Origin of the sequence: Bacteroides sp. D22 (assembly GCF_000163675.1) — a bacterium.
Lineage (GTDB): Bacteria > Bacteroidota > Bacteroidia > Bacteroidales > Bacteroidaceae > Bacteroides > Bacteroides xylanisolvens.
The window spans coordinates 1-57,671 of sequence record NZ_GG774814.1; the positions used below are offsets into that span (position 1 = coordinate 1).

Below are 57,671 nucleotides of genomic sequence, written 5' to 3' on the forward strand. Positions count from 1 at the left end.
CGGAGAAGAAAGCCCTCGCTTTCCTCTACAAGCTGGAGCGGCACACCCTCGAACTGGTCGAGTTAAGCAAGCGGATTTCCGCACTGGTGGAGGAGTTCCGGAGCAAATACCCCGTCCGATGATAGCCAAGATCTCGCACGGCAGCAGCCTGTACGGGGTGCTTGCCTACAACCAGTTGAAGGTGGACGAACGGCACGCCGACGTGCTTTTCACCAGCCGGATTATCGAGCCGCAGGGCGATACCCCATACACGATAGGGCATCTTTCCCGCTCGTTCGGTGACTACCTCACAGCCAACCGCAAGACCGAGAAGCCCGTCCTGCACATCTCCCTCAATCCCGACCCGAAGGATTGCTTGAGTGAAGAGCGGTTTGTCAGCTTGGCGGAGGAGTATATGCGGCGCATGGGCTTCGGCGACCAGCCCTATATCGTCTATCGCCACAACGACATCGGGCGGGAGCACCTGCACATCGTTTCCGTCCGGGTGGACGAAACCGGGCGGGCGATTTCCGACAGCTACGAACACGGGAGTTCGATGAAGGTCTGCCGGGAGCTGGAACGGCAGTTCGGTCTTGTCCCGGCTACGCCCAAGCAGTGGAAGGAGGGACTACCCTTGTCGCCCGTCGGTTACGGGGACGGCAATCTCAAGGGACAGTTGGCAGGAGTCATCCGCCCGCTCGCCCGGGAGTGGCGTTTCCGTACATTGGGCGAATACCGTGCCGTACTTTCCCTTTACGGCATCACGGTGGACGAGGTAAAGGGGGAATACGGCGGGCGGGAGTATCACGGCTTGACCTATTCGGCAACTGACAGGGAGGGCAACAAGGTCGGCAAGCCCTTCAAGTCCTCCGTGTTCGGCAAGGAGGCGGGCATCGCTGCCCTCGAAAGGCGGATGCACAACGCTGCCGCATGGGAAAAGACCCACAAGGAGGTCGCCGCCGCCACCGCCGGAAAGGTTGCAGCCGCCATGCAGACCGCAGGGCATGACCGGGCGCAGTTCGAGCGGGAACTCATGCGGCAGGGAATCGGCGTGGTATTCCGTCAGAATGAAGCCGGGCGCATCTATGGGGCGACCTTCATCGACCATGCCGCCAAAGCCGTCTTCAACGGCTCCCGTCTGGGCAAGGAGTTTTCCGCAGGCGTGTTCAACGACCTTTTCGCCGGGCAGGAAGGCATTCACCTGCCGCAACCCTCCGCCGGAGTGGAACATCCCACCCGGCAGCAGGAGCATACGGGCGCATCCCAATGGGACGGACATACCGGCTACCGTCCTGACCACAAGGACGGCACTACCCAAAACGTGGCGGCCTCCTTCAACCTCTTTGCCCTCGTACCCGGCGGAGCGTCCGGTGACCAGCCCGTACCGCCGCAGCGCAAAAAGAAAAAGAGGCGCAAGTACGGCAGGCAACAATAATCAACTTAAAATTCAACGAATTATGCAAAACGAAGACGATTTGCGTGGACTCGCCAAAGTCATGGAGTTCATGCGTGCGATAAGCATTTTATTTGTAGTCATCAATATTTATTGGTTCTGTTACCAGTCCGTCCGGGAATGGGGCATCGACATCGGCGTGGTCGATAGGATATTGCTCGGCTTCCAGCGTACCGCCGGGCTGTTCTCCAATATCCTCTGGACGAAGCTCTTCGCCGTGCTGTTCCTCGCCCTTAGCTGCCTCGGCACAAAGGGCGTGAAGGAGCAGAAAATCACGTGGCGCAGGATCATCCTTTGCGGCGTGTCCGGCTTGCTGCTCTTTTTCGGCAACTGGTGGCTGCTCGCCCTTCCTCTGTCGCTTCCGGCAGACACCGTGCTGTATATCGCCACCCTTACCGTCGGGTATATCTGCCTGCTCATGGCAGGGCTGTGGATGTCACGCCTGCTGAAGACCGACCTGCTCGAAGACGTGTTCAACGTCGAGAACGAATCCTTCATGCAGGAAACCAAACTGAAGGAGAACGAGTATTCTGTCAATCTCCGCACCCGCTTCCGGTTCAGGGGAAGGGCGTATGACGGATGGATTAACCTTGTCAATCCCTTCCGTGCGACGATGGTCTTGGGTACGCCCGGTTCGGGCAAGTCCTATGCGATAATCAACCAGTACATCAAACAGATCATCGAGAAGGGCTATTCGCTCTTCCTGTATGATTTCAAGTACCCCGACCTCGCCGAGATAGCCTACAACCACCTACTCGCCCACTTGGACGGCTACAAGGTCAAGCCCAAGTTCTACGTGATAAACTTCGACAATCCGAGGGAAAGCCACCGCTGCAACCCCATCCATCCCGACTTCATGACCGACATCAGCGATGCCTACGAGAGTGCCTACACGATAATGTTAAATTTGAACCGCACATGGATTTCCAAGCAGGGCGATTTCTTCGTGGAATCGCCTATCATTCTGTTAGCCAGTATTATATGGTATCTCAAAATCTACAAGAACGGCAAGTATTGCACCTTCCCCCATGCCATCGAGTTCCTGAACCGCAAGTATGCCGACATTTTCCCCATCCTGACCTCGTACCCGGAGCTTGAGAACTACCTTTCTCCCTTCATGGACGCATGGGAAAGCTCGGCGGTGGAGCAGTTGCAGGGGCAGATTGCCAGTGCCAAGATACCGCTTTCCCGCATGATCTCCCCGGCTCTCTACTGGGTGATGACGGCGGACGATTTCACCCTCGACATCAACAATCCCGAAGAGCCGAAAGTGCTGGTAGTCGGCAACAATCCCGACCGTCAGGGCATCTACGGGGCGGCTTTGGGATTGTACAACTCCCGCATTGTCAAGCTCATCAATAAGAAGAAACGTCTCAAATCCTCCGTGATTATCGACGAGCTGCCCACCATTTACATACGTGGGCTGGATAACCTCATTGCCACCGCTCGAAGCAACAAGGTAGCCGTCATGCTCGGCTTTCAGGATTTCTCTCAGTTGAAGCGTGACTACGGTGACAAGGAAAGCGCCGTAATCTGTAACACGGTCGGCAATGTATTTGCAGGTCAGGTAGTTGCGGAAACCGCCAAGACGCTCTCCGAACGCTTCGGAAAGGTCCTGCAGAAACGGCAGAACATGACCATCAACCGGAACGAGACTTCCGTCTCCATCAACACCCAGATGGACAGCCTTATTCCGGCAAGCAAGATTTCCAACCTCACGCAGGGCATGTTCGTGGGGGCGGTAGCCGACAACTTCGACGAGCGCATCGAGCAGAAGATTTTCCATGCCGAGATTGTAGTGGATAACGAGAAGGTCAGGCGGGAGACCGCCCGCTACGTGAAGATACCGCAGATCATCGACTTCACCGACAAGGATGGCAACGACACCATGCAGCAGCAGATTGATGCCAACTACTACCGCATCAAGAGCGAGGTTAAGCAGATTGTCGCTGACGAGATCGAGCGCATCAAGGCGGATCCGAAACTCTCACACCTGATCAAAAACGGATAATAAGCGTAAATTTCTACCTTAGTAGTAAAACAGTTGTTTTTATATAGTTTTACCAAGTTGGTTGAACAGCGCAAATTGTTGAATAATAGCGAATTTAAGCAATTTTTCGCCAAGAGCGCAAACCGAAAATTACGTAGCCATGGAAAATAGCAGGGAAAAGGATAACTGACCAAGGAGCAACTTGATATAATGTGGCAGGCTGTCTGCATCTGTCTAGGAAAGACACCGCAGGCGGTCAGGACGTGCTGGAAATGCATAAAACACTCCAGGCGAACAAAGTCCTGTTCAGGATGACGGATGAAAGAACAAGGGTGCAGCAACGGACGAGTACCTGCAACAGTTGAGCCGACAGATAGACCGGTTGGAAGGGTTGAAAGTAAACCACAGCCATAGTTTCAACGTGACATATTCCAGGTCGTATCTTGTTCAAGTCACCATCGTGGAATTGTTTCTTTTTTCGCTGGTGCATAACGCATGGCAGCTTAAAAGGGGCTGGCGGCTCAAATACCGCTACGTTCTGATGTCGGGAAATGCGGACGCCAAGACACTTGACAGGCTGGAGAACTGCTTCGAGTGGAACAGGGACAGGAAGCTAATATGGAAGATCAGGAAAGAGGTGGAGGACTTCGAGCGTTGGACGGAAAAGAAAGTGGCAGAAATGCTGCGTGCTAAAAGACAACAGCCGGGAGTGGGGAAATAACATACAAGAAAGAAAAAGGTCCAAAATATACCGTACTTCCTGATTTTTAAACGCTTCAAGTTATTGATTACAAGAACGGATTGTCTGAAGACGAAATTGTTAGATGATCAAAGTGACCATAACAACCGTATGGTATTTCTTGTTATAGTCGGTTGCATCTGATTATGCAGGAATTTTAATGTACATATTCAAATATAAATATTGATATAGGCCAAAAATACGGTTTATTTATTAATAAAATCATGATTACTGAACAAATTGTTAAAAAATAGAGCTAAATTGATAGGTTAAAAATCAAAATATTCATCTTATTTTGCAAAAAATATATTATTAATATTAATAACTATAACAAGTATGGTTAATTTTTACTGCTCGTTTTTCCGTAAATCAAGGAATTATTTTAGGTATTGATTATATTGATTTATTCCTCATTTTATATATTTAAAATTAAACAATTACATGAATTTATTCAAATCATCAGTTCTGTGCGGCATGGTCATAGTGTCATTCATGACATCCTGTACAGACGTGGATATCACCATGCCCAAGGGGCCCAAAGGTGATACGGGGCTTTCAGCCTACGAGTTTTGGAAGGAAAAAGTTGCGGATGGAACCGTCAACTGGCCGAAGGATCAGACAGAAGTCGCTGACTTCTTCAAGTTTCTCAAGGGAAAAGATGGCAAAGACGGGAAGGATGGTCAGAGTGCTTTCGAGCAGTGGAAAGACATGATTGCCAGCGGTAGCGTGGACGACCCGCATAATCCCGGCGAGAAATGGCCCTCCGAAAACAACACGGTACAGGATTTCTGGCGTTTCCTGACCGGAGCCAGCGGAGAGGACGGACAGACACCGCATATAGGTGATAACGGCAACTGGTTCATTGGGAAAGAGGATACCGGTATCGGCGCACGTGGGCGTGACGGTCAGGATGGTAAAGACGGTAAAGACGGAACGAATGGTCGTGATGCTATACCGCCGACAGTCACCATTGGCGATAACGGCAACTGGTATATTAACGGAACGGATACAGGCAAGCCTGCTTTCGGTAAGGATGGCAAAGATGGAAAGGACGGAAAGGATGCCGTGCCTCCTACGGTCACCATCGGCGATAACGGCAACTGGTTTGTGGACGGAACGGATACCGGGAAAAAGGCCGTTGGGCAGGACGGGAAATCTCCCGAGGTTACCATTGGCGATAACGGCAACTGGTATATAAATGGAACGGATACAGGCAAGCCCGCTTTCGGTAAGGATGGCAAAGATGGAAAGGACGGAAAGGATGGAGCTAACGGAGCCAACGGTAAAAGTGCCTACGAGCTTTGGAAAGAGTATATCTCGTCCGGTGATGTGGACAACCCGCATAATCCTGACCAAAAATGGCCGGCGGACCGGAACAAGCAGACTGATTTCTGGGATTTCCTGACCGGAAAATCCTCTGTTATCGAGATAGAAGTTGGAAAATACAATGTTATTCCTGAATACTGGAACTCTTCCCTGAAAGAGTATGTTGTACCTTCGGACGGTTCGGTTCTATTTACCGTGTATGACAAGACCGGCAAAAAGGTCACAGCCGGAGTAAAGGTGAGCGACTTACCCGGTGTATCTTCTACGGATGCATTTATCACAAACGAGGAAGGGCAGTTCAAGGTCACATGGGATAAATTGCCAGACAATAAGGGTTTATCAGAAAGGAAAGGAAGTGTGACTGTAACGGTTGATGGAACGCAGGAAACGAGTGCGGGCAACACGTTGGTGCCGAATAGGATCAATGTTAGAGCTATCATTACAAGCGCATATCTGTCTAATTATTCTAATACGTCGATAGATATTTATAGGACACTAAATGTATATTACAGCTTCGAGCGTCAAGTGGATGGAGAATGGGATAAGTATCCGACGTCCATTACTACTCCTTATAATAGTATGAAATCGGCCAGGGTTAAAGATATAAACCGGCCTGTCAACGAAGGAAATGTGGACAAAGATCAGTTAGTCCGCTATAGCAATGGAAACTCATATCTCTACATCATTCGTCCGTTGGTTTTGACAGAGACGGAGAAGGCAAATGTGGCGAAGAATGATACTGTCGGCAAGTTGGCGAAATATGAATGGGACCAAACAGACAATTATGCGGCACTGTATTTTGGTGATGGTACGGGAAGTTATAATGACTATGGACAGACTGTATATTTGCAGGACAAGATACATGTCCCGGAAGTGTATCCGGCCCCATCTTTTAAAGAAAACAGTGTGTTTATTGAAATCAAGCAGGGTATTACCACCATGTGGGGAGAGATTGACACGGATAATTTACAGGATTTTTATAAAACATACGCTTACCCGATAGGGCAAGATAAATTTACAAAAGAGGAAGGAACCAATGTTTGGAAACATCCGGAAGGCAAGTTGCCGGCATCAGAGCTGGAAGAAAATCGGGCTGTATTTATAGAAATGCGTACTTTCATCAATGGAACGGGAGGAACTGTACATACCGGATCCAAGCCGTTGTCAACGGGAGGCAAGCGCTTTAAACTGACAAGCACTTATCCCAATAACTGGATTGGTCTGGATATCAGACGACGGACAGAAAGCACTGATAAAATAACATATAATATATCTAACGAGTACCGTGGGCGTTACGCTTACTATCTGTTAAAAGAGGAAGATAAGTACTATTTAGTTGATTTTGCGGACTGGTCCAAGCGGATGCCCTTGCCAATCAAGGATTGTCCTGTCGACTGGATGAATTGATTTATTTATTGGATAATTGAATATGAAGAAAAAAATAACGATATGCTTTGTGTGTCTCTCCTTGCTGTTGGTCTCTCTGGCGGTGAGAGGACAGGACACGAAAACGACCCGTCGTGTGCCTCTCCAGGCAGAGGTGACGCATGACGGACTGTCAGAAAAGGAATCAAAAGCCTGGGAGATCGGTCTCGGCGGTTCGCTGATAAACTGGAGTCGGGTGTCAGTCACTGGTTTCCGGAGTACGCCGGACAACTACTTTTATAACCTGAAAGCGAATCATCTGATGGGAGGGGCAAACTTGTACATCGCACGGGAATTGAACCGGTGGTTTTACCTGGATTTGCAGGGAAGCGTCGGTTTGACGAAAAACAACAACCGTACCGCAGGTGATGACAGGAAACGTGATTTACTGTACATGGGGGGACTGGGGCTACAATTCCGCTTTACTCCCCTGCTCAGATCCCAATGGGTTGAACCTTATCTCAGGGTAGGTGTGAACTATCTGCATAAAGACTTTGCTTCCGTATATGGCGGCAACTTTGAGGATGATCCAACCGGACAGGCATATTGGGAGTCTTCCGACATCTGGAATCCTGACGGGCGTTCATCCGACAAAAACTCGTTTGTTCCCCTGTCTTTCGGGGCGGGTGTGAAAGCCTGGTTAAGCAACTCGTTCGGGCTGGGGTTACAAGGTGAATACCTTCTGCCCGTGCAGAAGGGGCTTCCCCACTTCGTTCAGGTTTCTGCCAGTGTCATCTGGCGTATTGGCGGAAAGAGCAAACATGCGGCTCCGGTGGTACGATATGTGGAGATAGAGAAACCCGTGGAAAGAATCGTCGAGCGGGTGGTTGAGAAAAAGGTGGAGGTTCCGGCCATTATTGACACTATGGCGTGTGATCTCTTGGAGAATATCCATTTTGAATTTGACAGGGATGTCATAACAGCCACTTCGGAAAGAACGCTTGACAGGCTGGCAGAGCTACTGAAAAGCTATCCGGACAGCCGTTTCCTTATCACGGGCTACACGGACGCCAAAGGAAGCGACTCCTATAACTTGACCCTTTCCGCACGGCGTGCTGAAAAGGTGCATGCCGCCCTGATCGGGCGTGGAGTTCCCGCCCGGATGATTAAATGGCGTGGCGTGGGTAAGCGTGCGGCCATTATCTCCGCCACTGCTGCGGACAATATCCGTGAAGGGGACAGAAAAGTCCTGCTGGAACGGGTTACCAACATGGATTATTGGAATGCCCTGGATAGCAAATAACCCGAATGTTCAGATAGTGATGAAAATGGATTGAAACAGTGCGGGAATCTCATCCGCATCATTCTATTCCCAGGTCAGGAGGAGTAATACGGGGCATTTCTCCGCCAGGCCTGGGAATTTTACTTTACATGACTGGATGGACGTGCAACAGGTTTAGATGATTATCGAGAATGATTAATAAGCATAAAACCGCTTATGCTATGATTGTATTGCTGCAAAATTATAAATATAATTGTCCATGTTTTTGCATTGCTAATAAACAGATCGACACTGTTTTTCATGGGGAAGCAGGCAGAATGATCGCTCATGATAATACTTGTGATTCACATGAATGGAAAAAACTTGTGTCTTTGTAGTTTAACAATCAAAATATTAAAACTTATGAATACTCTTCTTTTGAATGCCACTTCTTCCAAAAGAAAAAGAATCACTTCTGAAGGTCATCCATACAGCCAGTTTCTTTGCATTAAAGAGCTAAAATGACAAAAAAAAGAGCTGGAATGAAAACATGTGTTTTTGAATAAATTTCGATTTTTGCAAAATAATTAAAAATTAAACCTTATGATGAAGAAAATTTTTATCAGTTTGTTTTTGTCTGGTGTTTTTATGTATCACACAAATGCCCAGACTGCAGTAGAGGGTAACAAGTTTCTGGACAACTGGTCCATCGGGATCAGTGCGGGAGGAACAACCCCGTTAACACATCATTCTTTCTTTGGAAACATGCGCCCGATCACGGGGATAGAACTGAATAAACAATTGACACCGGTTTTCGGTTTCGGTCTGGAGGCGGTCGGAAGCTTTAACACCTCACAAAGCAGGACCATTTTCGACCGCTCCAATGTCAGTCTGTTGGGGTTGGTGAACCTGAACAATCTCCTTGGGACCTATACCGGGGTTCCCAGACCTTTTGAAATCGAAGCGGTGGCCGGAATCGGGTGGTTGCATTATTATATGAACCGGGAAACGGGTTCCGATCAGAACAGCATGTCAACAAAACTGGGCCTGAACTTTAATTTCAACCTGGGAGAGAGCAAGGCATGGACATTGGCACTGAAACCTGCCCTGGTCTATGACATGAATGCTATGGGTTCCGAAGCCGTACGTTTCCATTCCGGACGGGCCGTATGGGAAATATCCGTTGGTCTGAAGTATCATTTCGGATGCAGTAACGGGAAACACCACTTTACAAAAGTGAGAGCTTACGACCAGCAGGAGGTGGATGTCTTGAACGCAAAAATTAATGAACTTCATACACAGGCCGGTAAAGATGCCAAGGCATTGCAGGAGGCAGTGCGAAAGGTAACGGAACTGGAGGCCGCACTGGACAAATGCCGCAACCAGGAACCAAAAATTGTGAAAGACACCATTGACAACACTAAAAAGACGCTGGAATCCGTCATAACTTTCCGCCAGGGCAGGACGACAGTTGACAACTCCCAACTCCCGAATGTCGAACGTATCGCTACTTATTTAAAGAACCATAAGGGAGCAAGTGTGCTCATCAAGGGTTATGCCTCTCCTGAGGGAAGCGTGGAAGTTAACGAGCGGATCGCCCGACAAAGAGCGGAGGCCGTGAAAAAAATCCTGGTGGGCAAGTATGGAATTGCAGAAGAACGGATTGTAGCCGAGGGCCAGGGAGTAGGGAACATGTTCGAGGAGCCCGACTGGAACCGGGTAAGCATCTGTACGATCAACGCGGGAACGGAATCCAGTAGCCGTTAAATGCGATCCGGAAAATACCGGAAAGATGCATTCACTTGAACAGAATGTATTAACTATATTTATTCTACACGTAATTTGAAATGCTATGAACAGGTATGTATCTGAAATGATCGGGACAATGGTCCTTGTTTTGATGGGATGCGGAAGTGCTGTTTTTGCCGGGGATATGCCCGGTGCGGTCACCACCGGGGTGGGTACCCTGGGAGTTGCCATAGCCTTCGGGCTGTCGGTGGTCGCCATGGCATACGCTATTGGCGGAATATCCGGATGCCATATAAATCCGGCGATCACACTGGGCATGTACTGCTCGGGAGGAATGGGGGGCAAGGATGCCCTGTTATACATTATTTTCCAGATAATCGGGGGGATTCTCGGATCAGCCGTACTTTTCATACTGGTATCTACGGGGCCACATGCCGGCCCTACCATGACAGGGAGCAACGGCTTTGTTGAGGGGGAAATGTTGCAGGCCTTTATCGCTGAGGCCGTCTTTACGTTTATTTTCGTTCTTGTGGCGCTGGGAGCCACGGATAAAAAGAAAGGGGCCGGTAAACTGGCGGGCCTGGTCATCGGGCTGACGCTTGTCCTGGTGCATATCGTATGTATTCCCATCACCGGAACATCAGTAAATCCCGCGCGCAGCATAGGACCCGCACTTTTCGAGGGAGGAGGCGCGATCTCACAGCTTTGGCTATTTATCGTCGCTCCACTGACAGGAGGTCTGGCCAGTGCCATAGTGTGGAAAGCCATTTCTCAGCATAGCGACAGACAACGATGAAGGGAAGGTGGATGACCCCGAGACACGTTTCTCTGTTATCCACCTTTGTTTGATACATTATTATCAACTAAAATAAAAAAAAATGTCAAAAAGTAGTTTTTTACTGGATTTTAAGGCGTTTGTCATGCGTGGAAACGTAGTAGACATGGCCGTGGGTGTGATTATTGGCGGTGCCTTCGGGAAAATAATATCTTCAGTGGTGGCAGACATCATCATGCCACCGATAGGGTTGCTGGTAGGCGGAACCAACTTCTCGGAACTGAGATGGGAATTGGAACCCGCCAGGGTAGTTGATGGAGTCGAACAGGCGGCCGTCACGATAAACTATGGAAACTTCATACAGACCATGCTGGATTTTGTGATCATCGCTTTTGCCATTTTCTTGTTCATCCGCCTGCTCTCCAATCTCAGGCGCAAAAAAGAAGAGACACCCTTGCCCCCACCTGTCCCGAGCAACGAGGAAAAGTTACTTTCAGAAATACGTGACTTGCTGAAGAAACAATGACGTTTATTCAAACGGTATGGACGGTATCGGGCAGGAACATATCTGAGGAACAGGCTACTCCTTGGCGGTGGAAATTTTCCTTTGTCCCTGAATGATAAAAATAGTGTGAACATTAAAATTCAGATATGACTAAAGCAGATATTATAAACCGGGTCTCTGAGGAGCTTGGAATCGATCGCAGGACCGTTGGCCTGGTAATCGAGAGTTTCATGAAATGCGTGAAGGATGCACTCGGCAGAGAGAGAATTGTATTCCTGCGCGGATTCGGGACCTTTTCTTTGAAGAAAAGGGCGGCAAAGAAGGCACAGAATATCCAACAGCACACAACCATATGCATCCCGGCTCGCAAGGTCCCTCATTTTAAACCCTCGGAGTCTTTCTTGGTTCTCCGGAAAGAAGATAATCGAAAATAGACCGGGAGTGAATCTACCCCTTCCATTGTCAGGGAGGGGTGGATTTTAATGTGTTTTATGGAAATTTATCAATCATGTTTTACTCCTGTTTTCCAGCCCCGTTCAGATATGGACTACAGGATCATAGATGACCGGACGATCATGTAGATTCCCGGTAAACCTGTAAATAGACTGTTATGCGTGTTTTCAATCTTTTATTGTTGATCTCCATGTTCATTCCCTTTCCGCTGCCCGCTCAGGTGGGCGAACGTTATATAGAGGTAACCGGTACTTCCGAGATAGAGGTAGTTCCTGACAGGATTCATTACGTTATCGAAATAAGGGAGTACTTCGAAGAAGAGTTTGATGGCGTATCCAAACCGGAAGAATATCGGACGAAGGTTCCTCTTACCAGGATAGAGGAGGAATTGAAGCAGGTTTTGAAAATAGTCGGAGTGCCACGGGAGGCAATCCGCACAAAGGATGTGGGCGATAATTGGCGTAAGCCGGGACAGGATTTTCTGGTTTCCAAATCATTTGATGTCACGTTACGTGACTTCACACTGATTGATGAAATTTTAAAACGGGTGGACACAAAAGGAATTCATACGATGTATATAGATAAACTGGAACATAGGGATATCCTGTCCTATCACAGGAAGGGCAAGATAGAAGCACTGAAAGCGGCACGGGAAAAGGCGGTTTACCTGCTGGAGGCAATAGGTAAGAGGCCGGGTGAGATCATCCGCATCGTGGAAGGAGGGGATGCTGGAAAAGAGATGTTTGCACAAGGTCATATCTTATCGGTTGCCCCGCCCCCATTTGAGAGAAGCCGCACGATAAAAAAGAGATATTCGATGCTGGTCCGGTTCGGGATCGTGGATCGATGAACCGTTATTATAACAAATCCCGGAATGGACTTGCAAGAGAAGATAACGGGCATTCGGGTTTGCGGTGAAATATCCGGCCTTTTCTCTGACCGGTAAATAGATTAATAGATTCAACTCACGATAAGATGAAAGATTATTACTTTATTATGAATGCCGGGGTAAAAGCCGGAGGGGAGATCACCCATGCGGTATTAGAAGGGAAAATTGTATCCGCACCGAAAGGATACGATGCCTTCACGGGGATTGAAGCGGCCAGGGAGAAACTGGCTTGCGGGAATATCCGTCAGCAGATGGAAGAATTCGGTATCGAACTTGAGATCGTGCCGGTAAATACTGATTTTTTACTACGATGAAGGAATATTGCGTTTATTGGTTTGAAAACGGAGAACCGAGGCACGAGGTATTTTCCTGTCTGGACGGGGCGGAGATGTTTTCCTGCATGATAAGAGGACAGGACGGCGTGGAACACGTGGAAATATCCGAGGAAGATATTTCCGCTCCGGAGGAATTCCGGGAAATATGCCCCGGAGATTTCTCTTGAACATATGACATGGATCCGGGGTCCTTTTTTGCCGTAGCCTGGCGGTAAAGGGACCTTATCTGGTTGTAAAATCGGGCAGTGTCAACCATTTTTTCACCGATTAATCGCATACGCAAGATGAAAGCTCCACGGAAAATTTATACATGGACCAGTATCCTGCTTTTCGTGTGCTGTTCCCTTATTTTTCTTTCATGTGAAAAGGAAGAGCTCGGGGAAGCCATGGAAAATCGGAAAACGTTATTCATGTTTCTGCCGTGGTCCACTGACCTGACAGGCTATTTTTACACCAATATCGCGGATATGGAGGCGTGTGTAAGCAGAAGGGGGCTGGAGCATGAAAGAATTCTCGTGTTTATGTCCACGAGCTCTACGGAAGCCACGATGTTTGAGATCATACATTCCAAAGGAAAGTGCGATCGTAAAACGCTGAAAAGGTATGGCACTTCGGGGTTTACTACGGTGGAGGGCATAACGGGGATATTGAACGACGTGCAGGAATTTGCTCCTGCTCCGGTTTACGCTATGATCATAGGTTCCCATGGCATGGGATGGCTTCCCGTGGACGGTACACAGGCGGATTCCCTTTTCCGGATGAAAAAGCATTGGGAGTATCAGGAGCAGCCGCTGACACGCTATTTCGGGGGACTGACCCGGGAGTTCCAAACGGACGTGGGTACCCTGGCCCGGGGGATTGTAGGCGCGGGCGTCAAAATGGAGTATATCCTGTTTGACGATTGCTATATGTCATCCGTAGAGGTTGCCTATGAACTGAAAGAAGCCACAAGATTTCTTATAGCCTCTACCAGTGAAATGATGGCATACGGAATGTCTTACGCCACTGTGGGGGAGTTCCTGCTGGGAAATCCTGATTACGGATCCCTTTGCGAAGGATTCCACGACTTTTATTCAACCTATGAAATGATGCCCTGCGGGACACTGGCTGTGACAGATTGCTCTGAATTAGATAATATGGCTGCTATCATGAAAAGTATCAATGACAGGTATGTTTTCGATGATTCCCTACAAGGAGAACTCCAGGGACTGGACGGATACACCCCCGTCATCTTTTATGACTTTGCCGATTATGTCCTCACCCTCTGCTCTGACCCTGTCCTGACAGCCCGCTTCAGGGAACAGCTGGAGCGGCTTGTTCCCTATAAAACCCATACGGGTAAATTTTATTCCAGGACCAAAGGGCCCCTTCCCATACATACTTTCTCGGGTATAACGATCTCGGACCCGAGCACCAATCCCATGGCCTTACTGAAAGGTACGACCTCTTGGTACAAGGCCACACACGAATAACCCCGTGGAAAACGGACAGATGAAAATACCCGCGTATGACGCAAATATTCCCCTTTCTTCATAAAATTTCCGATAAGTTCGGACAGCATCGAAAATAATTCTACACGTATGTACCATATATAATTTTGCAGTGATATTTTTATTTACAGTTTATTCGGGGTAAAAAGGTCACGAGAAAATCAAAACTTCAATTACTCTCGAACCGGAATGTGACAAATCTACGAACAGGAGGACAAACGAGGATACCTAAGCCGTAAATTGCACGTTTCCAGCATTCATCCCATATCTTTACGTCCGGTTTCAATCGGAACCTTAAAAATATTCACCATTTAATTTTTTCAGATTATGGACGAACAACCGGACAGCAGCCAGCAGTTAATGGACATCCTGCTCGTCATGGACGAGAAAGGCACGCTCCAAGCCGTCAGCGGAGTAAAGGACGGCGAGTTACAGACCAAGAACCCACTGGAGGACAACAACGACCTCCTGCGGGTGGATCGCCACGGCGATATGTTTTCAAATTTCTTTTCCAACCTCTGGAGCCAGTTGAAAGATCCGACCCGCTTCCATTTCTTCCGTGTGCCGGAAGAGGAGGTGCAGCGGGTAGCCGCCGATTTCCGGCAGCGGGAGAGCCGGTCGGTCAAGACAGGTGAGCCGCTCCTCGCACAGTACGAGGTGCAGCCGCCCGTGCAGGCACAGCAGCAGACCCAAGCCGGGCAGCAGCAACAGCCGGAGGATGCGCCGCAGCAGTCCGCCGGGCAGACCGAACAGAACCCGCAGTACAAGTACCGCCCGGAGGACATCGACTGGAACAGCCTCGCTGCCCTCGGCGTGCAGCGGGAACAGATTGAGGGCAACGGGATGCTCGACCAGATGCTCCGGGGCTTCCAGACCGACAAGACCGTCCGGGTGCATTTCCACTTCGAGGGCATCTCGCACAGCAACGATAGCCAGCTCTCGCTCAAACCCGGCACGGACGGCAGGCTGACCGTTTGCAGCCACGGCATCCTCGACCCGGAGAAGATGCAGAAGCAGTTCTTCGGTTACGACATCACCGACTCCGACAAGCAGGTGCTCCGGCAGACGGGCAACATGGGGCACCCGGCGACCGTCACCAACCGGGCGGGCGAGCAGGTCGAAGCCCTTGTCAGCCGCAACCTCAAGACCAACGAGCTGGTCGCTTTCCCGCTCTCCAAGGTCAATATCCCGGCGGAGAAGAACGGGCATACCTTCACCCCGGACGAAATAGCCCGGCTCAAACAGGGCGAGGCGGTGGTCTGCCAGTTCCTTTCCAGAGCCAAGGAGGGGGAGCAACCCAAGATCTACCCGGCTCCCGTACAGTTCAGCGCAGCCAAGATGCAGCTCGAATTTCTCTTCGGCGACCGGGGCAAGCTGGCGATGGATGCGTACAAGACGAACCTGAAACAGACCGCCAATCAGGAGGTGCCGAAGACTTTCCGCAAGCAGGAGCTTACCGAGAAGTCCCGCCTCGAACTCGAAGCCGGGGGAACGGTCAAGGTCTCCGGTCTGGTGGACAAGAAAGGAAAAGCCTACCAAGGCTACATCACATGGAAGCCCGGCGAGAAGCCCGCCTTCATGTTTCCCAAGGACTACAAGGCGGCACTCGAAGAGGGGCGTGTCAAGCCCGCCGTGGAGAACGAGGTGCAGGTGGCGGTCAATTCCGAGGGCAAGACCGTAGAGGCGACCCGCAACCTGAAAGAAGCCCTGCAATCCGCACAGCAGCGCCCCACCGGGGAGCAGAAACAGCAGCAGGAGCGCAAGCAGGAGCAGAAAGAGGAACGGAAACAGTCACAGAAGCAGGAACAGCCCGACAAGCCCAAGCGCAGCCGGGGTGTCCGCCGCTGATTTCCCCCGCCACTCTGTAAATGAATTACACGGTTATCCCGTCCGGACGACGGGATAACTTTTGTCAAACCGTTAAATTTTAAAGAAATATGATTACAGCAGTTATCGCTGAAAAGCCTTCCGTAGCGAAGGATATAGCAAACGTGTTGAATGTCCGAGAGCGGCACGATGGCTACCTCTCAGGTAACGGCTACCTCGTTACCTGGGCGTTCGGCCATCTCGTCCAGCTTGCCATGCCCGAAGCATACGGCTATGCGGGCTTCCGGCGTGAGAACCTGCCCATTCTGCCGCAGGAGTTCAAGTACATCCCCCGCCAGATACGGGAGGGCAAGGAGTACAAGCCCGACCCCGGCGTACTCAAACAGTTGAAGGTCATCAGGGAGGTTTTCGACCGTTCCGATCGTATCGTCGTGGCGACCGATGCCGGGCGTGAGGGTGAAGCCATTCATCGGTACATCTACAATTACCTTGGCTGCCGCAAACCCTGCCTGCGCCTCTGGATCTCCTCGCTGACCGACCGTGCCATCCGGGAAGGGCTGGACAACCTCAAAATCGGAAGCGACTACGACAACCTCTACCGTGCCGCCGAAGCCCGTGCTATCGCCGACTGGGAGATTGGATTAAACGCCACCCAAGCTCTCAGTATCGCCGCCGGGCAGGGCATCTACTCCCTCGGACGGGTACAGACACCCACCTTGATGATGATCTGCTCCCGTTATCTGGAGAACAGGGATTTCACCCCGCAGACCTATTACCGGCTGAAGGTCACGGCTGAAAAGGACGGCACGCCCTTCGCCGCCATCTCTGAATTGCGTTACGAAACCCTTCCGGCGGCAAATGCCGCTCTCGGCGCTGTAACCGCAACGGGGACGGTGGAGGTTGCCGACTTGCAGCGCAGGGAGGTGAGCCAAGAACCTCCCTTGCTCTATGACCTGACCGCCTTGCAGAAAGAGGCGAACGGCAGGTACGGCTTCTCGGCAGACAAGACCCTCTCCATCGCCCAGTCGCTTTACGAGAAGAAGGTGTTGAGCTACCCCCGTACCGGCTCCCGCTACCTATCGGACGATGTGTTCGACGAGATACCCGATCGTATCGCCCTGCTGGAGCGGTACCCGGCTTTCGCCGCCCATGCCGCCGCCCTGAAAGGAGCTTCGCTCAACCGCCGCAGCGTGGACGCAGGGAAAGTCACCGACCACCATGCGCTCATCATCACCGAGTGTCTGCCCGGCGAGCTGTCCGCCGACGAACGCACGGTATATGACATGGTAGCCGCCCGCCTGCTCGAAGCCTTCTCCGCCCGTTGCCTCAAGGACGCTACCACCGTCTCTTTCACGGCAGGGAACAGCGTGTTCACCGCCAAGGGGACGGTCGTCAGATCCGCCGGATGGCGTGCCGTGCGGAACGAGCGGGAGGAGGACGACGAGGGAACAGCCGCTTTGCCGACTTTGCAGACCGACGAGGCTTTCCCCCTGCAATCGGCGGAGTGTGTGGAGAAACAGACCAAGCCCCGTCCCCTGCACACCGAGAGCAGCCTCCTTTCGGCGATGGAGCATTGCGGCAGGGAGTTGCAGGACGACGAGCTTCGAGACAGTTTGAAAGGGAACGGTATCGGCACGCCCGCCACCCGTGCCTCCATCATCGAGACCCTCTTTGCCCGTGACTACGTGCGCCGGGAGAAGAAGAGCCTCGTGCCGACGGACAAGGGGCTTGCCGTGTATCAGATAGTGAAGGACAAGCGCATCGCCGATGTCGAGATGACCGGGCAGTGGGAGACCGCCCTCGCCAAGATCGAGAGCGGGGAGATGAATCCCGACAGCTTCCGCAAGGCCATCGAGGTCTATGCCGCCCAGATTACCGAAGAACTCCTGCAAGTGCAGGTATCGGTGGCGGACGGCGGACATATCCCGTGCCCCAAGTGCCGTTCCGGTCGCATCCTCCTTTACCCGAAGGTCGCCAAGTGCAGCAACGTCGATTGTTCCCTTACCGTCTTCCGCAACAAGGGGGAGAAGCAGCTCACCGACAGCCAGATTACCGACCTCGTGACCAAAGGCAGGACTGCCCTGATCAAAGGATTCAGGAGTAGGGAGGATAAGCCCTTCGATGCATACCTCACTTTCGACAAGGACTTCCGCATCGTATACGGGTTCCCGCCTCACACGGACAAGTCCAAAGGAAAGGAGCACAGGCGATGAACGGCATCGGTTGGATCTCCGTAGCGGAAGCCGCCCGGCTCTGCAGCACGAACGGCTCTTGATAGACAATGGTAGCCCACAGGAATTCAAGTTTTTATATCCGTAATCCCGGCAATAATCCCTATATTTGCCAATCGGTCACATAGAAAAGGCGGGATTGCTCTTTTCTGTGGCCGGATGGCAACCGTTCCGGGCACAATACCCGAACGGCTTTAATCAACATTCAACAATAGCATAACATGAATTTTGAACAATTAGCAACCATCATAGCCGACACGCACCAACGATTACAACAGAGTGCGGTCAAAGCCGTAAACCAGTGCCAGACCATGCGTAACTGGCTTATCGGTTTTTATATCGTGGAGTTCGAGCAGAACGGAGAAGACCGTGCCAAATATGGGGAATTCTTATTGAAAAACTTGGAACAAAAAGTTAATTTAAAAGGATTGAATATTACATTATTCAAGCGTTCACGAGTCTTCTATATGGTATATCCCCAGTTGGCAACTGTAATAAAAACGATATTGCCTCCAACAGGTGCATCAACGATGCACTTATTGGAAATGCAGGGTCTTGGAAAAAGTGCATCACTGATGCACTTATTACAAAATGCTGAAAACAAACAAGATATAGTTAATACGATAGAGCCTCAGAAACTACTCAGCTCTATTTCTTTTACCCACTTTATCGAACTGGTAAAAATCGACAATCCTATCAAGCGGATGTATTACGAAATGCTCACCATCCAAACCGGGCTTTCTGTCCGTGAACTCAAACGGCAGATAGGAGCGTTGAGTTATGAACGTGTCGGCTTATCCGGCAACATGGAAAATGCACTTGCTGCCATTCAGCAGAAGATTCACCCACAAACTGTAACCGATGCCGTCAAGGATGACTATTTCTTCGAGTTCCTGAACATTCCGCAGCAACGGGCTTCTTTGCTAAAGGAGAAGGAACTCGAAACACTTCTGCTCGACCATTTGCGAGACTTCATTATCGAACTCGGAAACGGCTTCTGTTTCGAAGCCAGACAAAAAAGAATCCTTATCGGTGACGAATTTTATTTCATTGATATGGTCTTCTACCACCGGATTTTGAAATGTCATATTTTGTGCGAATTGAAAGTTGATACTTTCAACCACGCTCATGTGTCACAACTTTATTCATACCTGAATTATTATAAAGCCGAAGTGATGGAGCCGGGCGATAACCCGCCTATCGGCATTTTGCTGGTAACGGACAAGAACGATGCGTTGGTGCGGTACACCACAACCGGATTGGATGAACAGATATTCGTTTCCAAATACCAGTTGCAACTTCCGACTGAACAACAATTAAAAGAGTTGATTTTAAAGACAATCCGGCAATAATAACAAATGCGCAACACATAGTTGCGCATTTGTAGTATTCTAATATTTGTCGTTCCAACTATTTCCGTTATCTTTGCAATCAATAGAACCTGCCAAGCCTCTTTAATAATGCCCAAATCGGCGGGTTGCTTTTTTATTACATCCTCCCGTACACCGTTCGGATTTTCCCGTCCTCCAGCACTTCGCTCGACCGTACAGCCCATATCCTGCCGTCGTTCGGTCCGCACTCCAGCCCCTTCTCACTGTTACCGACCAGCACCGGCACGGTTGTCATCACGATTTCATCTGCCAGCCCGTTGTCCAAGAGTAAAACTCCGGTTTCTCCTCCGTAAGCCACCACCATACCGTCGCCATTCTCCTTTATCCGTTGCAGTTCCGTTACCACATTCCCCCTGACAAAACGTACCCGTTCTGTCTCTGTCAAGTCTATACAGCCGTTCGTCACGACCAAGGTCTCCTTTGCCTCAAGCGGCCAGTCAAGATCATTCAGGTAAATACGCAGGTAAGTTTCCTCGTCAATCAGCACGTAGGCACAGGCGTCCACTACCGCATTGAAACACTTGTCCGCTATGACCGGACAGCCGTCGATGGATTGGTACACGTGCAAGGTAATCTGTTCCATAACAATGTGTTTTTAAGGATTATGCCCGCCTCGCACCAAAAAGAACAGCGTGAACTCACACTATTCCGGAATAGAGGTACTGGCATACCTAAAAGACAGAATAGGCAAACTCACGCCGTATAAGCATACAGCATGAACATTGCGCTATACATCTTGTCTTTTTTGAAAAGTGCCAGTTTTCTATTCCAAGACGTTCAGCGAACGTACAATATGTATATCAATCCCTGCTTGCTTCCAAGCCGGGTATGAATCTTTCATGTCATGACAGCAACCGTACCCCGGTAGAGTACCACCTGCCGTACTTTGTCACAAAGGTACGGGAAACTTCCCGAATAACAAAACAATAGCCCTGCCTAATCTCACGATCCGGCAAGTCCCCGTCCACTAACAGAAATCATAAAGGAAATATCACTTTTACGGAAACAAGCCTTTTTTCCTGCGCCTTTCCTCTTTCCGGACTTCCTTCTCCTTCCGTTTTGCAGCCCGTTCCTCCACAGCGGCAAACTGGTTGCGGAGGAACTCGTGCACATCTTTCACCCGATAGAAGACCTTGCCACTGATAGTGAAGTACGGCAGTATCCCAATGGCACGGTAACGTTGCAATGTGCGAATACCGACCTTCAGCAGCAGGCACAGGTCCTGGTTATCCAGTACCTCCTCTCCATCCAGCGCGTTGCTCTTCTTCAGTACTCTCTCCAACAACTTCTCCGTCCGGTCGAAACGTTCCATGATACGCTCCATCCAATTCTCAAATTTTTCGCTGTCCATATACATAGCAGTCGCCCTCCTTTTCAATAATTTCCTTTTCCCGCATGTAACGGATGTACCCCTTCGCCGTCCGTTCCTTCACGTCCAGGGTTTCCTGTATCAGTTCGCATAGCTCGATATAGCCATACTTTTTTTGCGTGACGAACGCTGCCCGTGCCATTTCAGACAGTTCCTTCTCCTTGCGCCTTTCTTTCTCCACCCTCGGTTTCTCTCCCATATAGACAGGCATCCCGGCCTGTTTGTCCCAGCGGAACTGCATCAGCGGGATATCCAGCGGGCTTCCATCCCTGACCTTCAATGCCTTCACCACCGACACCTCCGGGTTCTCGTCCTTCTCGATGGAGAGGATAGCCGCCGACTTCCGCTGCAACTCGCTGCCCAAGTGTCCCCGCAACTTCAACCCGTTCGGCACGAAATGTACCACGGCGGTGATGCACGTGCGGTAAATTCCCGCCAGGCGGTAAATTTCGTCAACCAGCGCCACGCTCTCCGCCTCGTCGTTGGCGCAACGGATCAGGTCGGCAACTCCGTCGATGACGACCAGATGGATGCCCCCGTGCAGGTAGTGGTACTTGTCCATGCTTTGGATGATGGCGGTCAGCCGCTCGTTCCTCGACATCCCCGTCAGGCAGTACACGTGCAGGTAAGGCGGCATTTTCTCCCGACCGGCACGCCGCAGCAGCCGCCCCGTGTTCTTGTAGAGCTGTTGCTCGCTCTGTTCCGTGTCGTACAGCAGCACCGCACGCCCCTTTCGGTTCGGTTCCACCTTCACCCCAAGAAGGTCCGCGTCCTCCTCCCGTTCCATAATTGCCCCGGCGACCAACGCGGCGGTATAGTTACTCTTGCCCGTCCCTTCTCCGCCCGTGATGCAGAGTATGTTCTCTTCCGAGCCTAACGGCACGTCCCCGGCGGTCACGATAGCGACTGCCTGCTCCGGCGGGCAGTCGTAATCGATCTCACACGATTTCAGTACCGCCATCGTGTCCCCGTACAGCGTGTCGAGCAGTTTCAGGAACAGCCCCATCAAATCCTCCCGTGTGTGTCCGGCTTTAAAATAGTCCGTCACGTCTTTCTCTGATTTCGTCCCCGGCAGCGGTAGTACCAGCCGTTTAACACCGTACTCCGACAGTTGTACCCGGTGCTTCTCCGAGCATTCCAGCCCCGTCTTGTCCGTGTCGTACAGCAGTACGATGTGCTTGAAGCGATAGACGAGCTTCCGGACGGTCTTCGCCGGGATTACCGAGGTTTCCGAGTTGAAGCAGATGGCTTGGAAACCGTGAGCCGCAAGCGTCATCACGTCCTTCTCGCCACCCGTGAGGAAGAGCAGGTCGCCCTTCGAGGGCAGTTGTTCCAGACCGAAACAGTAGTTGTCGCCCGTATGACCGCCATAGACGAAACGCACTTCCGATAACGGGCGGTACACCTTCACGCCCCATTTCCCCCTGTAGCCGAACATCGGTTCCGCCGGGGTTGAAGTAAAGCCGAACGTCTTGCCTTCCCTTGTCTCGCTCCGGTACTCGGCGAGCGACACCACCCCGTAACGGTGCAGCACCTCTACCGTGATGCCCGATATGCCCCAGTAGGCGAGCTCTCTCTCTGTGAAAGACTTTTCAGCTACTTGGTAGGGGCTTGGTCCAGGACGCTCGCGGGATAAATCTTTCCCTTCCGTGCCCGTGACAGTATCCCCGGGAATGCTCTCCCCGGTATTTTCCCCCTCACTTTTCTCTCGTGCACCCGTTACGGGCCGTGTCGTCCGGCAGCTTCCCTCCCGATTGTTGGTACCGGAAGGGATGGCCCCATCCAACCCCAGGCACAACTCCCGGTCAATGGTGTGCAGCACTTCCACGAAATCAGCGGCACTCCGGCAGTCCAGTCCTTTCAGTTTCGCCACAAGGAAGAAACAGTCTCCCGAATACTCACCGTTACCAAAGTCCTTCATCCTGCACATCCCGCTGTGGCGATCATAATAAACGTTACACGAGGCCCTGCCATCAGCGTACAGCGGATTCAGGAAATTTCGACCCACCCGCCATTTTACGGGCAGATAATGACGGAACACCTCCAGTCCGTTACCTGTTTTTGCCAGTATTTCCTCTTTTCTTACCATATGATCTGCTTTTGCATTGGTGTAAAGGGTACGCTTCAATCATTCGGTCCACCAGCTTGTCAGGCGTTTCCCGTATCCAACGCTCATGGAACTGTTCCACGTCCGTACGGCGGTAACGTATCTTCCTCCCGCAGATAGAGTAAGCGATGATACGGTTCGTGCGGTAACGCTGCAAAGTACGGGGACTGATTTCAAGTTGTTCACACACTTCCTTTCCCGTCATCCATAGCCCTGCCTTCCTCGTACCCTTCTTATCCGCTACCGGCCATTGCTCCCACTCCTTTGTTCCGGACGCCTCCACGTATGCCGCTATCCCCTCTATCTTCTCCACGAGGGTAGCAAACGCTTTGCTTTCGATTGCTATTATTTCCATAATCTTTTAATAATTTGGTTTCCGGTTACAAAGGTCAGTCTGTTCGACCGTTTTTCTTTTCACGTTCGTAGCAAGCTGCCAAAGTTTTTTTTCTGGTACAAAAAAACCGCCGCGGAGCCTTATTCGGGCTCTCTACGGTGGCTATATACTGTATTTTCACCAAATGGCGTATCGGGAAAGGTGATTTGGCAACTTGCTATGAACCTGCCAGTCTCTTCCTTGTTTTACAAAAGGTTATCCGTCCGTTTCGTCCATTCGTTTCAACAAACGTTCCTTCATTTGATCAAGGTAAGCTGTCCGGCTGTTCTTCCGGTTACGCATGGAGATAAACGTGTGGTACACGTCTCCCAGGTCAATATGGAACATTTGTTCGAACAGCATCACGAGCTCGACAATGCTCACCCTCCCGTTATCCACGCTACCCATCGCCCAAATGCCATATATCAGTTCCACGGCAGCCGCCTTCCGGTCCGTCCAATGGTGCTCCTTTTCCTGCACGGCATACGCCCCCTCCATTGCCAGCAGCACTTTCCGGTTCAGATAACCAAGTAACATTTCCGCCGCTATCAGTCTTGCGGCCAACAAGTCATAACCGGTTGACATCACCGAATCCTCCTCCAGCATAAAACTTCCGCTTTCCGGGCTCAGCTCCTTTTTGGCACGGCGGAAATAGTAATGGTCCCGGTAAGTCGCCCCGCTCCGGTAATACTGGTAAAAGGGAAGGTATCGTTCCAGTTTCCGCTGGTATTCTTTCATAGCCTTGCGGTAATGCATCCGGGCAATCTCCGGGCAACATGAACAACCGCTCTCGATCTGGTATACCCGGTAATAATACAGCAGGCGTCCCGTCAGGGCAGGCTTGTAATACTTGAAAAAGCAGATTTCCTCTTCCACGTTGGAGAATGGGTGGTTTAGGACATAGTCCTTCAACTCACGGGATCGCTCCCTCAAAAAAGAAACCATCTCCTGACAAGTCCGTATCACTTGCTCTCCCTCCATACGGGAAGATTCAATGCCCATCTTACGTTCGACCTCCTGCATCAAGTTGTTAAAGTACGTTTCTATCATGTTATTCCTTAATTATGGGGCACGTGAGTACCTTCACGCTACCCGATTTATTTTTATGCCTCGCTTGATTCGATCGCAGGTTTTCCTTTCGGCCCTTTACGATGAAAAAACTTTTCCTCATATCGAAAAGACCGGAGAAAAGCCATGATACGGCTTCCTCCGGTCACACCTGCAAAACTGGGAAATTCCTTCCCCAATCCCCGGGACCAGACTATTCAAGGTCCCTCACGCAACGCACGTATCCCTTCCTGTTATTCACAAGCCTGTCATTGTCACCCGCCCACTGGGTATCCACGGTCGTGACCCATCGGAGATAACCATGGAGATACATCTGGTAGCCGGCACTGAACGATCTTGCCCCGTTCATGCTACGCTTGGAAAATCCCGTCCGAGAATGGAGAACTTCAGATTCTACTACTCCCAGAGAAGGAAGGTCATTACCGAATTCGTAAACCTCCTTTTTCTCAGGGTTATGCCAGTCGAACAGGCTCCCGCACATGATGATCAATTCCACCTCGTTGGGCACCCGCCAGGTTCCCAGGTCGCTCTTGTCCGCCTCCTGGTAATAATAGGCGCACGGGCTGTTTCCCTGTTCGATGTCCGCCATCAGCGTGCTCCAATCCTGTAAGTAATACTCGCTCTTCCTGTCAGGATTATTCAAATCCTTGGGCTTATCTATCTTATTGGCGATATACTTGGCCACCTCAAACCCGTTCTTGTAAATGGTGTTGCTCTGGGAGTCCTCATCATGCGCGGGCAACTCGTAAATGGCTCTTACTCCACGCGTCATGCTGTATGGCAGGTTATCTGCCCTAAAGACCAGATATTCCTCTTTCGTCCTGTTATTGACAAGAGACTTGTTCAGTTCCTTGCCCAACTCCTCGATGTGATAGCTTTCTTCCCCAGACTCCAGCATCCCCAGATCCCTGATCAACCTCACTTCCGAGTAGGGGGTGCGGTCCCCGGGTGAGTTCCCTCCCTTGTAATAATCAAAGTTTGCGATGGGAGTCACGCTGCGGGACTCCAAGATACAAATATAGGGGTTGGAAGAGTATAAAGAAAGGTTTGTACTTGCCATAAAGGCTCTTGACATATAAAATGCTGTGGCGTTGTCCGAGGGGGCGTGCCCGTGCAGCCTGGAATGTAACGGCAACGCCCGTTCCCCCACGAGAAGCATACCGCTCTCGCTCACCGAAGGAATATACCACTTCATCTCGGCGGCCTGCATCCGGCCATCACGGTTATCATCCCGGTTCCGTAAAAACGGGGTGAAACAGGCATATTCGGCGTGGTAATTCTTGGCTGCCAAATTATAATGGTCTCTGCTGAGAGTCAGCTTCGCGTTGTCCACCTTCGTCATGACCTGCCATAACTGGTCTTGTTTACTTCTTCTCATCGGGTCAATCATGACCTCTTGACTGAAGTCGCCCGACCTTGCCATCACCTTCCAGGTATTCGACCAGCCGTTGGATGTATATTTATTATAAAAAGCATCCGGTTCTCCCGGAGCCTTCACCATAAAGTCCAGGTCCGGTGTCTCGTTCACGTTTTCCACCCCCCAGACACGCATGCCTTCGGGTCCCTCCGTAAACACCGTCTTGATGGACATCTGACGGATGGAAACGACAGCCTGGTGATAACGTGACTGCCCGTCGGGGGAGATTTCATGCGACGTGTTCACCAGCAGGTCGAAAGTCCGATCCGGGGCGTTGGCAAAGGTTTTCCACAAGTTCTTGTCCTCGGGGGCGCCATCCTGCATGGGGTTCCGCTCGTAGAAATACTCGTTGGCGTAAACCGTCACCTTGCAAAGCCCCGTGGAGGCATTAAATACATAATCGGGCTCTTTGACAAGTCGGTAAAGAAACTGTTCCAGCGAAAGCAGATGCGCCCCCGTGTTGGAGTAATATTCCATGGTTTCGTTTCCATTGTCAGACAGGGTGCTCGGGTGGATGAAGAACGCGAGCCAACCAGTGTCTGCCTTCTTCTCCCCTGAAGGAACGTATCCGTTATCCTCCAGCTGTTCCAGCTCCGCCCTCGTGTAAGAGACTATCTTGTCACAGAACGGGGTGCGTATAGCAAAGGAGATCATCGCGTCGTCCTTCAAACTGCCATCCGGACTGAAGATGGCAAGCTCGTCCTTGTTGAAACGCATCAGGCCCTGTTCATAATGGCAGTCAAAACTGAAGGAGCGGTGAGCGTCATATACAAGGCCTTCCACCCCGGGAGCGGGCTCCTCTTCCCGGTCCTTGTCGGACATCGCCTCCACTACCAGGTCGTTCATCCCCTTGATCGTCACGTTATAGGTATAGTGCACGTTACGTTCTATATCATAATCGTTGACCGGATCATTCTCCGCCGTGTATCCCAGATAAACGCGGTAGGTCACCCTCCCGAAACGCTCCGTTGAGACTTCACCGGTTGTCATATCCTGGCGTAACTCACCCGTGAACTCGATGTAGGGAGCCAGATCCGGAGCGTATTCTGTAGCTCCGTTCTGCACGTTCGGCTTCTCCGTAGCATCGGGAACGGGAGACTTCACTTGTTTCTGCCGCAGGTCATACCCCTTCCTCTCCGCATTGTAACCGGGAGAGGCGGGAGTTATCATTTTTTTTGCCAATTTCCGGTTCTCCGGAAGGTAAAACGTAGTAGTAGTAGTAGTAGCGTCGCCCTCGAACTGGAATAATTCGGACAACCAGTACGAATCCATCTCCATCCCGCCGGCATCCCAGGGAGCCCCGGCGTCACTGCCCTTGACATGCTCGGTGACAAAGGTCGAAGCCGGCACGTTACCGACTCTCCATGTCCCGGGCACGAACGTGAGCCCCTCCCCGGTTTTCAGGTTGACCGTGATTTTCGCCTCCGCACGTTTCAGGGAGACCTCGAGGCGCCTGGTGTCGGGACTGATCTCCTCCGTCTTGGTAACTGACATCAGCAGGTTCCCGTTCGGTCGGAACAGGGTACGGGCGGTCATCTCCGCCTTGACCCTCTGAATGTCCGAAAGGGACGACACGCCAGCCAGGATCCCGGGCTCTACCTGAAACAGCCCGTCACCATCCGATTTATAGTTCGCCAGCAGGACCAGCGTCTTCTCTCCCGAGGTAATGGGGATGTTTTTCAGCAATCCCATGCTCGTGGGTGCATCCGTGTCCTTCTCGCCGGTTGCCGTTTCCAAGGCAGCAGCGGCCTGATAAAGCTCCGCACGGGGATACTCCCGGGAGAACTCCACGCCGCCGCGGGAATCGAAAACCCACAGGTAAAGGTTGTATATCTTTCTCTCCTCGCCTTCCGGCAGGCCCGAACGTGTCTTGGCCCTGTTGGCTGCCGTACCCACGCTGATGTCTACCGTCGTGGGCACGCCTTCCGGGACACCGCTGCCCCGAAGCAGCTCCTCGTCCGTACAGCAGGTAAGAACGGGCAGTAACAAAAGAATGAAACAAGTTATTTTCAGCCTATATGCTTTCATATATAATAAAAATTTATAATGACAAAATCGTGAACATCACTGAAAAGGAGGGAACTCCACATCCTTCCGCTCCCAGGATTCGACCCGGTAGATAATCTCTCTGTCCGCGGCTTCCGGCAAGACCATGAATACCTTATAATCCCGGTTCGGGTAAATGGGGCCGGAATACACCCCGGGAGAACTTTCCTCGCCAATGTCAAGCAAAAAGGTCCTTGTCCTGGTCTGTGAGATGTTTCCTCCTGTATAATACTCCACTGTCAGCTGTATCTTCGGGTGAGGGTGTCCTTCCTGCCAGGAATTGGCTTCCGGAATATACGGGGCCAGGTACTGGGGAAGGAAGAACTGCTCGTATTTTTGGGCGTCCATTTCCGTATAGTCAATCCCTCCGCTGGCATTGAGGGGGGCCTCGTAGATGGTCAGTTGCGCTTCATTTTTTATTCCATAGGAATACGTGCCCGTATGCTCCGTGTTCTTTCCCGTTCCCGGGGTGGATCCTGCAAGCTGGCCGCCGTCCGAGTCATTCTCCCTGAAAGAAGGAGACATCAGTACCGGAAAGTTCAAAAAGGCAATCCTTTTATAATTATAAATGATCTGCTCAAAGGGGGCAATGCTTGCGATGTATATTCTGACACGGGAGAAATCACGGAACAGCGGGATTGTGATATCCTGCACCTGCTCCCCGGAAGCGGGCTGGACGGCCGTGGACAGCTTTCCCGAAAGCATGCCCATATGCAACCTGTTGGATATTCCGGGAGCGTCATCCCAAGAGATATTGGAAGTTGTTGTCCAATCTATAATCTTCTCATCCGACGGGGAAGGAGTCACACCATCGTACGGGTTGTCCACCGGAATGCCGAGACTGCCGTCATCCTGCTCCCTGATGATGGCAGGGAATGCGGCTTCGACAATATCCTCCCTGTCCACCTCCTCCATGCCTTCCCCGAGGAAGTCCCATGGAACTGCGTTCTGCAGGATTCCTCCGGGCGTATAATAGGGCAGGTCCTTTCCTGTCTGGTTGGGGGCATAGAAAGCATAGAATTCACTCTCGCCTTTGGGGATGCGTATCTTGGTTTGATATTCCCCCTCCGCGTTGCCCGAACTGAAAGGAAGCAGGCGACTGTACACATACCGGTTCTGCTCCTTGTTGAAAACCATAAGTGCTATTCTGGGCTGTGCGGGGGCTTGGGGAAACAGTGTGCCGGTTTTATACCAGTTGGCCGGATCGGAGGAATAAAGGTCCAGCATCTCACTTCCCCCGGCTGTTACGCCACGGGTTGACAGGTTCAGCCTGACGGTCACGTCATCCTCTCCGGAAAGCCGTTCCGGGATATCTTCTTCGTTCCGGCATCCTGTCAGGGCAAGGAAAAAGAGCGGCAACACCGTCATCACAAAGTTCCTCAAGGCCCTTACCGTGCGAGTATATTTAGTATCTTTCAGCATAATATTCATCAATCGGTTATGGGAACCACGTCAACGGCTTCCCAGGGTTTTACACTTACTGTCAGAGAACGGGGATTCTGGCGGAAGAACAGTGGAAGCACCGCTTCCTGCCGCCCCGTTATCCGTATCTGGTCGGGATACAGAGCGATATATTCCGCGACATCTACCATGCAGAGAACCTTATCTCCCTGCATAAGACGGATCGTCAGCGGGTCCCCGTCCTTGAAGCGCAGGGTATTGAAATCAAGCACGAAACGGTCGTTTTTTCCTCCCGTGTAAAACGGAAGGTCGAAGGATGTTTCTCCGGAACGCTGCCCGGAAAAGGAGAAACGGGCTGAGAGCGTTTCCATCGTCAGGCGGAAGCCCGTCCCCTTGTTCTGTTCGTACCAGGTCCCGGCGTTCTCATCGTCGTCGGGAAGGACTACCGCATGGATTTTCACGTGCTGGGAATAAAGTCTTACCACGTCACGGGAGTCGTTCATGACCTTCGACGTGATGGTGGTTTCCCCAAGGTATAGCCTGTCAAACGTGCCGGCCGCCGATCCGTCCTTTTCCGCCAGTTCGGGCCGGGAAACCGACGCTTCACCGTAAGCACCATCCCCGATAACCGTCTCGTTCAACGCGTTGCCCACGGCCACTACTTTATAATCACCTTCCGGGAGCCTGACCTCCAGCGGTGAAAGCAGCTGTTCTCCCTCCAGGTGGTGTTTCTCCACCAAGGCCCCGTTCCCGACGTCAAAGATGAAGACGTCAATGTCATCCACGTATTCCTGCAGATGTTCCTGGTTGTCATCGGCCAGGTAGGAGAAGACGATCGTGTTGCCAAGGCAGCCGCTCAGGTCGTCATACACCCGGTCACATGCGGTCACGAGGTATAAAGCGGCCAACAGGCCCAGCCAGGTCGGTATGTTTCTTATGTTCATACTTTACACTAATTATTATAAATCAATACTGTAATTTTCCCGAAAGAGAGGACACGTTTCCCTCCCGCGGGTAATAAAAAAGGGAGGGGACAAACTTTCCCCTCCCCGAGAGTGCGGGGCGGATTCCGGTACCGGCCTGTCAGGGCCGATACGGGAAAAGCGCTCCGGCAAGCGGCTATTACTCTCTATCTGTATCAGTCAAGGATGGGGAATACGTTCACAGCGGTCCAAGGCTGCACCTCGACACGGACGATGACGTTCACGTTCTCGTCCTCCAAATCCCCCTGTCCGCCCGGTTCGGGAGTCACACCTTCAGGAATGCTCGGGTCAACATCCACGAGGATACCCTGGCCCCCGTTCAGCGCAGCGAGATCCAGATTGATCAGGTAACCGCCCTTGCCGGCTTCCAGATCCGTCGTGCCTGCAGTTTCACCTTCTGCCTTCGCGTAACCGGATATAACGACAAAACGTCTGTCGGCGGATACGCCGTCGTCACCTGTCTTGAAAACGAAAGCAAGTTTTGGAGCGTTGTTTTCCTTACCGTAACCCGTAATGCCGTTCACGAAGAAGTTAAACGCTGCGGCCTTTGCCCCCTGTGCGAAATCGAAACCCGCTGCATTGAAATAGGAGGCCACTTCCGACAAGTCCGTGTTACCGTCGGGTTTGAACGTGCCGTCTTCGAATTTATAGCGGTCTCCGGCGTAGGTCTTGGCCCAGAACCAGTTTGCCTCTTCTTCCACTGTAAGTTGAGGAACAGAGAGCGTTCTGCTGAAACGGTTCATCAGGATACCTTGGTTTGCAGTGGTCACTTCGACAACCTGCAGCCATTGACTCAGGCTGGCCTGTTGGGCAATGTCGGACTTGCCGTCCCATGTCTGGCCGTTGAAGCCTGCGGCATCAGCCTTGAAAGCGGCCCACGCTTCGGCACTGCTCTTTCCCTTATTTTCATCCTTGGCCAGCCAAGTCGTGCACCATTGTTCAGCCTCGGTCTTTTTCCCGTCTTTCCAGATAACCTTGACAAACTTGGTACCGGTCACCTGGAAGCGGTTCATGCTGGCGGTCAAGGTGAGCTCGGCCTTCTTCACGGTACGTTTGTCTTCCTGAGGATTGACGCCATAAGGCTCGGCGCCAACAGTGGTAAGTGTTTCAGAACCGGCATAAATCACTTCATTAATTTGGGCTTTCAGCTGTTGTTTGCTGATTTCAGCAACAGTCTTTCCCTCACCGTCAACCAACGCTCCCTGAGGGTTAGCGATAACAAGTGCCTTTGTCACGCCATTGTCCACGTCAAGGAATTTATAACCTCCCGTCGTTGCCTCTGCACCCACGGCAGTAGCCGAAGTCAGCTTGGTAAAATCATCAGTATCTTTTGTAAATTCCTTCGACAGGACAATGTCTTCCCCAGCCACCAAGTACACATGCAGTTTTTCAACCGATGCCGCATCCTGGTCGTTGGCGGTGTTCTGCAATTCGCCCATGGCGGCACGTGTGCCCGGACCGGGTAATGCCACTGACATCACCACATCAACCGGTTGGTTGCCACTCTCCGGCGCTACCGGATTCTCTTCGTTGTTACATGCAGCGAACAACGCCAACGAGGCCACTGCAAAATACTTCATTACTTTCATAATTCGAATTGTTTTTAAATTAAGATTACTAATACTATATATAACTATGTCTGAGTTACATCTCTATCTGCTGATTGTTTCCACCGTCCCCGGGCTCCCCTGAGAGTTTTTGTTTGCCCTGGGCCATACCGGCTTTCTTGATCAATTCTTCCGCCTTCCTCCAGTCACCTTTCATGTTATAGGCAACGGCCATGGGAAAGAAAGCACGGCTGTCATTCGTTACCGGTTCCAACACCCGCAACGCGCCGTCCGCATCCTGCCCGTATTTCAACAGGGCGTTGGCGTAATTCAGGATTGCCACGGCGTCATCCGGGAACTGCCCGTAGGCCCTCTCGTACACCGGAAGGGGAGACATCCCCCGGGAAGCGTACAGTCCGGCCAGCTGGTACATCTCGTGCTGACTGAGACACTCGGGTTTCGTTTCAAAAATTTCGGGAAGTTCCTCCACCGTGTAAGGTCTCACGTCAAAACTGAGACCGAAAGTCGTGCGCCGCAGTCCCGGGTAGAACTCTTCGAGGAGGAGGCGATAGCTCCTGCCGTCATCCAAGGCACGGATGGCCTCCTCGCGTTCCGTGTCACGCTCGTTATGTCCGATGATAAAAAGAATTTCGTCCCTGTTGACGAGGGTGGAGCCGCTGACCATCGATTTAAGACCCTCCCAGTCCTCCCCGATACCCTCGGTACGATAAACCGGTGCATTTTTCAAGGCGGGGTATTGACGCGAAATATAATCTGAAAGGGTTTGGGTGCGTCGTTGCGCGAGGGACCTGTTGTAATCGAAGCTCCCCTCGGGAGAGGCATAGCCTTTTATATGTACCTCCTTGAGTGACGTTCCTTGAATATTCAGGTTCTCCGAGAGAAACTTCTTCAGCCTGTCAAGCTCCTGAGCATTGCCTGCAAAATCTTCCTGCAGGTCGTGGCGTGCAACAGGAAAGACCACCTTACAGTCGAAGGAATCCTTGTAGCATTTGATCATGACCTTTTCCGGTTCGATGAAACTGTAAGCATAATCCTTTTCCCCGAAGAGGGGGATACCGGCCTGAAAGGCAATATCCTCGCTCTCGTTCGTGCCGCACTCGGCACAGCCGTACGACACCTCCCTGACAACGAGACGCCCGTCAGCCATCCACCGTTCAAAAGGGACGCTCCTTTTCACAGTCAGGCCCGAACTTTCCAGCACCTTGGCGGAACGGACCTCGCCGGATCCGGGGTTACCGGGTTTCAGGTTGCCCAACGCCTTTCGACGCTTGATCACCTTATATCTTCTCTTGCCGGCCACGCAGACCGGTTCGAGGCGGACGCTGTCACGCCCGTCAGCCGAGACATAGACGGGGAACAGGTAAGCGACTTCCTGGCTTCCAAGCCCTGCCAGAGGGAAGACACTGAAAGTAATATCCAACGCATCTCTACCCGGTTCACGCTCCACACGGCTGTTTGAATAATCCCAACGCGAGGTACCTGACGTTGATAAAATGTCCTGGGCGGAAGAAAACAAGGGAAACATTCCCAGGCAGCCCATGATAAGGATTTGCTTCTTGTTAATATGGTAAGGTTTCATTGATATACATTTTTAGCATGATAGAATAAAAAATTGTGTCCCCGGATTCAGGGAGTTATTTCAACATGTAAATAATTGAAATGGCGGCCCTGGTGGGACCTATGTAGTCCGCATCCCCCTTGCCCAGCTTCTGCCCGCAGGTGGTACACTTGTACTTGTCATAACGGGCGTGCACGTAACCGATACCCAAGGAGGCCTCGATATTGAAACGGTTGGAAAGCACCCACTGGTAACCGGCGCTCAACCCGCCTCCCCAGAAATAACCCTCGTAACGGTGGTCCTTCATGTTTCCGTCCCCTTTCTGAAGCACGAAGGGGACATCGACACCTCCGATATTCATCTGGCCGCCATGGGCATGCAACCCGAAGAACCAGCCGTTGAAAACGTCACAGGTCCAATAACGGAGCTCCGGCTGGACAAGCCAGTGACTGAACTTCTTTGCCTTGTACCGGGAAGACGTGGCGTCCCGCGTGTAGAAAAAGAAATTCATACCCACCTGTGTGTCAAGGGTCCATTTACGCCCCATGGAGAACTCCAAGGAGAGGTTGGGAGTTTTCAAGGCATCGTAGGCCAGATTGTTCTTCAAGGCAACCTTTTGAGAGAAGGCACCAGCCGAACAAAGCAAAAACACCAGAAGAAAAAACGGTTTCATCATACTGTTATTCATTGTTTCGTTACTTTATTTTATAAGAGGACAAGCCAAAGTTATCCTTATGTAATAATCATTAATAAAAATGCAGCTTCCCGGAAAAAACTCCAGAATCTTTCTTGCACGTATAGAGTGGACGGCCGGAAACTCCTGCCCGCACCAGAAGGACCTGCAGGGACGCAACCCGCCCACGAGACTTAAAAGTCTTTCAGCCGATCCGGCGAAAGCCGAATAGAGGACACCGTCCCGAGTATGCAGGTAAATCGAATCCCTGTTGGACCATTCCATGTTGAATATCTCATGACTCATTCGCATAATGTAAACCTTTATTCGATGACTTTCTTATTTTCCACTCTCTCCCGTAGAGAGTGGAAAATTTTTCAAAATCCGCTCTGGAAAGCGGTTATAGATGCCAAAAAGAAATAAAAGATGAAACATGGACAGATTTTATCATATAACTAACTGAAAATAAGATTACTAATATTTTCATTAGGCAACAAAAACAGAAACAATGGAACTTTTTTATTTGAACGAGCACACGTCTTGTTATAATTACTCAAAATCTATGCAGGAGGGATTCCGGTATTATAAATTTGACGAAGGATTGAACCACGAGGAGGAATTGGTAAAAGATTGTATCCTGTTCGTACTCAAGGGAAGTCTGCAATTCTCCTGCAACGGTTTTCAGTTCACTGTTTCATCAGGAGAGATGGTCTTTTTTTGCCGTGACAGCCTGTTTAACACCCAATCACTGGAAAAATGTGAAGTCGTGGCTGCCCTGTTCGAGGGGGGAGTATGGCCCTGTCAAAGGGCCTCCTTTTCAGAGTTATACCACCTGAGGGAAATTGTCGAATATCGTATGGAACCTCTTGAAATCAGGGATCGGTTATGCAAATTTCTTGAACTACTGGTGTGTTATCTGGAAGATGGAGCGAACTGTATCCATTTTCACGAAATAAAACTCAAGGAACTTTTCTGGAACATTCGCTTTTACTATTCCAGACAGGAACTTGCGAATTTTTTCTATATGATTATAGGCCGTTCGCAAGACTTCAAAAATAAGGTCTTGAACAATTACAAAAGTTGCAGGACCGTAAAAGAACTCGCATCGGCCTGTGATATCTCCCTTTCCGCCTTCAAAAGACAGTTTTCCGCGGAGTTTGGAGAGGCTCCAGCCGAATGGATGCAGAAACAGTTGTTGGGAGAAATCAAATACAAACTTTCAGTTACAGACCTGCCGTTGGGAACCATTGCCAATGAACTGGAGTTTTCCTCTCTTGCACACTTCTCCAGATTTTGCAAAAGATGTCTGGGATGTTCTCCCAAAGAGTTAAGACAGCAGATAAAAGGCGGTTAAACAATCTCTGAATGGGGGAGATAAGAAATTGATAAATAATAGAGCCAAAACGGAAACAGCCAACAAAATTATTGTCTTTAAATTTGCAGCGTAATCCAAATAAAAAAAGGATTACGCTATTTTTTTACACATACTGTAAGTTTTTTTTGATTTTCCACTCTCTACGGGAGAGAGTGAAGAAACAGGAACAAATATACGTATATTGTGATAATATACTATAATTAAAGTGAAAAAAATATCTTAGATAATAGAATTTAACTAATGTAGAAAAATATTATTATTCCATTAAATCATCTGTTTACCCAACAGATGCCGGTCCAAAACGTAGATACCATAACATGTAAATCCCTCTCGTAGCCATCTTTCAATTGAAGACGGTATAAGATAAATTAGCTAAATAAGGTGTTCCTTTTTTTCCTGTATAATCCCGCCACGTGCACCAAGGCGGGATTTACAGAAACATCCGGGAATGGTAAAATTATCGGTGGTAAAAGCCTCTTTGGGAGTGGTTAACCGCCGTCCATCGTCCAGACGGGAACTGAAGAATTTGAGCTGATATCTTTCGCGGTCGGGCCCGGTCAATCATCCACCGCTAAAATGAAGTCAGCCACTTGATTATTAACCGCATCCAGTGCGGAATGATCCAGTTCTTTCAGATAGATTCGGGTCGTTTTTTCCGACGTATGCCCCAGACACTCACCAATAACATGAACCGAGGCACCGTTCACCTTGGCTATCGTGGCCCATGAATGGCGGGCCGCATGAAGTCTCAGCGGGAATTCCAAACCAATGACCCGGGAAATCTTTCCCAGGGAGTAACGAATCCTATGGTAGGCACTTCTATAACCAGCGTACGGATCCCGTTCTGCCGGAAACAACGGGAAGATGTATTCTCCCGGTACATTCTTGTATCTTTCCAGGATACGACTGATCTCCTTGTTTATACCTACCCGCATCAATTGATCGGTCTTGTGACGCCTGTAACAGATTTCACCCGGGAAAACATGCCTCTTTTTTAGCAATGCAATATCGACGAATGACATTCCACGCGTGTAAAAGCTGAACATGAAAATGTCCCGGGCAAGAGATAATGGGCTGTCCTTTTCCAGTTCAATTGCGGATAGTGTTTTAATCACAACCGGATCAAGGGAGCGTTTGAGAGTTTTTTCCGTTTTAATGCTTATATCGCGAAATGGGCAAGGAAGTTCCAGGCCCATCTCCCGACATCCCTTCCTGAAAAGAGCCTTGATATTATGCAGATAAAAACCAATGGTGTTATCGCATATACCCGAAGCGAGTAGTTTCCCCTGGTAGTCGGAAATGATCCGGGAAGAGAGTTTTATGAAAGGAAAATCCTTTTTTCCCAGGTACCTCTGCATGGAACGCAGGCTGGAGGCGTATGCCCGGGCTGTTCCCTCATGACCGCATTCACGAAGCTCTCGGATTTTCCGTGAAAAATAGAAATAAAAACCGGCTTCGCGGGTTAACACGCCGTAAGTCCTGAATACGTCCTCTATTTCGTATTCCCGGGATTTCTTCTCTATCATTGAAATACACTTTAACAGTACCCTTGAGATACTTTCGCACCTGTTGTTGATCCTCCGAATCGACTCCGGGGTGTTTTCCCCGCCGTCGATAACCCTCCCTTTTACGGGATCAAACAGGGTATCCGGGATGCTGAATCCTGTATAAACAACCTTTTTCCTTCGCTTGTGAAGAACCTGTACGACTAACGGGAATTTGCCGGACCGGTTGCTCCTTCCTTTTACCAATACTGTTTTAACTGTTGCCATAAGTTTTTTATTAGTTAGACATTTGACGCTTCCTTGTTTCCTGGAAAGGAAGCATAAACTTATATGCATCAAATCGGAAAAAGACCAAAAAAGTTCAGTAACCAAGCGGGAAAATTGCACGAAAGACGGGAAGTCGGTTCCAGACCCGTCGGTAAGGGAACGGTACGTCTTGTATGTATAGGATTTTTTTCAACTTGCCAAACATGAAAAATGGAACAGGGTGAGATGGTAAAGCATGTCCCAATACATCCCCAAGTAAACCACGGGGATTAAGCATAGCAGATGGGATTTTTCGCTGCACAAGACAAAAAAGGCGGCCCCACCTGCCGCCTGTAGATTGATAAAGAGAGAATTCCATCCTACGCAAGATTATCAAAGCCATATGGATCCAGCTTCCACATCCCCCGCCTGGTAGGTATAGGAGATGAACTCCTCAAGCGCCTCCTTCCATGTAAGACTGAAGGTTTTCATGATGGAGTGTAGCGTGCGGTTGCTGTCTTCATCCAGGCTATCCTCCCCGATCAGGTTCACATCTGCCTCCGGGTCCACATCAACAAACTCCTCGCGGCTCCAAAACACCACTACCGGGATGCTCAGGTTAATATCCCATGTTCCACGCTGGATCAATACCCCGGAGGGCTTGTAGAACGGGTCAAAGCCGTTTGTCTGCGGGTTCTTTTTAGAATTGTAGCCGTGATACAGGCGGAGTTTCAGGTCAAACTCCTTGCGGTCCTTCAGGAACCGGATAACTCCTTTTAATCCTACCGGGTTAGTGCCTCCCGTAATTTCCGCCTCGTTGTCATGTTTGGTCTTGTCCCAGGGCGTGGTATCCACATAGAGATAATCCACCAGTGCCTCCGGATCATTGTCGTCAGCTTCCGGTTTCCCGTCAAAGGTAGGTCTCACGTTCTCCGGGGTGAAGAAATGCTGGTGGATATTCTCCTGCCCGTTCTCCACGAACTGGCCGTTCATTAACTCTCCTTTGGAATTGTAGTAATAGATAAACATCAGGTAAACCGGGGCCGGGGTAAAGTTGTTTCCATTTTTATATTCGCCGTTTTTCTGAACGTAAAACTTGCCCTGGCTTCCTTCAGCAAGGGTCCATCCACTGCCGGTCTTCAGTTCATAAGTGATCTCCTGGACACGTTTCATATACCTGGCCGGGGATTCCGGATTTTGGTGGGGACCTCCGGCCTTCTGTATCTCGTTCCAGTCAGCGTGCAGGTGGCATTCAACGAGGCGGACGGTCATTTTTGCCGGGTCCTCATGCAGTTTGTTCTTCGTCTCGTCTTCTGGTATTACAGGATCCTTGCTGCAAGAGTTCAGCGACAGGACAAGGGACACTCCTATCAGAAGTGCCCACACGGTTTTACATGCAATTGTTCTCATTTTTCTTTTTATTTATTAGTGTTGATTATAGTTGTTATAAATTAAAAAATCCAGTTTACACCGCAACGCACATCACGTCCCATATCATGCGCATAGTAACGCGAGCGGTTGGTGTATTCCTTGTACTCACGATTCAGGAGGTTGTCTGCCGACAGCATGAACCGGACCTGGTGTCCCCGTTTCACGGGAAGTTCAAGAGCAGCGTCGAACCCGAGGAGATGGTACGCCGGGGGAGTATACGGGATAAGATCCGTGTCCGGATCAAACCGCCTCTGTTTTGCGGTGAAACGGTGCCTGATGTTCAGACGCAGCCTGAGATGCGATTTCGTCTCGTGTATCCACGCAAGTTCATGGCTGAAACGGAAGGAGGGAATATAAGGAAGATAATTACCCTTTGTCCGTTCGTTTGCCCGTATAAAGGAGACGACGGCATGGTAGTCCCATGAACCGCCCGGAGTGAAACGCAGGTCAAAGTCCATACCGCGGAAGAAAGCCGGGGTCTGCCTGTACTGGAAGACCGGGTATGCTCCCGAAATCACGGTGACTGTCTCTTTCTCCGGCCCGTCATAGATATAGCCGTCCACCCATTGCAGGTAACCGTCCAGACAGACGCTGAACATCCCGTCGCCGTAACGGAGGGAAGATATCCATTTGTAGCTTCTTTCCGAGTGCATCGCAGAGTCTCCCCTGACAAACATCCCAGACCCGAGCTCGTTCCCGTTGCTGTACAGTTCATACACGTGAGGGGCACGCCAAGCCAGACCGAAGTTGGAGGTGAGCCTCCAGCGTCTGGAAAGTTGATAGTGTCCTCCCAGGCTGTAGGACACGTTGTTAAACTTTCTTGTCCCGCCATAGGGGCCTCCCGTCCAGTCATAACCACTGGCACGGGTTTCCTGCATATCCAGGCGGAGGCCTGCTTCAACGCCTCCCCTGGCCAGGTGATATTTCCCGATTCCGTATATCCCTGCCTGTGTCTCCGTGTAGTTCGGGATAACGGGCACGAATCCGGTACCCGCGCGGCTGTGGTTCTCGATGAACATGACCTGACCTCCCGCCTCGACTTGCCAGGAGCGGTAATCCCGCTTCCAACGCAGAAGATGCTGGAATGAATTCAGGTGCAGGGAAACCGCCGGAATGTTAGAATCCAGCCGCCGGACACGGTTTTCCTGCCTATCGTCCTTCTGCCAGGTACTTTGCCAGTGAATACTTCCCCCCTTCTTCATGCCGAGCCGCATCCTGCCGAATGCGATCTGATGGGTGACCTCCTGGCAGGGAGCCCTGATACCACGGGAGAAGGGATCCGTGTGCAGGGGGCGACCAAGCCGGATACGTTCCGCCAGCAGGTCCTCGCTACCCATCTGGGCGCTGAGCATCACCCCTGTCCGGCTGTAGAAGCGGCTGTAGAAACCTTCCACTCTCAGACGTCCGCGGTCATAGCCCAGAGAGGCGGAAGCGTGATACTCTCTGGTTCCCGTGTTGTTCAGAAGATAGTGCGCAGTGGAACGGTCCCCGGAATTTGACCAGGTTCCCTGCAGACGCCAAGCGAAATCACCGGGAAAAGCACCTTCGAGCTGTCCGGTAGCCACGTAGCGACGCCCGTTACTTCCGTAAAGTGCGGAGATTCCCCCTTGAAGGGAGCGTTTTCTGAAAGGAAGCGGAGACTGCTCCATGACGATAATCCCTCCAAGGGCATCCGAACCGTATCTTACCGCATCGGAGCCCTTGATTACCGAAACAGAGGAGCTGCCGTTCATGTCCACTTCGGGAGCGTGGTCGGCTCCCCATTGCTGCCCAGTCTGGCGGGCACCATTATGGATGATCAGTATCCGGTTCCCGTACATTCCTTGGATAACGGGTTTGGATACAGTGGTTCCCGTGCTGATGGAACTTACCCCGCTGACACGTTCGAGCAGGGTGGCAAGCGAGGTTCCCAGCGCGTTCCTGATCTCGGGAGATGAAAGGCGCCGGCTCACCACGTTGGGTGACGCCCCGGCACGTTCACCGGTCACGACCACTTCCCCGAGTTTTTGTATGTCCGGGGAGAGACATACGGTATGTATGCTGCTTTCTTTGAATACCTCGTTCAAAGGCACACGCCGGGAACCGTAACCCAGGCACTGCACGAGGACCGTATCCATGAAACACGTTCCATGACCGAAAACAATCATTCCACGGGGGGAGCTGACAAGTAACCGTTCCCTGGTCAGGATATAGGCCCCTTCAATGGGAAGCCCGCTTTCCTGGTCAATGACCAGCAGAGTATCGCGTGTACCCGTCGATTGCCGGTCAGCCTGTACCCGTGCTTCCATGGGAGAAGGGAGGGTACATAGGCAGACAACAAGCAGGCACACATACTGGAGATATGCATGAAATGTCATACTTGAAAAAATATAAACGGGTTATAATCTGTTAAGACAGGACATGAAAAGCCCCTGCACGCAATCACAGTGATGGCATGCGAATCCCTCAAGGGAGTTATGACAAACACACAGGGGGTGCACGGAGGAAATGCGGGAAAAGAATGACGATGACATCTGTTTCCCCGGAGATAAGATACCTTACAGGCCTGCCAGTCGGAATATAATCGTATATAAAAATCCCTGCCTCGACAAACGGGGAGAGCGTAAAGAGACAGATGGTACAATTTTCAGGAGAATCGTGACGGGAGTGTCCCTGTTCGTTATGGGATACGCACGAATGTTCCCCGTGAACATGAAAAGCTTTCACGAGGAAAAAGGGCATCAATGTCAGCAACAACATACATGCTATGACAGCCCGCTGTCTCTGTCTTTTTTTCGTATGATCCATTAGTTTGCAAAATTAACGGTTTTAATCATCACTCGCAATACCTACAAATAATGATTTGCAAGCATAAACACCATGTATATTTGTTACGGATACCAGACAGACCGTTTTATTCCTCCAACCAGTCGTCTGAGAGCCCGAAACTCCTGTCACGAAACAATTCAGCCAGACCTGAGATTTGTTTGAAACGGAGTAACTCGTTCTTGTCCATGCCTATGTTGCGCATGATCCAGCTGTCGGACATACCCGATTTTGACAGTTCCGCCACAATACCTGTCATAAGTTCCAGCGAGTGCATTCCCCTGGCCCTGTTATGACGGATAGTCGAGGCCATCCTGTTCGAGATGTCTTTGTTTATGACCGTTACAGGCAGCAATCCGTTCTCGCGCTTGTAAATCCTGACGGATGTTTTCATAACCAGATAGCGGTGGTAACCGTCAACCAGCTCGTAGATATCCTCTTCTTCCCGGTAATAACACACGAGGGGCATCGTGTAACCGTCTTCCCAGATGGACAGTTCCAACAGTTTCATCTCCGGGGGAGCAACGACATTCGGGTTATAGCTGTTGGCCACGATTTTCTCGACCGGCACGGCCTTGACGTTATACGCCGGACTTTTAAAACTTGACATGACAATCACAATTTATATCTTTTCAAAACTCTCTCTTTCATCTCCCTCTCCCGCTTGGTCTGCGTGAAACCCATATACTTGCAGGTATGATCGTTTTTCAGGATGCAGACGCACATTCGTTTGTAAGTGGGTATTTCACGAAATTCAGGGATATCTATCTCGTCTATATACTCCATGCGGACGGGCCTCTTGTCAGTCCGGTATGCCGTGCATTCTTCCACCGTGAACGGTACACCGGCCGCACGCAGCTTCCCGATCGTTTCCTCTCCCAGGCAGCCTCCTTTTTCCCTCCAGAATTTCTGGCTCACCCTCAGTTTCTCCAGGTAGTTCTCCCTTGTCGCCCGGGGAAGCGTGTCAAGGAGGAAGTACATGTACTCTTTCCACGTGAACCCGTCCGGACAACTGATGGAGCGCCAGCCCATCGCAACCGTGTTCCCGTACATTCCGGCGAAACTGACGCCGTTGACCCGGCTGACCATGCGTCCCCAGGTATCCGGATCAATAACTTTATAAAGATGCAGGGTCGAAACGGCCTGTGAGATAAACGGGCTGGCCATCCTCTGGCGGGACAAGGGAATCCCGGCCTGGTAATACAAGTCATACAAACGGTTATAATCCCAACCATACCGGGCATACCCCGTCCACACGTCCGTTGTCTTCCAGTCGTATATCGGGTAGGCGTTATAAGTGTAATATCCTACACGGTGAGTCCACTTGTAGTTGGCCAGCTTACGGTAATTCTTGTCGGAATGAATCGCCCGCCACCGGTTGAAGCTCTCCTGCGTACGGATCCCCACGAGGCAGCAAACACGCTTGCATCCCTTCTTACGACGTATCCAAGAAGGGAAAAGAGACTGGAAGTCGTAATCCCACAGGCTGTCGTTCCAGAAATCAAAATCTTTCACGGTAAGAGCGGTGCCCGGCATCTGGCGAACCCAGATATTCTGGTACCCCTCTTGCCAGGGACGCCAGTACTGCTGGTACATGGAAGTACATGTGGGTACCTTGAAGGGGACACAACAGTGGAACACTTCAAGGATATCCCGGTTGTTGGAAAACATCCTTTCCACGTACTCCGTGCTCTGGCGGTACTGCACCTCGTAATCCATGTGGAACACACCCAGTTTTCTACCGGGAGCATGCATGCGGATATAATCCATGCACAAATGGAGAAGGATGCCGCTATCCTTGCCTCCGGAAAAAGAGACATACACGTAATCAAAATAGTCAAAGATGATCTTCAATCTCCGGTTGGCGGCCTCGTGGACATCCATCCGGCGCATCATGCCCCACCTCCTTCATGATAACGCATCTTGACATACTTCTTCCACTCGACACAGGGGATAAAATTCTTCATTGAAAAGTCTTCCACGTGGCGTTCGTGTACAACGGCCACAAGGGAACCATCAGAAGAAAAATCATGGATAATACGGTCCAATAACATCTCTATTACAGAGGAGTTATCCCCGCTAATATAGTAGTTATCTATGCAATTGTTTGTCAAGGTCATTTTCACGGGCATGAATCCCAACACCCTTTGCTCATCCATGGCAATGTACCAGACATGGTTACGCGTCGTTTTGAAAGGGTAATTATTATTTTGCCGCAATACGGCCGGGTTCATTACCAAAGGGGCGACAAGGTCAAAAAGCCGACCGTCCAATCCTTGTAACTTCAGAATGTTCATGATTCCAATCCGTTATTACTAAAAATCGAATGTGTACCTATTATGCGTTTGTCCATGATTTCCGACATTATCATGCCGCAAGCACGTTACAAATGACTATCCGCAAACATGGATATCAATGGGGACGGGAATGATACCTCCTGAGTTTCCAAAAGGGAGAAAAACATAAGAATGAACAATAATGCCACGGGAACGATCTCCACACCCCATTCCCCTATCAGCTCAAAAGTCACGTGCAGGTCACATACTCTTCTTTCCGAAAACATATGACCGGAAAGGCAGGAGCAGAGAACACGGAAAAAACAATTCAAAATTTAGTACATGATATTAAAAAATTATACATTGAAAATCAGAGGAGCTACCCGCCAATCAACTGGTGATTGGCGGGTGCCCTCTGGCTTAAAATAAAAAATCACTTTACCAGATTCGGGTTTTTCTGGGAATCCATATCAGGATATGGAAGATACATCAGATTGTCACTCCATGTCCTGTTCGTATATTCTACAGACTCCTTTACTAGGATCCCGTCGGCGACTTCAACAGCCGTGTTCTCCGCTCTTTCCTTAAAGGTGTCTTTCAGTCTGTTCATACGGAACTGGTCCGCACGGCGTGTGACAAGGGCCACCCAGTAGCCTGCCACCTCCCAACCATGCTCCTTATAAGCCGCTTCGGCAAGGTCATCTGCAGAAAGTCCGGTGAGCGGTTCCAGTCCGGCACGCTCGCGGACATCATTCAGACACTTGAATGCCAACTCGTCCGTCTGCCCCGTCCTGGCCTTGGCCTCCGCATACCACAACAAAACCTCCGAATAACGAATGATTCTATGCCGATGGTCATTACACATGTTCTGACTGGCCGGTTTTGTATAATCATACGGGGCACTGGTATTCACTTTTGACGCAGGATCCCAGTTGACGGAGAATATACTGAACATGGGGTGATGTTCCGGAACGACAGGGGTACCGTCCTCCTTCAACTCCCACCAGTCAACCAACGTTCCGTCTTTCAGACGAATCTTGGGATCATAAGTCGCATCTTTTCTCGGACCGTCAGGAAACTCCTTCCAGAAACGAATTTCACCCCAGGCGTCTCCCCAACCGCCCAGCGATTCAAACTGGTTACATGAAGTAAGCTCCGAATCCTGTGCCCAATCCACGAACGGTGAATAGTTTATGCCGAGCACCGTCTCATTATTATAGTTATTGCTCATAGCATACACATCTTTGTACTCCTTATCGAGCTTATACTCGTATTCACCTCTGTTCACACCCTCAATGACCTCCTTCGCCTTTTCAGCAGCCTTTGCGTAATATTTCGTTTTGTTCATCGGCCAGCCGGCCATAGCCATATACACTGCTGCCAAAGTAGATTTGGCTGCCTGCCGGGTTACATACACATTCACTCCGTTCAGAAAGCGGGGGCTCCCACTGTAACCCGTAGGCAATACGGCCTCAGCTTCGGTCAGGTCCTGCACAATATGACCATACACTTCTTCCACTGGGGATAGAGGTTTGGTATAATCATCGTTGACATTGTCCAGATTCATCGGCAGCGGTCCCCAAAGTCGCACCAGAGTAAAATAAGCGTATGCCCTCCAGAATTTAGCCTGCCCGAGGGCGATATTTATCTCATCTTGAGTGGTAGGTGTTTTAGAGGCCCCCTGTATGATCAAATTGGCAGCCTTTACAATGGCATAATGCATGTTCCACGCATCTTTGACACCCTTGTTGTTGTTTGCTGCGGCAAACTTGTCCATTTCTGCGGCAGGCTGTTTGTTGCTCCCCGGATTGGTCGTTATATCATCCCCCTGCCACTGGGGCAGCTGCATGTTCGTATATACCTGTGAAAGATTGACTTTCTGGTAAAGGGCATATATGCTCATGTTCAATTCATCCTGGGTAGAGAAGAAGTTTTCCGGAGTGAGTTTTCCCCTGGGATCTTCCGTTAAGAAATCACTGCACGACATCAGTGAAAATGACAGGGCAACCATAGTGCCTGCTATTATTTTTATTTTCATAAGTTCTTCTATTTTAGATTTAAAAATTCATCCGGAGACCGAATGTGAATGTTCTTGGGGAAGGATAGGCTCCCATGTCAATACCCGCGTCAACGTCAACGCTGCTGTTCGAGAAGGTAGTACCGGCCGGATCCATCCCCTTGTACCCGGTTATTGTAAAAAGGTTCTGACAGCTGAAAGTAAGCCGCAAATCAGCGAATCCCGTTGTCTTTTTGGGGAAAGTGTATGAAAGACTGATATTCTCCAAACGAAGGAAGTCCGCGTTCTCCAGCCATTTGGTTGAAACCGGCTGCAGATTATTTCCACCTTCGGTCAGGCTCGGGTATGTTGCCGAAGAGCCAATCTTGTCGAATCCCTTCAGATAGGCGTCTGCCAGAGTTACAAAGCGGGAATTCCCTTCGGCCGAAGCCATAGTATATCTTACAAGATTCAAACGCTTGGCTCCGAAAGATCCGTTGAAGAACAGGTTCAGATCCCAGTTTTTATAAGACAGGGAGTTATTCCATCCCAGGGTGAAATCGGGATTGGCCTTGCCGATGACCTTGCGGTCGCCACCGTCTATCATCTGATTTCCATCTACATCCGTGTAAGTGTCATGTCCCTTTTCATCCAAGCCGGTCCATTCATATCCCCAAAAAGTACCGATGGCCTCACCCGGCTTGATAATGGTGGCATAATCAACCATACCGGCAGCCGGACTGGAGCCGTTGATGAAATCATTCTCACCACCGGAAAGGCGTTCCACGCGGTTCTTCAAATAAGTACCGTTCAAGGTGGAGGTCCATTGGAACCGGTCATTCTGCATAATCCGGGCGGTCACGCTCAAATCAATACCACGATTACTGATTTCGCCGTCATTCACCCAAAAAGAGTTACCGCCGACATATCCGGGGATACTTCTTTTAAGCAACGCATCTGTAGTACGCTTATAGAAATAGTCCACACTGAAATTCAGCCGCCTGTCGAACAGGGAGAACTCCAGGCCCAGGTCGAACTGCTTGGTCTTCTCCCACGTAAGCTCGGGAGTTGCTATGTCATTTGCCCAATAACCGGTAAAATTACTGTTGGTTCCAAAATTGTATGCAGTAGCACTCATAAGGCCCATGGTTGCGTAAGGACTGATGGCCTGGCTACCCACAATACCATAACTGGCGCGAAGTTTAATGTCCTGAACCGAGGAAACATCCTTCATGAAATCCTCATTGCTCAACGTCCAAGCTGCGGCAATAGAAGGAAAGTACCCCCATTTCTTTTTGGCAAAGCGAGAAGAACCGTCGGCACGAAATGTTCCGGTAAGCATATAACGATCCTTAAAATTGTACATGACACGGGCCACTCCCGACATCAGCGCCCATTGCTCGTAACCATTGTTTGCATCACGAGAGGAAGCCATACCCACATTCCACCAGCCCACACCCTCGGTCAGCAGGTTGTTACCGGTTATACCCATTGTCCTGGTTTCGGAGGAGGTCACCTCATATACGGCCGTGGCTGTCAGATGATGGTCGTTCCAAGAACCCGTATATGTCAGGTTGTTGGAACTCTGCAGCATCAGGCGGTAAGTGTCATTGTTGCCCATACCACTCTTGGTCCCCACTCGTTTGGAGCTGAAACTATAACTTTTCCCGTCATAATAGTCCACGCCATTGGTTGTGGTGAATGTCAGCCCCTTCATTATATCAAGGCGCAAATCAACACGTCCGTTGAAAACATTGGTCATTGTCTCTCCCGACTGCAACTTTAGGATACCGACCGGGTTGGAAGCTATGGAATTATAAGTATCGGTGTTATAGTTCCCGTTTTCGGCCATCATCGTCATGGTAGGCGAATAGTTCAAAGCAATCCAGATCGGATTATCCTTACCGGAGGCAAAAGATCCCCCGCGACGCACACCGTGGGAAGCATTGATGTCAGCCGTGATATGCAGCCAGTCGGTAAGCTGTGAGGAAAGATTCGCCTTCGCCTGATAACGCTCGTTCTTCGATTCAATGACCACACCTTCCTGGCTCATGTAGTTGGCGGAAATGTAATATTGGGTCTTCTCGCTACCATTGGAAAGAGCCAACTTGTAATTCTGGGTGATCCCCGTACGGAAAATCTCATCCTGCCAGTCGATGCCCGCCGTTCCGTTCTGATAGGATTGCATCTCTTCGTTTGAGAAATCAATACCTTTGACCTCCTTGAGCGCCAGAGTGTAATCGTATGCTCCAAGGATATCGTATCTCTTATATACATTGGAAACTCCCACTGATGCGTCGAACATAATTTCACGCACACCGGCCTTACCACTCTTGGTAGTGATCAGAACGACCCCGTTCGAACCCCTGGAACCGTATATGGCAGTGGACGATGCATCTTTGAGAACCTGCATCGAACGGATGTCCTCAGGATTGATACCGTCCAAACCGCTTTCGCGGACGATTCCGTCAACCACATACAAAGGGTCGTTGCTTTTGCTGATGGAGTTAGCACCGCGGATGCGGATTTTCACGCTTCCCCCGGGGACGCCGCTGTTCTCAACATGAACGCCACTGACACGCCCCTGAAGAGCGTCTGCAACCTGGGTTATAGGCTGGTCCTTGAAATTTTTGTTGTCCAGCACGGCTACGGAACCGGCCATATCCGCTTTTCTTACAGCACCATAGCCAATAACAACCACCTCGTCAAGGACTTCGGCATCTTCCTTCAAAACGATGTTTAACGGTTCACCTGTCCAGGCTATTTCCTGGCTCTGATAGCCGACATAAGAAACAACAATTATATCCCCTTTTTTTACGTTCCTAAGGGAAAAATCACCGTCAAGTCCCGTAATGCTGCCGTTTGTCGTCCCTTTGACAAGTACGGATGCGCCGATAATGCTTTCGCCATTGGCATCTTTGACAACTCCTTGACAGATATCACTCTGTTCGATAATTTGTCCCCTCAGGGAAGGGTAGTCAGGGAACGCATAAACCTGCATTCCACACAATAGCGAGAGCGACAGAATTGCTCCCGCTGTTTTTTGAAGTGTATTCATAAATTATTTAGTTAGGAAAAAAAGTTCGATAAGAAACATGTTCAGGCGTTATGCTCTTTTCAATACAAGTTCTGTATTCTACCCGGATCATATCTCCTTGGTTGAAACGCTGAAAGTTTCAATAAGGGTATTACCATCTGTTATATATTCTTTTTCCAAACGGTTAACCTCCTTGTCGTCAATGTAGCCTATTACTGTTATATGAAGCCGTTTACCCGCCTCCGAGATACTGGAAACCGAACCGGCACAGGTCATGAAAAACGCATTCCCATTTGTACGACAAGACATAGTTGCCGTCCTTATTTGGGCAGAATAGGAATCACCAATGTATTCTCCCTTGTCATTGTACAACTTGGCGGGACCACCCTTGTCAGCACCACCGATACTTACACTCACTTCAAATGAATCTGTGTCACCGGACTGTTGGATTACAATTTTATGAATTCCTGTCTGAAAATCAGATGCGTTTTCCGTTCGTTCATTGTCACATCCTACAAATATAAATCCGGCCAAGAGCAATACAACACTCCATAATGTGAATTTACTTTTCATATTTATATTTACAACAATAATTGATAAAAATAATATATCTATAAATCTTGCCAAGAAGAATATTAATCATCTAAGGCAAACAAATTATCTAATTTAACAACAATATATTTATTGAATATAATACGCAGCCCATTATTCATTGCGCAAAGAAAAAACAAGATAAAATATTATTGATTATCATTTTAGCCCTATAATTTATCAATATGGCCTAATAGTTTGGAATATACAAACAAAATATTATACAATAAGATAAATACATCAAATAAAAATACCTTAGATTTATATTACAAAGGAGATGATTATGGCAAATTTCTATGTTTCATGTAATGTGTCAAAGTATAATAAGAGAAATAGAGAGGAGCTGTAAGGTTATTTTAGGACAAGTCAGGGTGAGAAGTAAGAGAAAAACGACTTTTTCCAATCATTGGATGCGTAAATACCCCAATTTGATAAGGGATTATATACCAAAGGCTCCCAATCAATTATGGGTAAGCGACATTACTTATATATTGAGATGGCAGGGTGTTTTGCTTATCTAGCACTTGTAACAGATGCCTATTCTCATAAGATCGTTGGTTGGGAGCTTGCTCCATCACTTCGTGCTTGCAATGCTCTTGCTGCCTTGAAAATGGCTTTAAATAGTTTACCGGAAGGATATTCCGGGCTTATTCATCATTCAGACAGAGGAAGCCAATATTGCAGCGCCAGTTATGTTAATTTGCTAACGCAGCATAAGGTACAAATTAGCATGACGGAAAGTGGCGATCCACTTGAAAATGCAATAGCAGAAAGAATAAATGGCATTCTGAAAACAGAATGGATATACGATGTTAAGCTAAAATCATGGCAGGAAACTATTAACTTCATTAGTCGAATTATTGATTTATATAATAATCAAAGACCGCATCAGAGTATTAGTTATATGGTTCCTGCCTTGGTTCATCAAACAAATATTAAAACGGAACGCAAATGGAAGAATTATTATCGAAAGAGGAATGTACTTAATGAAGAAGTCTCTATCTTTGAGCCGAAGTGTAAAGGCACAGCAGGACTAAAACACTCAATTCCTGATAATGTCAAGCTCATATAGGACAAAGTAATATAATCTGTAAAGTTTTTCTAGGACAAGATAATTCATTGGTGCAAGGTGCAGCTATATCTGTATATAGCTGCACCTTGCACCAATGAATTACATCCTAAAAATCAATGATTTACATTTTTAGTAACAAGAATAGGTGCAAATCCTTTTTTGCACTTATTCTGTTACTTACACTTTTCTTGTTTTTCCGTTTACACAGAAAACTAAAAATCTCCTGTTTTTTTCTTTTTCGGTTAAAATTAGTATATTTGTATCAGTTCTAAAAGTGAAGCAAAGCAATGCACTGAAATTAGCACCGCTACCAAATCGCTACCAATTACCAGGCTTATCGCTCTTTACGCTTTATCAATCAGCCGATTAAAAGAAAATCTTAGTTTTTTTCATAAAAAAATATATCTTTGTCGGGAGAATAAAAATACGAATGATTGTTTTATGAATCTTCTACTCTGTATAAAAAGACCTTTTATCTGGCTTTCCCGCTTCCGTCATCGTTGCGGATATGGTGTCCATTCCCCATTTGCTTTCAGTCTGATTACCGATGTAATTTATGAGAAGATGCCTTACTATGCTTATTCTTCCTTGAAAGAAGAACAAAAAAAGATGGTAAGAGAGCGTGGGTGGACCAAAGGTTCTCAAAAGGTAAACCGTTTTTTGTTCCGGTTGGTAAATAGAGTACAGCCTGATACGATTATTGAGGTTGGGCGTCCTTCCTCGACAGCCCTGTACTTACAGTCTGCTAAACCATCGGCGTTTTATCTCTTTGCTTCCGATTTGTCGGAACTGTTTCTGGATGCGGATATTTCAGTCGATTTTCTGTATCTGAACGATTACCAAAATCCGGACTTATTGGAAGAAGTATTTCGGGTTTGCGTACACCGTACTACCCTTAAAAGTGTATTTGTTATTCATGGGATCTGCTATTCCAAAGAGATGAAAGCGCTTTGGAAAAAGTGGCAGGCTGACGAAAAGGTAGGAATAACTTTCGACCTGTATGATGTCGGTTTGCTATTTTTTGATAAAACGAAGATAAAACAGCAGTATATCATCAACTTCTAAGAACCTTTGTACGTTTACCATCTATAATAGTAAAAAAGAAAGTTATGAAAAAGAGCCTTGTATATACAAAGACCGGAGATAAAGGAACTACCAGTCTTGTCGGCGGAAGTCGCGTTCCAAAGACTCATATCCGCCTGGAAGCTTACGGAACGGTGGATGAATTAAATTCTCACCTGGGATGGCTGCACACTTATCTGCAGGAGGAATCCGACCGGGATTTTATCTTGAGTATTCAACATAAGTTATTCGCCATCGGTTCACACTTGGCCACCGACCAGGAGAAAATGCAACTGAAACCCGCCAGTATCATTACCCCTGAACATGTGGAAAGTATCGAGCGGGAGATTGATAAGCTGGATGAGCAATTACCCGAACTTTGTGCTTTCATCATTCCCGGCGGAAGTCGTGGAGCAGCCGTTTGCCATGTTTGCCGCACGATTTGCCGGAGAGCTGAAAGACGCATTCTGGCTTTGTCCGAAACTTGTACAATTTCTCCCGAAGTATTAGCTTTTGTCAACAGATTATCAGATTATTTGTTTGTATTATCCCGAAAAATTAATTTTGATGAACAAAATAATGAAATATTTTGGGATAATAGTTGGAAATGATAGATTTTATTATACTTTTGCCGAAAAATAGAAAACGAGACAAATTTAGTATTCATTTTAAATACTCAAGATTATGTATTGGACATTGGAATTAGCATCAAAACTTGAAGATGCTCCCTGGCCGGCAACCAAGGATGAATTGATTGATTATGCCATGCGTTCGGGTGCTCCTCTTGAAGTTATTGAGAACCTCCAAGAGATGGAAGATGAGGGCGAAATCTATGAGAGTATCGAAGATATTTGGCCGGATTATCCTAGTAAGGAGGATTTCTTCTTTAATGAGGAAGAGTATTGATTAAAAAAGACCGAACATATAAGAATACCCGATAACCTTTGCAAGAAGGCTATCGGGTATTTTTTGTATAATAATGAGGCTGTTTTTTAGAATACAGGCATCTGCCAGATGAATCCTACGGAAATCCGGTTGGTACTGTAATTCTCCTGTCCCAGCACTTTGGCGCGGGAGGTGAAATCATACGAACGTCCTACATACGTCACAAAGAAATGTAGGTTGGTTTCCATCGGATAATATTCGATACCGGTCAGGTATCCCCAGGAAGTACGGTAATTGCCTTTCTCTATTCCTTCGGATGCCTTGCTCACGGAAGCCGTCTCATACATACCCTTCACAAACACATTCCATTTCGGCAGAAAACGATAATTACATTTAGCAACTACGGAAAGGTAATTCGCATCAAAAGCATTGTGTCCGCCCGGACGGCCTACGATACTGGTAATAATACCTTTGCGGTCAATGTCCTCTTTTGAATACATAAAATCGACAAAAGCATTCCATTTGCCAAGATTCAACTCGTTACCTAAAGCATAATAATACATATTGTGACTTTTGGCCTCGTTCATGACAGAAGCCGACCAACGGGTCTTGAATACGTTATTGAAATTACCATTCCAGTTCAAAGTATAAACCAGCGGCATTTTGCCGGATTTCAGATCGGGAAGATTTCCTTCGGCATCTTCCGTGATTCCGTAAGTGCTGTCGAACGAACTGTTGCGGCTGTTCAGTATTTGCAGGTTAAGTTGCTGTTCGGGAGTAATGTTATAACCTACATTCAGTCCGGTCATAAAGTTACTCATATAGTCGATCATATCGCTGTACTGATAGATGTCGATCGGGTTGAGGTCGAACTCGATACCACCGTATGCGGCACATTGCTTTCCTGCGAAGAGGCTGAACTGGTCATTCAGTTTGATACCAATTCCGGCATAGTCGATGGAAGTAGGCAGATTGTCAATCATGCCGTTTGCATCGTTCGAGCGGTTGAGGCGCTGGCGATAGCGGTAAGAAAGCCAGTTGTTGATATTTCCTTTGGCTTCGATACGGAGCTGGTGCATATTGAAGTCACCTTCCTGAAAACCATTTTGGAAATGAGCGTCAAAGCTCCCTTGCATATTCAGATAAAGATTGAACTTATCTGTCTTCTTTTTTACGTCTGTCAGTTCTTCAAACAGGGGAGTGTTCGGGTTGAATTTATCCTTCTTTTCCGTTTTTTGAGCATATACTCCCTGTATGCTGCCCGCGAGGAGCAACATAAATATCCATTTTTTCATAAGTAGGTCAGGCTTTTAGTATTCGTTAAAATATTGCTGAATTTGTTTCCAGTCAGTCGTTTTGGTTAGTGCAAGCATTAACAAAACGCGTGATTTCTGCGGATTCAGTTCTTGTGAAGCCACAAATTGATACTTGGCGTCGTCTACCTCTGCATCCAGCGTCGTAGGACCTGTCGGGACACGGGAAGAACGAACCACAAGGATTCCTTTCTGACGGGCGTCTGTCAGTACCGGGAAGATATTCTGATGGATATTTCCATTTCCTACTCCTGCATGGATAATGCCTTTATAGCCGTTGTTGAGCATCGGAGTGACCATATCTGCTTCGATGTTCGAATAGCTGTATACGATACCTACTTTAGGAAGTGCGTTCAGATGAGTAACATCGAAAACGGATTGGGTGGTATGTTTTTTTAGCGTCACCTGATTATAGAATACTTTTCCGTTCAACACATAACCCAGCGCGCCGGAGTTGGGAGCTTGGAAAGTTTGCACGTCGACCGTGTTCATTTTAACCGTACTCTGTGCTCCAAGGATCAGTCCGTTCATGGCAACCAGTACTCCTTTGTCTTTGGATTCTTTTGCGGCGGCGGTAACTACGGCGTTATAAAGATTCAACGGGCCGTCGGCACTTAGAGCAGTAGACGGACGCATGGCACCTACCAGTACCACCGGTTTGTCACTTTTAACGGTCAGGTTCAGGAAATAGGCCGTTTCTTCCATCGTATCGGTTCCGTGAGTAATCACGATACCGTCGATGTCCGGGCGTTTCAATAGTTCGTTTATTTTTTTGGCAAGCGTCAGCCAAACCTGGTCGTTCATGTCCTGCGAACCGATTTTGACAATCTGTTCTCCGGTCACGTTGGCGATATCCTTAATTTCGGGCACGGCATCGAGTAGTGCGCCGATGGCAACTTGTCCTGCTGTGTAGCTGGTTCCGGTAGCTGAACTTCCTGTGCCTGCAATCGTTCCTCCAGTGGCAAGGATATGAATGTTCGGTTTTGCGGCAAATGCCATTGTTACAGAAAATAGTAGTGTGACTACTACCAGTCCAAAGCTTTTGAATTGTTTCATAACTGAATGATGTTTAGGTTAATAATATATGTATATTAAAATATTTGTATAAAGAGCAGTCCCAGGGCAATGGCAACAATCGTCGATACCAAGCCGGGCATCATAAACGAATGATTCAACACATACTTGCCGATTTTTGTTGTCCCGGTACGGTCGAAATTGATAGCAGCCACTACAGTAGGGTAATTCGGAATAAAGAAATATCCGTTTACTGCCGGAAACAAGGCGATCAGCATATAAGGCGAAATCCCCAACGCAATGCCCAGAGGCACAAGTGCCCGAACTGTGGCAGCCTGGCTGTATAGTAGAATAGACATCACAAACAGCGCGACACCAAACAGCCACGGCATTTGTTGCACGATTCCTTCAATAGAAAGAGTCAGTTGTCCCATGTTTCCCTGAAGGAAGGTATCTCCCATCCAGGCAATACCGAAGATGGCAATCACTGCCTGCATGCCTGCCGGAAATACGGAACCTTGCGTTGCTTTGATTCCGTCGGTCTTGGTTACTAACAGGATGATGGCGGCAGCCGATAACATCACGATTTCAATGATGGAAGACATTCCTAATGTAACTATTTCCCCGTCAATCAGGAAACTGGGGCGCATTCCTTCAAAAGAACCGAAGAGTACGATAAACGCAGTTGCTAATATAAAGATAAGGACGGAAATCATAGCCGAACGTTTGTTCTTCACATCTTTAATCTCTATCTTTTTATTATTGAACAATCCTTCTTTCAGACGTTTCTGATATTCGGGGTCTTCCACCAATTCTTTACCGACTTTCATAGAGAATAAAGCACCAACCAACACGCCGACAATGGTAGCGGGAATCGTAATCTTGAGAATGTCGAACAGGGTAATATCGAATCCGGCTAAGAGTCCGAGAAGTGCTACGGTAGCCGCGGAAATCGGACTGGCTGTAATGGCCTGTTGGGAAGCAATGACAGCAATACCCAGCGGACGTTCCGGACGGATTTTTGTTTCGGTGGCAACCTCCGCGATGACCGGCAACACAGAATAGGCGACGTGTCCCGTTCCGGCTACAAAAGTAAACAGGTAAGTCACCAGCGGACTAAGCAAGGTGACGTGTGAAGGATTCTTACGAAGCAAATGTTCTGCCAGTTTCACCATATAGTCCAGTCCGCCGGCCGCTTGCATACAGGAGGCAGCCGAAATCACAGCGGCAATCATTAACATAACGTCGATAGGAGGCGCGGTGGGTTGTAAACCAAAAACGAACGTAAGTATAGCCAACCCAACTCCTCCCATCACGCCGAGGCCGATACCTCCCAGGCGTGCGCCAATAATAATAGCTGTCAGAACAAATGCTAATTGTAATATCATAGAATGCTGTTTTAAGTTCCCAACAAAGATAAGTGATTTCTCTCTTTGTATTTTCTTTTTCTTGTATTAACAACAAAAAAGTCTTTGAATAGTTTTTGCATATTTATTAAAACAATAACTAAACTCATTGGTTATTATAAGAACTAACGAAACTGTTATTATTATAAAACAACCGATATGGAACAGAATTTATCAAAAAAAACTCGTACGGAGAGTGACCTGATAGGTAGTCGTGAAGTGCCGGAAAGTGCACTGTACGGAGTACAGACACTCCGCGGTATCGAAAACTTTCGCATCAGCAAGTTTCATTTAAATGAGTACCCTTTGTTTATCCAGGCATTGGCTATCACAAAGATGGGAGCCGCCGTTGCCAACCGCGAACTGGACTTATTAACCGAAGAACAAACGGATGCTATCTTGAGAGCTTGTAAAGAAATACTTGAAGGAAAGCATCACGAACAGTTCCCCGTAGATATGATTCAGGGAGGAGCGGGTACTACCACGAACATGAATATCAATGAAGTGGTTGCTAACCGGGCATTGGAACTGATGGGGCATCAGCGCGGAGAGTATCAATACTGTTCGCCTAACGATCATGTCAACCGCTCGCAATCTACCAACGATGCTTATCCCACCGCTATCCACATTGGACTTTATTACACTCATCTGAAATTGGTTAAGCATTTCGAAGTGTTGATAGAGGCTTTCCGGAAGAAAGGAAGTGAGTTTGCGCATATCATCAAAATGGGACGTACTCAACTGGAAGATGCCGTACCAATGACTCTCGGACAGACCTTCAACGGGTTTGCGAGTATTCTTGAACATGAAGTGAAGAATCTTGATTTTGCCGCGCAGGACTTTCTGACAGTCAACATGGGAGCCACGGCCATCGGAACCGGAATCACCGCCGAACCGGAATATGCGGAGAAGTGTATTGCCGCTTTGCGCAAGATTACGGGACTGGATATAAAACTTGCCGATGATTTGGTGGGGGCCACTTCGGACACTTCCTGCATGGTAGGTTATTCGGGAGCGATGAGGCGTATAGCTGTCAAAATGAATAAGATATGCAATGACTTGCGGTTGCTGGCTTCCGGTCCGCGTTGCGGATTGGGAGAAATCAATCTGCCGGCTATGCAACCGGGCTCATCCATCATGCCGGGAAAAGTGAACCCGGTGATTCCTGAAGTGATGAACCAGGTGGCTTATAAGGTGATAGGAAATGATCTTTGTGTGGCCATGAGTGGCGAAGCCGCTCAAATGGAGCTGAATGCGATGGAGCCGGTGATGGCGCAATGCTGTTTCGAGTCTGCCGACTTGTTGATGAATGGCTTCGATACCTTGCGTACGTTAT

Annotated in this window: 46 protein-coding genes and 1 pseudogene (1 of these 47 running past the window's edge); 23 read left to right on the forward strand and 24 right to left on the reverse strand. The window is 49.1% G+C overall.

The features are described from left to right. From HMPREF0106_RS27905 to HMPREF0106_RS07405, 17 genes and pseudogenes are all read left to right on the forward strand, one after another. Positions 1 to 122, forward strand: a pseudogene (locus HMPREF0106_RS27905) (hypothetical protein); the annotation flags it as partial. Beyond that, positions 119 to 1,414: a conjugal transfer protein MobB gene (gene mobB, locus HMPREF0106_RS07475; protein ID WP_009040562.1), complete on the forward strand. Its 1,296-nt coding sequence runs from the start codon at positions 119 to 121 to the stop codon at positions 1,412 to 1,414. The pseudogene HMPREF0106_RS27905 and the gene mobB, both read left to right, overlap by 4 nt. 22 nt (positions 1,415 to 1,436) lie before the next feature. Further along, positions 1,437 to 3,443 carry a conjugal transfer protein MobC gene (mobC, locus tag HMPREF0106_RS07470; protein WP_009040563.1) on the forward strand — a complete coding sequence of 669 codons (2,007 nt, stop codon included), beginning with the start codon at positions 1,437 to 1,439 and terminating at the stop codon, positions 3,441 to 3,443. 340 nt (positions 3,444 to 3,783) lie between these two features. Further along, positions 3,784 to 4,143: a hypothetical protein gene (locus tag HMPREF0106_RS27910; RefSeq protein WP_014299618.1), complete on the forward strand. Its 360-nt coding sequence runs from the start codon at positions 3,784 to 3,786 to the stop codon at positions 4,141 to 4,143. A 459-nt stretch (positions 4,144 to 4,602) separates the two neighbouring features. Beyond that, a complete protein-coding gene (locus HMPREF0106_RS07465) occupies positions 4,603 to 6,894 on the forward strand; it encodes a hypothetical protein (protein ID WP_009040565.1) in 2,292 nt (763 codons plus the stop codon). A gap of 22 nt (positions 6,895 to 6,916) precedes the next feature. Then, positions 6,917 to 8,155, forward strand: coding sequence for an OmpA family protein (locus HMPREF0106_RS07460; RefSeq protein WP_025813753.1), 1,239 nt, complete (start codon positions 6,917 to 6,919; stop codon positions 8,153 to 8,155). Between the two features lie 564 nt (positions 8,156 to 8,719). After that, positions 8,720 to 9,880, forward strand: coding sequence for an OmpA family protein (locus tag HMPREF0106_RS07455; protein WP_025813754.1), 1,161 nt, complete (start codon positions 8,720 to 8,722; stop codon positions 9,878 to 9,880). An 85-nt stretch (positions 9,881 to 9,965) separates the two neighbouring features. Further along, entirely contained in the window at positions 9,966 to 10,658 is a 693-nt protein-coding gene (locus HMPREF0106_RS07450) for an MIP family channel protein (RefSeq protein WP_008766545.1), read from the forward strand. An 82-nt stretch (positions 10,659 to 10,740) separates the two neighbouring features. Beyond that, positions 10,741 to 11,163: a large-conductance mechanosensitive channel protein MscL gene (gene mscL / locus HMPREF0106_RS07445; protein WP_008760197.1), complete on the forward strand. Its 423-nt coding sequence runs from the start codon at positions 10,741 to 10,743 to the stop codon at positions 11,161 to 11,163. Between the two features lie 125 nt (positions 11,164 to 11,288). Then, positions 11,289 to 11,576: an HU family DNA-binding protein gene (locus HMPREF0106_RS07440; protein WP_008760198.1), complete on the forward strand. Its 288-nt coding sequence runs from the start codon at positions 11,289 to 11,291 to the stop codon at positions 11,574 to 11,576. Positions 11,577 to 11,752: 176 nt separating this feature from the next. Further along, positions 11,753 to 12,445, forward strand: a complete 693-nt coding sequence (locus tag HMPREF0106_RS07435) for an SIMPL domain-containing protein (RefSeq protein ID WP_008640895.1) — start codon at positions 11,753 to 11,755, stop codon at positions 12,443 to 12,445. 125 nt (positions 12,446 to 12,570) lie between these two features. After that, positions 12,571 to 12,798 (forward strand): hypothetical protein, encoded by a 228-nt coding sequence (locus tag HMPREF0106_RS07430; protein ID WP_008766541.1) that lies wholly within the window; start codon positions 12,571 to 12,573, stop codon positions 12,796 to 12,798. Further along, a complete protein-coding gene (locus HMPREF0106_RS07425) occupies positions 12,795 to 12,986 on the forward strand; it encodes a hypothetical protein (protein ID WP_008760199.1) in 192 nt (63 codons plus the stop codon). The genes HMPREF0106_RS07430 and HMPREF0106_RS07425 overlap by 4 nt, the downstream gene beginning before the upstream one ends. A gap of 117 nt (positions 12,987 to 13,103) precedes the next feature. After that, on the forward strand, positions 13,104 to 14,291 hold the full coding sequence (locus HMPREF0106_RS07420; RefSeq protein ID WP_025813761.1) for a clostripain-related cysteine peptidase: 1,188 nt from the start codon (positions 13,104 to 13,106) through the stop codon (positions 14,289 to 14,291). Positions 14,292 to 14,636: 345 nt separating this feature from the next. After that, positions 14,637 to 16,157 (forward strand): DUF4099 domain-containing protein, encoded by a 1,521-nt coding sequence (locus tag HMPREF0106_RS07415; protein ID WP_009040569.1) that lies wholly within the window; start codon positions 14,637 to 14,639, stop codon positions 16,155 to 16,157. 89 nt (positions 16,158 to 16,246) lie between these two features. After that, positions 16,247 to 18,349, forward strand: coding sequence for a type IA DNA topoisomerase (gene topB, locus HMPREF0106_RS07410; RefSeq protein ID WP_009040570.1), 2,103 nt, complete (start codon positions 16,247 to 16,249; stop codon positions 18,347 to 18,349). A gap of 239 nt (positions 18,350 to 18,588) precedes the next feature. Continuing rightward, entirely contained in the window at positions 18,589 to 19,719 is a 1,131-nt protein-coding gene (locus HMPREF0106_RS07405) for a YhcG family protein (RefSeq protein WP_009040571.1), read from the forward strand. Between the two features lie 136 nt (positions 19,720 to 19,855). On the opposite strand, the gene HMPREF0106_RS07400 is transcribed toward HMPREF0106_RS07405, so the two are convergent. The 11 genes from HMPREF0106_RS07400 to HMPREF0106_RS07350 form a co-directional block, all read right to left on the reverse strand. Next, positions 19,856 to 20,341: a dihydrofolate reductase family protein gene (locus tag HMPREF0106_RS07400; RefSeq protein ID WP_009040572.1), complete on the reverse strand. Its 486-nt coding sequence runs from the start codon at positions 20,339 to 20,341 to the stop codon at positions 19,856 to 19,858. A gap of 414 nt (positions 20,342 to 20,755) precedes the next feature. Next, the gene (locus tag HMPREF0106_RS07395) at positions 20,756 to 21,115 is read right to left on the reverse strand and encodes a helix-turn-helix domain-containing protein (protein WP_008640871.1); all 360 of its coding nucleotides are present in this window, start codon (positions 21,113 to 21,115) and stop codon (positions 20,756 to 20,758) included. After that, positions 21,090 to 23,216 carry a bifunctional DNA primase/helicase gene (locus tag HMPREF0106_RS07390; RefSeq protein WP_009040573.1) on the reverse strand — a complete coding sequence of 709 codons (2,127 nt, stop codon included), beginning with the start codon at positions 23,214 to 23,216 and terminating at the stop codon, positions 21,090 to 21,092. The genes HMPREF0106_RS07395 and HMPREF0106_RS07390 overlap by 26 nt, the downstream gene beginning before the upstream one ends. After that, the gene (locus HMPREF0106_RS07385; protein WP_032851536.1) at positions 23,179 to 23,589 is read right to left on the reverse strand and encodes a helix-turn-helix domain-containing protein; all 411 of its coding nucleotides are present in this window, start codon (positions 23,587 to 23,589) and stop codon (positions 23,179 to 23,181) included. The genes HMPREF0106_RS07390 and HMPREF0106_RS07385 overlap by 38 nt, the downstream gene beginning before the upstream one ends. Positions 23,590 to 23,823: 234 nt before the next feature. Then, positions 23,824 to 24,657: an RteC domain-containing protein gene (locus HMPREF0106_RS07380; RefSeq protein ID WP_008640868.1), complete on the reverse strand. Its 834-nt coding sequence runs from the start codon at positions 24,655 to 24,657 to the stop codon at positions 23,824 to 23,826. Positions 24,658 to 24,868: 211 nt separating this feature from the next. Continuing rightward, positions 24,869 to 28,120 carry a fimbrial protein gene (locus HMPREF0106_RS07375; protein WP_009040574.1) on the reverse strand — a complete coding sequence of 1,084 codons (3,252 nt, stop codon included), beginning with the start codon at positions 28,118 to 28,120 and terminating at the stop codon, positions 24,869 to 24,871. Between the two features lie 36 nt (positions 28,121 to 28,156). After that, positions 28,157 to 29,569 carry a DUF5042 domain-containing protein gene (locus HMPREF0106_RS07370; RefSeq protein ID WP_005823186.1) on the reverse strand — a complete coding sequence of 471 codons (1,413 nt, stop codon included), beginning with the start codon at positions 29,567 to 29,569 and terminating at the stop codon, positions 28,157 to 28,159. Continuing rightward, a complete protein-coding gene (locus tag HMPREF0106_RS07365; protein ID WP_009040575.1) occupies positions 29,569 to 30,483 on the reverse strand; it encodes a FimB/Mfa2 family fimbrial subunit in 915 nt (304 codons plus the stop codon). The genes HMPREF0106_RS07370 and HMPREF0106_RS07365 overlap by 1 nt, the downstream gene beginning before the upstream one ends. A 194-nt stretch (positions 30,484 to 30,677) precedes the next feature. Beyond that, positions 30,678 to 32,111, reverse strand: a complete 1,434-nt coding sequence (locus tag HMPREF0106_RS07360; protein WP_009040576.1) for a hypothetical protein — start codon at positions 32,109 to 32,111, stop codon at positions 30,678 to 30,680. Between the two features lie 55 nt (positions 32,112 to 32,166). Next, the gene (locus HMPREF0106_RS07355; protein ID WP_009040577.1) at positions 32,167 to 33,669 is read right to left on the reverse strand and encodes a hypothetical protein; all 1,503 of its coding nucleotides are present in this window, start codon (positions 33,667 to 33,669) and stop codon (positions 32,167 to 32,169) included. Positions 33,670 to 33,724: 55 nt separating this feature from the next. Beyond that, entirely contained in the window at positions 33,725 to 34,336 is a 612-nt protein-coding gene (locus HMPREF0106_RS07350; protein WP_005823195.1) for a DUF3575 domain-containing protein, read from the reverse strand. Between the two features lie 493 nt (positions 34,337 to 34,829). Between HMPREF0106_RS07350 and HMPREF0106_RS07345 the strand changes: the two genes are divergently transcribed. Further along, positions 34,830 to 35,675 carry an AraC family transcriptional regulator gene (locus HMPREF0106_RS07345; RefSeq protein ID WP_009040578.1) on the forward strand — a complete coding sequence of 282 codons (846 nt, stop codon included), beginning with the start codon at positions 34,830 to 34,832 and terminating at the stop codon, positions 35,673 to 35,675. Between the two features lie 578 nt (positions 35,676 to 36,253). Here HMPREF0106_RS07345 and HMPREF0106_RS07340 read toward each other — a convergent pair. From HMPREF0106_RS07340 to HMPREF0106_RS07300, 10 genes are all read right to left on the reverse strand, one after another. Then, positions 36,254 to 37,468, reverse strand: coding sequence for a tyrosine-type recombinase/integrase (locus HMPREF0106_RS07340; RefSeq protein ID WP_007485338.1), 1,215 nt, complete (start codon positions 37,466 to 37,468; stop codon positions 36,254 to 36,256). Between the two features lie 372 nt (positions 37,469 to 37,840). Beyond that, positions 37,841 to 38,857 carry a hypothetical protein gene (locus HMPREF0106_RS07335; protein WP_007485339.1) on the reverse strand — a complete coding sequence of 339 codons (1,017 nt, stop codon included), beginning with the start codon at positions 38,855 to 38,857 and terminating at the stop codon, positions 37,841 to 37,843. 41 nt (positions 38,858 to 38,898) lie between these two features. Beyond that, positions 38,899 to 41,235, reverse strand: a complete 2,337-nt coding sequence (locus tag HMPREF0106_RS07330) for a TonB-dependent receptor (RefSeq protein WP_009040579.1) — start codon at positions 41,233 to 41,235, stop codon at positions 38,899 to 38,901. Between the two features lie 97 nt (positions 41,236 to 41,332). Beyond that, positions 41,333 to 41,665 carry a hypothetical protein gene (locus HMPREF0106_RS28305; protein WP_009040580.1) on the reverse strand — a complete coding sequence of 111 codons (333 nt, stop codon included), beginning with the start codon at positions 41,663 to 41,665 and terminating at the stop codon, positions 41,333 to 41,335. A 106-nt stretch (positions 41,666 to 41,771) separates the two neighbouring features. Then, positions 41,772 to 42,293: an IbrB-like domain-containing protein gene (locus tag HMPREF0106_RS07325; protein ID WP_005798034.1), complete on the reverse strand. Its 522-nt coding sequence runs from the start codon at positions 42,291 to 42,293 to the stop codon at positions 41,772 to 41,774. Positions 42,294 to 42,298: 5 nt separating this feature from the next. Continuing rightward, a complete protein-coding gene (locus tag HMPREF0106_RS07320) occupies positions 42,299 to 43,579 on the reverse strand; it encodes a DUF3440 domain-containing protein (RefSeq protein WP_009040581.1) in 1,281 nt (426 codons plus the stop codon). Next, positions 43,576 to 43,980 (reverse strand): hypothetical protein, encoded by a 405-nt coding sequence (locus HMPREF0106_RS07315; RefSeq protein WP_005805232.1) that lies wholly within the window; start codon positions 43,978 to 43,980, stop codon positions 43,576 to 43,578. The genes HMPREF0106_RS07320 and HMPREF0106_RS07315 overlap by 4 nt, the downstream gene beginning before the upstream one ends. Positions 43,981 to 44,392: 412 nt before the next feature. Continuing rightward, positions 44,393 to 45,997 carry a RagB/SusD family nutrient uptake outer membrane protein gene (locus HMPREF0106_RS07310; protein ID WP_009040583.1) on the reverse strand — a complete coding sequence of 535 codons (1,605 nt, stop codon included), beginning with the start codon at positions 45,995 to 45,997 and terminating at the stop codon, positions 44,393 to 44,395. A 19-nt stretch (positions 45,998 to 46,016) separates the two neighbouring features. Then, complete coding sequence (locus tag HMPREF0106_RS07305; RefSeq protein ID WP_009040584.1) at positions 46,017 to 49,013, reverse strand: SusC/RagA family TonB-linked outer membrane protein; 2,997 nt, start codon at positions 49,011 to 49,013, stop codon at positions 46,017 to 46,019. 87 nt (positions 49,014 to 49,100) lie between these two features. Further along, complete coding sequence (locus tag HMPREF0106_RS07300; protein ID WP_009040585.1) at positions 49,101 to 49,565, reverse strand: beta-barrel fold lipoprotein; 465 nt, start codon at positions 49,563 to 49,565, stop codon at positions 49,101 to 49,103. Between the two features lie 484 nt (positions 49,566 to 50,049). Here HMPREF0106_RS07300 and HMPREF0106_RS07295 point away from each other — a divergent pair, with 484 nt between their 5' ends. From HMPREF0106_RS07295 to HMPREF0106_RS07280, 4 genes are all read left to right on the forward strand, one after another. Next, positions 50,050 to 50,655: an integrase core domain-containing protein gene (locus HMPREF0106_RS07295; protein ID WP_009291525.1), complete on the forward strand. Its 606-nt coding sequence runs from the start codon at positions 50,050 to 50,052 to the stop codon at positions 50,653 to 50,655. A gap of 441 nt (positions 50,656 to 51,096) precedes the next feature. After that, the gene (locus tag HMPREF0106_RS07290; RefSeq protein ID WP_009040587.1) at positions 51,097 to 51,720 is read left to right on the forward strand and encodes a hypothetical protein; all 624 of its coding nucleotides are present in this window, start codon (positions 51,097 to 51,099) and stop codon (positions 51,718 to 51,720) included. Between the two features lie 44 nt (positions 51,721 to 51,764). After that, the gene (locus HMPREF0106_RS07285) at positions 51,765 to 52,328 is read left to right on the forward strand and encodes a cob(I)yrinic acid a,c-diamide adenosyltransferase (RefSeq protein WP_008642670.1); all 564 of its coding nucleotides are present in this window, start codon (positions 51,765 to 51,767) and stop codon (positions 52,326 to 52,328) included. 73 nt (positions 52,329 to 52,401) lie between these two features. Continuing rightward, positions 52,402 to 52,623 carry a DUF2795 domain-containing protein gene (locus HMPREF0106_RS07280; RefSeq protein WP_002558131.1) on the forward strand — a complete coding sequence of 74 codons (222 nt, stop codon included), beginning with the start codon at positions 52,402 to 52,404 and terminating at the stop codon, positions 52,621 to 52,623. A gap of 86 nt (positions 52,624 to 52,709) precedes the next feature. Here HMPREF0106_RS07280 and HMPREF0106_RS07275 read toward each other — a convergent pair whose 3' ends face one another. The 3 genes from HMPREF0106_RS07275 to HMPREF0106_RS07265 are packed head-to-tail and all read right to left on the reverse strand — an operon-like array spanning position 52,710 to position 56,317. Beyond that, positions 52,710 to 53,897 (reverse strand): porin, encoded by a 1,188-nt coding sequence (locus HMPREF0106_RS07275; RefSeq protein WP_008023077.1) that lies wholly within the window; start codon positions 53,895 to 53,897, stop codon positions 52,710 to 52,712. 15 nt (positions 53,898 to 53,912) lie between these two features. Beyond that, positions 53,913 to 54,971 (reverse strand): L-asparaginase 2, encoded by a 1,059-nt coding sequence (ansB, locus tag HMPREF0106_RS07270; protein ID WP_008023076.1) that lies wholly within the window; start codon positions 54,969 to 54,971, stop codon positions 53,913 to 53,915. A gap of 35 nt (positions 54,972 to 55,006) precedes the next feature. Next, entirely contained in the window at positions 55,007 to 56,317 is a 1,311-nt protein-coding gene (locus HMPREF0106_RS07265) for an anaerobic C4-dicarboxylate transporter family protein (protein WP_004313440.1), read from the reverse strand. Between the two features lie 177 nt (positions 56,318 to 56,494). Between HMPREF0106_RS07265 and HMPREF0106_RS07260 the strand changes: the two genes are divergently transcribed. After that, on the forward strand, positions 56,495 to 57,671 hold the 5' portion of the coding sequence (locus tag HMPREF0106_RS07260; protein WP_008023070.1) for an aspartate ammonia-lyase. 257 nt of this gene lie beyond the right edge of the window; only the first 1,177 of its 1,434 coding nucleotides appear in the window; it begins with the start codon at positions 56,495 to 56,497; its stop codon lies off the right edge, out of view.

What these genes read in the sequence shown, in the direction of transcription:
- mobB (WP_009040562.1), top strand. Translation starts at nt 119, where the DNA reads ATGATAGCCAAGATCTCGCACGGCAGCAGCCTGTACGGGGTGCTTGCC.
- mobC (WP_009040563.1), top strand. Translation starts at nt 1,437, where the DNA reads ATGCAAAACGAAGACGATTTGCGTGGACTCGCCAAAGTCATGGAGTTC.
- HMPREF0106_RS07465 (WP_009040565.1), top strand. Translation starts at nt 4,603, where the DNA reads ATGAATTTATTCAAATCATCAGTTCTGTGCGGCATGGTCATAGTGTCA.
- HMPREF0106_RS07460 (WP_025813753.1), top strand. Translation starts at nt 6,917, where the DNA reads ATGAAGAAAAAAATAACGATATGCTTTGTGTGTCTCTCCTTGCTGTTG.
- HMPREF0106_RS07455 (WP_025813754.1), top strand. Translation starts at nt 8,720, where the DNA reads ATGAAGAAAATTTTTATCAGTTTGTTTTTGTCTGGTGTTTTTATGTAT.
- HMPREF0106_RS07450 (WP_008766545.1), top strand. Translation starts at nt 9,966, where the DNA reads ATGAACAGGTATGTATCTGAAATGATCGGGACAATGGTCCTTGTTTTG.
- mscL (WP_008760197.1), top strand. Translation starts at nt 10,741, where the DNA reads ATGTCAAAAAGTAGTTTTTTACTGGATTTTAAGGCGTTTGTCATGCGT.
- HMPREF0106_RS07440 (WP_008760198.1), top strand. Translation starts at nt 11,289, where the DNA reads ATGACTAAAGCAGATATTATAAACCGGGTCTCTGAGGAGCTTGGAATC.
- HMPREF0106_RS07435 (WP_008640895.1), top strand. Translation starts at nt 11,753, where the DNA reads ATGCGTGTTTTCAATCTTTTATTGTTGATCTCCATGTTCATTCCCTTT.
- HMPREF0106_RS07430 (WP_008766541.1), top strand. Translation starts at nt 12,571, where the DNA reads ATGAAAGATTATTACTTTATTATGAATGCCGGGGTAAAAGCCGGAGGG.
- HMPREF0106_RS07425 (WP_008760199.1), top strand. Translation starts at nt 12,795, where the DNA reads ATGAAGGAATATTGCGTTTATTGGTTTGAAAACGGAGAACCGAGGCAC.
- HMPREF0106_RS07420 (WP_025813761.1), top strand. Translation starts at nt 13,104, where the DNA reads ATGAAAGCTCCACGGAAAATTTATACATGGACCAGTATCCTGCTTTTC.
- HMPREF0106_RS07415 (WP_009040569.1), top strand. Translation starts at nt 14,637, where the DNA reads ATGGACGAACAACCGGACAGCAGCCAGCAGTTAATGGACATCCTGCTC.
- topB (WP_009040570.1), top strand. Translation starts at nt 16,247, where the DNA reads ATGATTACAGCAGTTATCGCTGAAAAGCCTTCCGTAGCGAAGGATATA.
- HMPREF0106_RS07405 (WP_009040571.1), top strand. Translation starts at nt 18,589, where the DNA reads ATGAATTTTGAACAATTAGCAACCATCATAGCCGACACGCACCAACGA.
- HMPREF0106_RS07400 (WP_009040572.1), bottom strand. Translation starts at nt 20,341, where the DNA reads ATGGAACAGATTACCTTGCACGTGTACCAATCCATCGACGGCTGTCCG.
- HMPREF0106_RS07395 (WP_008640871.1), bottom strand. Translation starts at nt 21,115, where the DNA reads ATGTATATGGACAGCGAAAAATTTGAGAATTGGATGGAGCGTATCATG.
- HMPREF0106_RS07390 (WP_009040573.1), bottom strand. Translation starts at nt 23,216, where the DNA reads ATGGTAAGAAAAGAGGAAATACTGGCAAAAACAGGTAACGGACTGGAG.
- HMPREF0106_RS07385 (WP_032851536.1), bottom strand. Translation starts at nt 23,589, where the DNA reads ATGGAAATAATAGCAATCGAAAGCAAAGCGTTTGCTACCCTCGTGGAG.
- HMPREF0106_RS07380 (WP_008640868.1), bottom strand. Translation starts at nt 24,657, where the DNA reads ATGATAGAAACGTACTTTAACAACTTGATGCAGGAGGTCGAACGTAAG.
- HMPREF0106_RS07375 (WP_009040574.1), bottom strand. Translation starts at nt 28,120, where the DNA reads ATGAAAGCATATAGGCTGAAAATAACTTGTTTCATTCTTTTGTTACTG.
- HMPREF0106_RS07370 (WP_005823186.1), bottom strand. Translation starts at nt 29,569, where the DNA reads ATGAATATTATGCTGAAAGATACTAAATATACTCGCACGGTAAGGGCC.
- HMPREF0106_RS07365 (WP_009040575.1), bottom strand. Translation starts at nt 30,483, where the DNA reads ATGAACATAAGAAACATACCGACCTGGCTGGGCCTGTTGGCCGCTTTA.
- HMPREF0106_RS07360 (WP_009040576.1), bottom strand. Translation starts at nt 32,111, where the DNA reads ATGAAAGTAATGAAGTATTTTGCAGTGGCCTCGTTGGCGTTGTTCGCT.
- HMPREF0106_RS07355 (WP_009040577.1), bottom strand. Translation starts at nt 33,669, where the DNA reads ATGAAACCTTACCATATTAACAAGAAGCAAATCCTTATCATGGGCTGC.
- HMPREF0106_RS07350 (WP_005823195.1), bottom strand. Translation starts at nt 34,336, where the DNA reads ATGAATAACAGTATGATGAAACCGTTTTTTCTTCTGGTGTTTTTGCTT.
- HMPREF0106_RS07345 (WP_009040578.1), top strand. Translation starts at nt 34,830, where the DNA reads ATGGAACTTTTTTATTTGAACGAGCACACGTCTTGTTATAATTACTCA.
- HMPREF0106_RS07340 (WP_007485338.1), bottom strand. Translation starts at nt 37,468, where the DNA reads ATGGCAACAGTTAAAACAGTATTGGTAAAAGGAAGGAGCAACCGGTCC.
- HMPREF0106_RS07335 (WP_007485339.1), bottom strand. Translation starts at nt 38,857, where the DNA reads ATGAGAACAATTGCATGTAAAACCGTGTGGGCACTTCTGATAGGAGTG.
- HMPREF0106_RS07330 (WP_009040579.1), bottom strand. Translation starts at nt 41,235, where the DNA reads ATGACATTTCATGCATATCTCCAGTATGTGTGCCTGCTTGTTGTCTGC.
- HMPREF0106_RS28305 (WP_009040580.1), bottom strand. Translation starts at nt 41,665, where the DNA reads ATGGATCATACGAAAAAAAGACAGAGACAGCGGGCTGTCATAGCATGT.
- HMPREF0106_RS07325 (WP_005798034.1), bottom strand. Translation starts at nt 42,293, where the DNA reads ATGTCAAGTTTTAAAAGTCCGGCGTATAACGTCAAGGCCGTGCCGGTC.
- HMPREF0106_RS07320 (WP_009040581.1), bottom strand. Translation starts at nt 43,579, where the DNA reads ATGATGCGCCGGATGGATGTCCACGAGGCCGCCAACCGGAGATTGAAG.
- HMPREF0106_RS07315 (WP_005805232.1), bottom strand. Translation starts at nt 43,980, where the DNA reads ATGAACATTCTGAAGTTACAAGGATTGGACGGTCGGCTTTTTGACCTT.
- HMPREF0106_RS07310 (WP_009040583.1), bottom strand. Translation starts at nt 45,997, where the DNA reads ATGAAAATAAAAATAATAGCAGGCACTATGGTTGCCCTGTCATTTTCA.
- HMPREF0106_RS07305 (WP_009040584.1), bottom strand. Translation starts at nt 49,013, where the DNA reads ATGAATACACTTCAAAAAACAGCGGGAGCAATTCTGTCGCTCTCGCTA.
- HMPREF0106_RS07300 (WP_009040585.1), bottom strand. Translation starts at nt 49,565, where the DNA reads ATGAAAAGTAAATTCACATTATGGAGTGTTGTATTGCTCTTGGCCGGA.
- HMPREF0106_RS07295 (WP_009291525.1), top strand. Translation starts at nt 50,050, where the DNA reads ATGGGTAAGCGACATTACTTATATATTGAGATGGCAGGGTGTTTTGCT.
- HMPREF0106_RS07290 (WP_009040587.1), top strand. Translation starts at nt 51,097, where the DNA reads ATGAATCTTCTACTCTGTATAAAAAGACCTTTTATCTGGCTTTCCCGC.
- HMPREF0106_RS07285 (WP_008642670.1), top strand. Translation starts at nt 51,765, where the DNA reads ATGAAAAAGAGCCTTGTATATACAAAGACCGGAGATAAAGGAACTACC.
- HMPREF0106_RS07280 (WP_002558131.1), top strand. Translation starts at nt 52,402, where the DNA reads ATGTATTGGACATTGGAATTAGCATCAAAACTTGAAGATGCTCCCTGG.
- HMPREF0106_RS07275 (WP_008023077.1), bottom strand. Translation starts at nt 53,897, where the DNA reads ATGAAAAAATGGATATTTATGTTGCTCCTCGCGGGCAGCATACAGGGA.
- ansB (WP_008023076.1), bottom strand. Translation starts at nt 54,971, where the DNA reads ATGAAACAATTCAAAAGCTTTGGACTGGTAGTAGTCACACTACTATTT.
- HMPREF0106_RS07265 (WP_004313440.1), bottom strand. Translation starts at nt 56,317, where the DNA reads ATGATATTACAATTAGCATTTGTTCTGACAGCTATTATTATTGGCGCA.